The organism is Nocardioides plantarum, from assembly GCF_006346395.1.
Lineage (GTDB): Bacteria > Actinomycetota > Actinomycetes > Propionibacteriales > Nocardioidaceae > Nocardioides > Nocardioides plantarum.
Genome location: NZ_VDMS01000001.1, coordinates 1,866,499 through 1,922,305 on the forward strand (window position 1 = coordinate 1,866,499; position 55,807 = coordinate 1,922,305).

Consider the following 55,807-nt stretch of genomic DNA (forward strand, 5'->3'; position numbering starts at 1 on the left):
CATCCGCCGCAGCAGCCGCACCGTCGAGACCGGGGTGTCGAGGCCGACGGCGTTGCCGACCCGGCTGTGCTTGGTGGGGTACGCCGACAGCATCAGCGCCACCTTGCGCTCGGCGGGCGGCGTACGACGCAGACGGGCGTGGTTGACCGCGATCCGGGCCACGCGGTCGCAGCGCTCGGGGTCGGCGACGTAACGCGGCAGGCCGTCGGCGTCGATCTCCTTGAACGAGAACGGCACCGTGATGATGCGGCCGTCGAACTCCGGGATCGCGATCTGCGTCGCGGAGTCCATCGGGGTCACCCCGTCGTCGGAGGCCTCCCACTCGGCGCGGCTGCTGGTCAGGCAGAGCCCTTGCAGGATGGGGATGTCGAGCGCGGCCATCCGCTCGACGTCCCACGCCTCGTCGTCGCCGCCGGCGCTCACGCCGGCCGGGGTGCTGCCCCCGGCGGCGAGCACCGTGACGATGAGCGCGTCGAGCCCGCCGAGCGCGGCGTAGAGCTCGTCGGGGGCCGAGCGCAGGGATCCGGCGTACACCGGGACGCCGACGGCGGTGCCGGTCGCGTCGATCGCGTCGGCGAGGTCGTGCACGAACGCGGTGTTGCCGCTGGCCTGGTGGGCCCGGTAGTAGAGGATCCCGACCTTCGGCAGGTCAGTGGTCGAGCCCCCCTCGGTGGTCGAGCCCCCCTCGGCGGTCGAGCCTGTCGAGACCCTCTCCGCCCAACCCCAGCTGGGGATCGGCGCCGGCGCCTCGAAGCCCTCGCCGGTCAGCAGCACGGTGTCGGAGAGGAACGCGTGCAGCTGGGCGAGGTTGTCCGGGCCACCCTCGGCCAGGTAGCGGTGGGCCTCGGCCGCGACGCCCATCGGCACCGACGACAGCTCCATCAGCTCGGCGCTCGGCTGCTGCTCGCCGCCCAGCACGACCATCGGCATGCCGGTCTGCTTGATCCGGGCGAAGCCGGTGCAGAGGTCCTGCGGCGAGCCGAGGATCCGGCCGAGCACCAGGTCGCAGCCCTCGATCGTGGCGGCCATCGACTGGTGGCCCGGTCGCGCGGGGTTGGCGAAGACGTAGTCGGCGCCCCGGGCGTTGGCGGCCCGGGCCGACAGCAGGTCGGTGTCGGAGGTGGAGAGCAGGGCGATGCGCATCAGACGGACTTCTCTCGGGTGGCGGTCGGGACGTGGTCGAGGGAGCAGTCGCCGCAGAGTCCGGCGCCCGGGGCGAGGTAGAACAGGCAGCAGGTACGCCGGCGCGCCCCGTCGAGCAGGCCGGCCAGGGGGGCGCGCGCCAGGAGGTCGGCGACCAGCGGCTCGTCGGCCCGCAGGCCGTGCACCCGTGGGACGGCGCTCAGGCTGGCGGCGACGTTGCCCCAGTGGAGCCGGGGCGACAGCGGGAGGGCGGCGACGAGCGGCTCGAGCACCGCCATGACGATCGCGTGGACGTCGTCCGCGGTGACGTCGGCGTGGCCACGGGCCTCACGCACCCCGAGCAGCACGGACCCGCCGTCGTCGCGGGCGCAGAGCACGGCGGGGTCGACGACCACGCCGTGGCGCACCGCCGGGACGACGGTCAGCGACCACAGCCGCGACGGCACCCCCATCGAGACCGCCGAGACGCCCACCCGGTCCGGTGCGCCGCGCAGGCGGGAGGTGACCCGCCCGGCGAGCCCGGAGCCGACGAGGTCGGCGACCGTGACGTAGCGGTCGTCGGGGTGCAGGTCGGGCGCCCAGGCATCGACGTCGGCCAGGGCCCGCTCGACCTCGGCCGCGCTCGCGGCCCTCACCGGCGCACCAGCCGGAACTGTCGGGCCCGCAGCGCCGCCGGGAGCGGGCCGCCGTTCTCGACCCAGTCGCACAGCGACTCGGTGAGCCGGGGCTCGAGGACGCCGCCGATCCAGGTGTCGCGCTCGCGGCGTGGCAACCGGTGGTCGCGCACCAGGACGACGTTGCTGCGGTCGCACTCGTCGAGGCAGTCGACGGTCCGCACGCGCACCTCGTCGGTCGCCAGCTCCTCGATCGCGGCCCGCTGCGCCGCGTGGTCGGTGGCCGGGTGCTTGGTCCCGCTCCCGCAGCAGCAGTCGCGGCACAGCATGACCGTCAGCCGTGGTGTGCTCGCGCACGTCAGGGGCTGCTCGCTCGCTGCCATCCGCGTCTCCCTCGTCCCGTGGGTGCCCGGGACGGGACGCGGCAGCGAAGACAGGGGATCAGCCCGTGCCCCCTGACCCACCCACGAGGTCTCGGACCACCGCGGACGAGTCGTCCGCGGTGCGCTGGCAGGTATTCGGACTCATGGGCACGGGCCACCTCGCCCACCTACTGGCCGTCGCTTCCCAGGTCACGTGCGACCCAGTGCTTGATGACGGCGTTCGTTCCCACTCACCGCTGCGGGGCAGTCCCGGAATCACACCGGGTTCCCTCTTTCGGCGTCCTGACATGGCGTGCCAGGCAGCACCAGCTGCGTCCCCGAGCATAGACCCGCGGCGCCGACCGGGGGCCGGGTGCTACCAGCGCGAGCCGATCACCGCCGCGAAGTGGCGCTCGTAGAGCTCGCGGACCCCGTCGAGGAGCGGCGCCGGCAGCGGCGCGGCCTCGCCGGCCGCCGCGTTGGCGCGGGCCTGGGCGGCGTCGCGCGCCCCCGGGATCACGGTGGTGACGCCCGGCTGCTGGGCCACCCAGGCGAGCGCGGCCTGGGCCGGCGTCAGGCCGAGGTCGGCGGCGGCGACCAGGCGGCTGAACTCCTGCGCGGCCTCGACACCGGTGGCGAAGTCGACGCCCGAGAACGTCTCGCCCACGTCGAACGCCGAGCCGTCGCGGTTGAACGTGCGGTGGTCGTCGTCGGCGAACGTCGTCGTGGCGTCGTACCGCCCCGAGAGCAGGCCGGAGGCCAGCGGCACCCGGGCGACGATGCCGACCCCGGCGTCGATGGCCGCGGGCAGCACCCGGTCGAGCGGCTTGAGCCGGAAGGCGTTGAGGATGATCTGCACCGACGCGACCCCCGGCCGCGCGATCGCCGCGAGGGCCTGGTCGACCGTCTCGACGCTGACGCCGTACGCCGCGATCGCGCCGGACTCGACCAGCGCGTCGAGCGCCGCGTAGGTCGCGTCGGCCTCGATCACCTCGGTCGGCGGGCAGTGCAGCTGCACCAGGTCGAGGGTGTCGACCCCGAGGTTGCGGCGCGAGCGGTCGGTCCACTCCCGGAAGGCCGCGGGGGTGTAGCTCGCGAGCTGCTGCTCGGCGCGGCGGCCCATCTTGGTCGCGACCGTCACCCCGGCGTCGGGGCGCGCGGCGAGGAACGAGCCGATCACCTGCTCGCTGCGCCCGTCGCCGTAGACGTCGGCGGTGTCGAAGAAGGTCACCCCGGCCTCGACCGCGGCCTCGAGGACGGCATGGGCGTCGGCCTCGCTCACCTCGCCCCAGTCGGCGCCGAGCTGCCAGGTGCCGAGCCCGAGGACCGACACCTCCCGACCGGTGCGTCCCAGCGTGCGTTGCTCCATGGGCCAGTCCTACCAGGGACGGTCGTCCCTCGAGACCTGGCTCTCGTGTGGGGCGCTCCTGGCCAGGACGCTCGGGCCGGCGCTCCACTACGGTCACACCCATGCGAATTGACGTCATCAACGTCGGTGACGGCGCGTGCACCGCGGTGGAGAGCTACGTCCCTGATCGCGGGGAGCTCACGATCATCGACTGCGGGACACACCCTCATTCCAAGGTGGTCACCACGCCCGGCGTCGCGGCTGCCGCTCATCTGGGCGGACGACTCACGGACCTGGACACGATCGTCGTGACCCACTTCGACACCGACCACTGGCATGGTCTGCTCGAGCTCGCCGACTTCTACGGCGCCCGCGAGACGGCGAGGAAGGCCATCACCCTCCGCTATCCCGGGATGCCCGACCTCGGCGAGCGCGTGTCGGCCAGGCAGGCCCGGGCGGGCCTGATGGCGCTGATCTCGACGCGTGACGACGACCCCCTCAATCTCGTCAGGCTGAAGACCGCGTGGGAGCAGGTCGGCAGTGTCAGCGCCGTTCCGCTCTACCGCGGTGACGTCTTCGACGCGAACGGTCGCCAGTGGCGCGTCCATTGGCCCCCGAGGCAGGTCGACGTCACGCGAGGCAAGAAGTACGCGGCAGCGATCCGAGAGGTTCTCGACCTCGCCGACGACATGGCCGCCGACGGATACACGAAGCTCCGTGACCAGTTCGAGGAGGCCTACGGCGCCTGGGAGGAGTTCGAGGACCAACCGGACGCCATCGAGGCCGTTCCACACGATGCGGACCCGCGATCGGAGGAGGAACCCGTCGATCCTGAGGACGAGGCAGATCTCGACCAGGACGACGACGAGGACGTCGACCTGGACCACGTGCCCGAGAAGCACCGCGCCGAGTTCCGCCGATTGGTCGCCAAGCTGGACGGCCTCGACAACTACTTCAGCCTCGTGCTCTCGGTCGACGACCAGTTCATCGTCTTCGGGGACATCGAGGGGACCGCGCTTCGCGCGGTGGTGACCGAGACCCGACCGGAGTTCGCGCTCGCGGGCCACTACGGGGTCATGCTCGCTCCCCACCACGGGTCCCATGTCGCGCACGCCTCGCGGCTTCCGGCGGCCGACCTCTGCATCTGCCAGAGCGGCTCGAAGCACCAGGGCAAGAACAGACTCCACGAACTCCGCCACTCGAGCGCGTGCCACCCGAGCACCTGGGAGTGCGGAACGATCTGCGTCACCACCTGGTGACCTGGGCCCACGACACGGTCCGCGGCCGTGGGATGCCCGGCCGACGCGACCGTCGTCGACGAGGTTGACGGAGTACGTCGGCACCTCCGCCGTCATGACGCCGCAGGGCGTCAGCGACCGGCGGGGACGCGGAGCGCCTGTCGGTTGAGGCCCCACACGAGCAGGGCGATGCTCAGGGCGGCGACGCCACCGATGAGGACGGCGTTCCAGCCACCGACGTGCCAGAGCAGCCCGGCTGCCGCGGAGCCGATCGCTCCGCCGATGAAGTTGCTGGTGATGAAGGCGGTGTTCATCCGGCTGCGCGCCGCTGGGTCGATGCTCAGCAACCGGGTCTGGCTCAGGACCATGGTCGCCTGGACGGCGACGTCGAACGCGACGATGGCGATGAGGAGCACGACGATCGAGTCGCTGCCCACGGCGGCCAGCGCGAGCGAGGCGATGCCCAGGACCAGGGCCGCCCCCGCGACCGGCACGGACAGGCCGCGGTCGTGCAGCCGCCCAGCGCGTTGGGCGATCAGGGCGCCGGCCAGGCCCGCGAGCCCGACGAGGCCGATGGTGGAGAGCGAGTAGGAGAACGGCGGGGCCGTGAGCAGGAAGGTCAGCGCGGTCCAGAACAAGGTGAAGGTGCCGAACGTCGCCGCCCCGAGCACCAGGGTGACCGGCACGGCTCGTCGACTGGCGATGGCCGTGAAGACCGACCGCAGCAACGAGGCGTAGGAGATGGCGGGCCGCGCCGGGAGCGCGGGGATGACCCGGGCCATCGTCAGGGCCAGCGCCCAGGAGACCACCGCGGCGATGACGTAGATGGCGCGCCAGCCGAGCAGGTCGGCGACGATCCCGCTGACGGTGCGCGACAGCAGGATCCCGACCAGTGCGCCGGAGGCGATGGTGCCGACCACCCGCCCACGCTCCGCCGGATCGGCCAGCTCGCTGGCCAGGGGGATCAGCAGCTGGGCCCCCACGGCCGTGGAGCCCACCAGCAGCAGGGCCACGAAGAGGGTGGCCCAGCTGGGCGCGACCGCAGCGCCGCCGAGCGCCAGACCGGAGACCGCCATGACCAGCGGGATGAGCCGCTTGCGATTGAGCACGTCGCCGAGCGGGACCAGCAGGAAGATCCCCACGGCGTACCCGACCTGGGTCACCGTCACGAGGAGCCCGGCCAAGGCCGTCGGAACGTCCAGGGAGCCGGCGATCTCGTCGAGCAACGGTTGTGCCCAGTAGAGGTTGCCCACCGCCGCGGCCCCGGCGACGGCGAACAGCAACGTCCTGCTGCGGGTCATGCGCTGGCTCTGGGGTCGGTCGTGCTCGAGACCGTCGGCAGGTGGTGCTGATGGAGATGACATGGGGCTTCCCGTGATCGACCTGTCGCCGCCACGGCATCGGGGTGTCTAGCCGGCCGTGGCTGCTGCAGCGCGTGAGCAGGTCCCGGTGCGGACCCACGAGGGGGCCAACGCCCTGCCCCTCGGAAACATGCCGGCTCGGCGTCCGATCACCTGTCGACCCAGACGAGTCCCAGCTGGCGGATGGTCTCCGCGCCGGGTATGCCGTCGGCCCTGCGAGCCTTCCAGCCGCGTGAGCCCTGAAAGGCGGCGCACGCGACCATGGTGTGGATCCCGAAGGTCCCGGTGGGCCCGGCCCCGATGGAGTAGCCCCTGGCCATCAGCGCGAGCTGGAGGTTCCAGACGCTGTCGGAGTCGGCCTGGTACAGGTGCATCTTGCTCCGGTAGACCTTGCGGTTCTGCTTGTAGCCGGGGCGGGTGCTGGCCCTGAGAGTGACGGGGAGGGCGCCGCTCGGGCAGGCCTCGATCCATCCGCGGTAGCGCAGGTTCCACTTCGTCTGGAAGACGTCCCACCGGACCCGGTCGATCTTGCCTCGGCGCAGGATGTCGGTGGACCACACGAACCCGCCCTCGACGGCGAACACGGCGTGGCCCGAGCCGCTGGTCCCGGAGCCGTAGTAGGCGATCGATCCCGGCGGTGGGGGCATGGTGACGTGCTTGGACCGTGGGGGGATCGAGTTGAAGGCGAGGCGTGCCGAGGCGCCGAATCCGGGGGCGCCGACGCACTGGCGGGAGAACACCTGGCACCAGCGGTACCAGTCGCGCGAGGGCTGGTGGTGCTGGCTGATGGCGTAGGCCTTGGCCTGTTCGAAGGTACGCATCAGGTGTGGTCCCTCTCCGGCACGTCTCCGTCGACCTCGGTGCCGTCATCCTGGACGGGCTCGCCCTCGCCGTCGGCCACGGGGTTGTCCCTGAGGTCGTCCTCGGGGGTCTCGTCGAACGGGCCGGGTTCGCCCATGACGTCCTGCCCACCACCGAGAGGTGGTGTGGTCGCGGTGGTCGGCGGCTGAGTGGGGTCCGCAGGCTGGTCCGGCGACGGGGCCACCGGCTCGCCGGAGGGAGTCTCGGGGTCCTTGGAGGACATCCCGTCGAGAATGCTCTGCGCCTTCTGGTCGACGAGCCGGGTGAAGATCTGCTGACCGGCCCCGAAGAGGAACGCGTAGGCGAGGATCTGCCCCTGGGAGTCGAGGGCCGACAGGCCCGGGATGAACTCGCCGTGCACGAGCACCAGGCCGGTGACCGCCGTCAGGGCGCCGAGAGGGGCCTTCAGGATGGCGAGCGCGACGGGCGCGTCGTAGGGGGTCGAGGTGCCACGGAGGTTGCGCAGGCTGAAGACCGCGGACAGCAGCCCTCCGAGCAGTCCCATCAGGGCGACGATGAGGATGTCGGCTCCGGTGGGTCCGTTCGCGTCGTTCGCGGAGGGGCAGGCTGTGGTCGCGACCGCTGTGCTCAGGGTGCTGTCGGGTGCGTCCGTCACGAAGCAGAGAGGGACCAGCGCCGGCTTCAGGTACACCACGACGAGGGTGAGGGCCATGGCCAGCGCGACGGCTGCGGCGGCCAACAGGGTGATGTTGCGGAAGCTGCGAAGTCGCTGGTGCTGCTCGTCGGTCGCTTCGTAGCCGTCCTCGACGAGCCGACGCAGGATCGCGCGAACGGCACGAGGATCCTTGCCGGTGAAGGCGTCGGCTCCCAGGCGGCGCGGGTCGTCACGACGAAGTGCGCTCTGGACTCGTGCGACCGCTCTCGGCACCTCTGCTGCCAGGCCGTCGTCGTCGTACACGTCGATGATCGCGACGCGGGCGGCGTGGAGGTAGTGGTAGGCGGACTCGATCTGCGTGCCGCGCCACCAGTTGGCGGGCCAGCCGTCGAGCTTCACCGTCCCGGCTGCCGTGCCACGCGCGCGTTCCAGCGATACCCGCACCCCGTCCATGGCCGCGAGCTGTTCCGGGGTGAGCTCACCGGCTGCCGCCACCCGAAGCTCGGCGTCCATCACCTCGACGCTGGAGAGCACCTGAGGGAGCACGTTGCGCCTGAACATCTCTCAACCCCGTCCGCGAGCCTCCCCTCGAGGGTCGACGTCACGACGGCCGGGCGCCATAGTCATCCGGGGCTATGCCCGGGGGGTCATTCTGTCGCTTCGCGACCCTCCGCGGCCTCGTCGGTCAAGGAGGCCAGGCGGTTGGTCTCGCCGGCGAGCTGTTACTGACGGTGCGGTCACACCGTGAAGCGGCCGCCGTTGCTCAGCAGGACGGCACCCACGACGTTGGAGGCGCCGGGAGAGGCGAGGTAGCAGATGCTGTCCGCGAGCTCCTCGGCACTGGCGTAGCCGACGGCGCCGCTGGCGGCCAAGGCCTGTCGCACCGCGGCTGGCGTCCGCGCCGCCATCGGGGTGTCGACGGGCCCGGGCGCCACGGTGTTGACGCCGATGCCGAAGGCGATCGCCTCCTTGGCGACCGACTGGGTCAGGGCGTGGACGCCGGCCTTGGAGGCGGCGTAGTGCGGATATCCGACGAGCGTGTCGAACGCGGCACTCGAGCCCACGGTGACGATTCGCCCGGCCCCGGCGGGGCGCATCGAGCGCACCGCTGCGCGGAGCACGTGGAAGGTGCCGTCGAGGTTGACCGCCATCACCCGGCGCCACGCCTCGTCGGTGAGGGACGTCGTGACGTCGACCGGCTCACCGCTGGCCTGCGCCTGGAGGATGCGCCCCTTGGCCTCGGGGTCGTCGATCCCGGCTGCGTGCACGACGACGTCGATGCGCCCGTGCCGCCCCACCACCTCGGCGAAGGCGGCGTCGACCTGCTCGGACTCGGTCACGTCGACCGCGGCTGCGAACCCGGCGCCCCCCAGGGAGCACGAGACGCCCTCCGCACCCGCCAGCACGACGTCGAGCACGTGGACCGCGGCACACCCCTCGGCTGCGAGCCGACGCGCGACGGCGGCACCGATGCCGGAGCCACCGCCGACGACGACGGCCACCTGGTCCTGGAAGCGGGGGTGCGTCACTGCTGGGGCGACTGGAAGCCGCCCTCGGCGACGTACTTGCCATCCTTGACCTCGACGCGTACGACGGCGTCGGTGCCGAGGTGATCATCGGCACTGAACGCGAACGGCGGCGCCACGCCGGTCTCGATGTCGGTCGCCTTGGCGATCGCTGCGGTGATGCTCTCCTTGGTGATGTCGCCGTCGATCGTCTTGAGGATCTCGCCGAACGCCTTCGCGCTCGCGTAGGCCGACAGCGAGTAGAAGTCGAGTGCGGAGTCGGGAGCGTACTTCTTCATCGCGTCCCGGTACTCCTGCACGGCCGGGTCGTCCGAGTTGACCGGGAGGGTCAGCGCGACCGCACGGAAGCCCTCGGCGTTCTTGCCGGCGAGCTCGATGGTGGACTCGGTGGCGGCGGGCGAGTAGCCGTAAGCCGGGACGTCGACACCCTGCAGGGCGACCTCGTTGAGGTAGGCGGCCGCCTCCTGGGGAGGCAGGATCAGCAGCACGCCGTCCGGGGACTTGCTCTTGACCTGGTTGACGATGGGGGCGTAGTCGGTCGTACCGATCTTGACGACGACCTCGCTGGCGTCGATGCCGAGCTTCTTGCCGTGCTCCATGGCGACGGTCGAGACGTTGGCGAAGGCGTCCGGGTCGTCACGCACGACGAGGAGGTCCTTGACGCCCGCCTCGACGGCCCAGTCCACGGCAGACTCGGCCTGGTCCTCGTAGAGCGCCTGGGTCCCGTAGAGCCCGTCCCGAGGCGGGTCGTACCAGGACGCGGAGCCGCCGTAGGTCCCGAAGATCGGGACCTTGCTCTGGTCGAGCACGAACGGGAAGGTCGCCTCCGTGGTAGCGGTGCCGTTGGTGGCCACGATGGCGTCGACCTTGTCGCGAGCGACCAGGTCACGGGCGATCTGAAGGGTCTGCTGTGGATCGAACGCGTTGTCCTTCGTGATGAACTTGACCTTCTGGCCGTCGATGCCACCGGTCGCGTTGAGCTGCTTGAAGTAGACGGTCGCGCCGACCTCCTGAGGGGTCCCCGAGGCCGCCTGGGGTCCGCTCAGCGGGTACCACGCGCCCAGCGTGATCTGGTCGTCGGCGTCGGAGGAACCGCCGCCGCCACATGCAGCCGTGAGCGCTGCCACCGCAGTCAGAGCCACGGCGAGACGAGTCCTGCGCATCGAAAACCTCCGTCGAGTTGAGTTCACTTCAGGAGTGTAAGGACGGCTTCGGTGTGATGGCAACCACAACGGCGCAGCGGTCTAGAGCGACCCCCGCGGATGACATCCGACGCATTCACACGTAACGTGAGTTGAACTCAGTTCATGAAAGGTGGCGACGGTGCGACGCTTCACAGAACAGTCGGTGATGATCACCGGGGCGACCGGAGGGATCGGTGTCGCGGTGTGCCGCCGGCTCGCCGAGGAGGGGGCGGCGCTGGTCGTGACCGACGTCGACGAGGATGCCTGTCGCCTCGCGGTGGACAGCCTGACCGACCCGGGGCGTCACCTCGCCCTGGCCCTCGACGTCACGGACGAGGGGCAGTGGCGGTCAGTGGTCGCCATGGTCGAGGCCCGGGGAGCCGGGTTGGCGGCCCTGATCAACAACGCCGGCATCGGGAGCCTCGCCACGGTAGAGGAGGAGACCATCGATCGCTGGAACCAGGTGGTCGCGGTCGACCAGACCGGCGTCTGGTTGGGCATGAAGCATGCCGGCGCCCTCGTCGAGCGATCCGGCGGCGGGTCGATCGTCAACGTGTGCTCGATCCTCGGCACCGTCGGCGGCTTCGGGAACAGCGTCGCGTACCACGCGGCGAAGGGCGCCGTGAGGTCGATGACCAAGAGCGCGGCTCTGCACTGGGCCACACGTGGGGTGCGGGTGAACTCCCTCCACCCGGGGTTCATCGGGACCGACCCGCTGCTCCAGCGATTCGAGGGCACCGAGCGGTATCGCCGGATGCTGGACGGCACCCCCATGGGGCGGCTCGGCTCCGCAGACGAGGTCGCCGCCGTCGTGGCGTTCCTGGCCAGCAGCGACTCGAGCTACATGACCGGCTCCGAGGTCTATGCCGACGGCGGCTGGACCGCGCAGTAGTCGTCTGCGAGCAGCGCGATGGACCGCACGGGCTCAGCCCCGGAAGTGCGTCGCCACCTCGTCCGATGCCCCAGGCTCGGCCACCAGCGTGCCACGGTCGACCAGCACGTCGAGGTGGGCCAGCGTCTCGCACACCGCGATCATCCGGTTGAACGCATCGAGGTCGTAGAACGCCCGACCGTGCTTGGTCCACGACAGCCGCTCGGCTACCTGCAGCCCGGTCACCGGGTCTGGGTTCGACCCGGCGACGGCGACGATCTCGCCGAGCCGCCGATCGTGGTGAGCCAGGAGCGCGACCACGCGTTCGTGAACCGACCCGCCGTGGTGCCCGTGAGCCGGGAGCATCTCGGCGTCGGGCCGGTCGAGCAGACGCGACAACGATCCGAGGTACTGGCCCAGCGGCAGGGCCCACTCCCCCAGCTCGAACCCGATGGACGGGGTGATCGTCGGCAGCACGTGGTCGCCCGTGAACATGAGGCCGGCGTCGAGGTCGTGAAGGACCACGTGACCCTTGGTGTGCCCGGGGGTCGGGACGACCTCCCACCTGCGCGTGCCGAGGTCGACGATCCCTGGATCGAGCCAGGTGTCCGGGTCCTGCCAGTCCGAGAGGTCGAAGGACTCCCGTCGGGTCGCCTCGACCACCGGGTCGCCCAGGTGTGCGGCGCCCGCACGCGCCAGCTCGCGCAGCGAGGAGATCGGGACGTTGCTGCCCAGGGCGCGGACGGCCTGCAGCCCCGTGGCCTCACCCCGCCCGAGGTGCACGCGGGCACCGACGCGACGGCGCAGCTCCAGCGCGAGGGTGTAGTGGTCGCGGTGGACGTGGGTGACGTAGACGTCGGCGACGTCCGTGACGTCGCCCCCCACGGCCCGCAGCCCGGCCGCGAGCCGGTCCCAGGCCTCGGGCACGTGCCAACCACCGTCGACCAGGGCCAGGCCGTCGGCCGACTCGACGGCGTAGACGCTCACCGCACGGAGCCCGTCGTTGGGCATGGGCAGGGGAATGCGGTGGATGCCGGGGGCGACGGGGTAGCAACCGGCAGCGGACCAGTCGCTGGCCTCGGGGCTCACGCCCGAGGCACCATGACCTTCTCCTCGCCCATCACAGCGATCCGGCGGCCGCGCATCGTGCCGACGTTGGCGACCGCGGCCTTCCACTCGTCACTGGCCAAGGCAGCGTCGAGCGCTTCGCGGTCGTCGAAGCTGAGGATCGAGATCCCGTCCCAGCCTTGGGAGCGCTCCTCGAAGGCGTCGAGGATCTCGGTGTGGTGCCACCGGCGCAGGCCGGGGAGTCCGTACGTCGCGTCGGCGTGCTCTCCTCGCCACCACGAGATGAACTCCTCGTGGCTCCAGTCGTCCGGCTTGGCCGCCATCAGGACCAGGTTGTACATGTGTCTCCTCGGGGATCGGCTGACCTGCGGTCGGCGGGGTCAGGGGGTCGGGTCGCGACCCACCAGTCGCACGCACGCGGCGCTGGTGAAGTCGGAGATGTCGGTCAGGGAACGGGAGCCACCGGGGCGGTACCAGCGCCACACACCGATCACCAGGCCGAGGATCGCCAGGCCGGTCAGTCGTGCGTCGCGGGCCACGAAGTCGCCCGAGGAGATGCCGCCCTCGATGAGCTCGGACCACTGGTCCTCGATGGCCCGGACGAGCACGCGTGCGCGCTGGCGCTCGTCCTCCTCGCGCTGCGACGGCCTCACGGTGGCCAGGAGGTCCATGTGCGACACCAGGATGCGGGCCGACAGCGCCTCCCGGTCGGTGAGCGCGTAGGCACTGCCGACTGCCGCACGCATTCGCTCTACATGGTCCTCGACGCCGTCCGTGGCCTCGCGGAACTGGGTGAGGGACCGGTCGAGCTCGAGGGTCATGATCGTCAGCAGGCAGTGCGCCTTGGACTCGAAGTAGTGGTAGAGCGCCGTCTGTCCGATCCCGACCTCGTCGGCGATCGTGGCCCACTTGGTGTGCTCGAACCCGTCACGTCCGAAGTTGTCGATGGCCGCGTTGAGGATGACAGCCCGCTTGGAGCGGGGTCCCTCCTTGCGATCGGCCTTGTGCGTGGTCTGAGTGGTCACGGTCCTACACCCTTCCGCCGGCTGCGAGTCGCGCGATGGTACCTGAACCGAGGTGGGTTCACGGCGACTCCTCATCCGGCGGGGTGGGAGCTCCGGTGAGCCGCCGGGCGAGCGAGATCGCCTCGGAGCGGTTGAGCTTGCCGACGCGGTTCTGTGGCAGATCGCTCACCTGGATGACGAACTCGGGCCACTTGAACTTGGGGACGCCGGCCGCGTCCAGACCGGCGCGGACGTCGTCCAGGGTCTGTCGGGTGCCGGCCACCACGAGCGCGGCCGCGCGCTCGCCGAGCATCTCGTCAGGCACGGGGACCACGCAGACCTGCGCGATGTCGGGCAGGGCCGCGACGGCGGCCTCGACCTCGTTGATGTCGATGTTGCGTCCGCCGCGGATGATGATCTGCTTCTCACGCCCCAGGATGTTGAGCGTGCCGTCAGCGTTGACCCGCGCCAGGTCACCGGTGGTCAGGAACCCGTCGCCGGTCAGGGCGGGCGGCTGCGGGCGGCCGTCACGTGCGTAGCCGACGAAGAGCGACGGGCCCCGGACCTGGGCGTGGCCGACCTCGGCGCCGGCCACGGGGCGGCCGTCAGGGCCCGCGATCCGCACCTCGGTCCCGGGGAACGGACGACCGTCGCTCCCCAGGCGGGTCGCCACGTCGTCGCTCGGCAGCGACGTCGTGTGGCCGAGGCACTCGGACATCCCGAAGACCCGCAGGAACCGCGTACCCAGGGACCGCTCGGCCCGCTCGAGCGCGGCCGCACTCATCGGCCCACCGCCGACCGTCATGGCCCGCATCGCCCGTAGGGTGCCGTCGGACCCAGGGACCAGGGACAGCTGCAGCGCCATCGTCGGCACGAGCATCGTCCAGGCGACCTGGTGGCGCTCCATCACCTCGACGGCCGCCTCGGGCTTCCACCCGTCGAGGCAGACCTGCGGCCCACCGAGCATCGCGGGCAGGTAGAGACCGAAGCACAGAGCCGCGACCGACGACAGGGGGACCAACGCTGCGACGGGATCGCCGGGTAGCAGGCCGACGGCGTCGATGGTCGCGGCACCCGCATAGCGCAGGGCACTCTCGGACTGCACCACGCACTTGGGGCGTCCGGTCGAGCCCGAGGTCATGGCGATCGCGACGCCACCCTCCCAGCGCTCGACTCCGCCCGTCCGGCCGGGTCGCGAGCGCAGGGTCCAGCCGTGGAGCACCGGGCACGCTGCCGGGAACTCAGCGTCGACCAGTGCCCAGTGCTCGACCGTCTCGACCGAGGCGACGACAGCATCGGGACGGACGTCCTCGAGGGCCAGCCGGCACTCCCCCGACGTCGCGTGCCGGCTCACGACTGCAACGAGCCCACCTCGCATCCCGACGGCGACCACCGCGGCCAGCGTCCGCCACGTGTTGTCGGCCTGCAGCAGGACGGTGGGCGCACCCTGGAGCGAGTCCTCCATGGCCGCGGCGAGCTCGCGGGCCGTGGCGACGATCTCGCCCCAGGTGTGCTCACCGGAGGCATCGATGACCGCGAGGCCGTCGGGGTCGGACGCCGCCCGCTGCTCGAGCTGCACGGCCAATTCCCTCATGGATGTTGCCTCCTGCCGAGTTGAAGTAGATTCACTTTAGTCTTCACGGGCCTCGGGGTCACAGCCGGGACGGGAGCTCGTGCGGCACCACGACGGCACGACCGGCAACGCGGCCCGCCCGGAGATCGTCGTAGGCCGTGAGGGCGTCCTCGAGCGCGTACGTCGTGGTCTCGGCCTGGATGTGCCCGGTTGCCGCGAGCGCGATGATCGCCTCCAGGTCGGCGTGCGGACCCCAGAAGGGGGCATCGAAACGCCAGCCCGGTGGCAGACCGCGACCCTTCGCGGCCTCCAGCGCTCCGCCCGCGCTGCCGATGACCGCGACCGTGCCTCCGGGGGCCAGGACGTGGGGCACGTCGGCGAGGGTCGCGGGTGCGCCGACGAAGTCGAGGACGAGGTCGACGCCGGACCCGAGACCGAGGGTGGCGAGCAGCCGAGCTCCCTCGGCCACGGTGGCGGCGACCCCGTGGGCTCCCAGGCGCAGCGCGAGGTCGCGCGCCGCGGCGCGGTTGTCGACGACGACGACTCGCGCCCCGGGCGTCGCCGCGATCAGCTGCAGCGCGAGATGCCCGAGTCCCCCGGCGCCGACGAGCAGCACCGTGCCGCCCTCGGCGAGGTGGCGGTGGGCGCCGACGGCGTGCAGGGCGGTCAGACCGCCGTCGGTCAGGGGCGCGACGTCGACCGGCGACAACCCCATGGTCTGCACGAGGTGACGCGTGCTCGGGACCAGGACGTACTCCGCCAGGCCACCGTCGTACCCGAGGCCGCCTCCGATCGGCCCCCCTGCCAGACGCAGGCAGTAGTTGTCTCGCCCGCGCAGGCAGGCTCGACATTCGCCGCAGGACCAGATGCCGTGCACAGCCACCGGGGCACCAGTCCAGTCGTCAGCGACCCCGCGGCCCGTGGCGACCACGGTGCCCGCGACCTCGTGTCCGAGCGTGAAGGGGAGCTCGTAGGGCAGTACCCCTGCCGCCCCGTCGATGACATGGAGGTCTGAGTGGCACAGGCCGGCCGCGTCCACCCGCAACAGCACCTCATCGGGCCCCGGGGCCGGAACGTCGACCTCGGTGAGCACGGGCTGGCTGGCCCAGCGCTCGAGGCGGACCGCCAGCATCCGGGAGGGCAGTGGCGCGTTCACCGGGCCGTCCAGCCGCCGTCGACGACGAGGGCCTGGCCGGTCATGTAGCTCGAGGCGTCAGAGGCCAGGAACAACAGCGCTCCGTCGACCTCGCCCTGGCGACCACCGCGACCCAGCATGGTGTTGCGCCGGACCCACGCGGCGGACTTCTCGTTGGTGAAGAGCCCGTCGGTCATCTCGGTGTCGAACCAGCCGGGCACCAGCGCGTTGACGCGGATCCCACGCCGGCCCCACTGCCCGGCGAGCTCGCGGGTCAAGCCCAGGGTGCCGGCCTTCGAGGCGGCATAGCTGGCGCCGCCCACGGGCGCGGTCGACACCAACCCGACCACGGAGGAGATGTTGACGATCGAGAGGGGCGCGTCGTCGACGATGGCGTCGACCACCGTGACAGCGAGATGGAAGCCCGCGGTGAGGTTGAGGGCGAGGAGGGAGTCGAAGACCTCGACGGTGTCCTCGGAGGCCGAGGGAGGCCCCGGCATGCCCGCGTTGTTGACCAGGACGTCGATGCGCCCGAGCTCCCGTGTCGCGCGGGCCACCAAAGAGGCCCGGTCCTCGGGGCTCGTGACATCGCAGGCGACCGGGACGACCCCGGGCACCTCGGAGGCGAGCCGGTCGAGACGGTCGAGACGGCGTGCGGCGGCGTACACGGTGGCACCGGCGGCGGCCAGGGTGCGGGCGAAGCCGTCGCCCAGGCCCGAGGAGGCGCCGGTGACGATCGCGACCCGCCCGGTGAGGTCGAAGAGATGGGCGGTCTCCATCAGTAGACCGCCGTCCGGCCGCCGTCGACGGGGATCAACGCACCCGTGGTGTAGCCGGCGACGTCGGAGGCGAGGTGGACCACGAGCCCGGCGAGCTCCTCGGGCCGTCCGAGGCGGGCGGCCGGGAGCCGGTCGACGACGAGGCCGATGAAGTCCTCGTCCCAGCTGTCGGCCATGTCGGTGGCGAAGGCACCGGGCATCACGCAGTTGACGCGTACGGTCGGCGCGTACTCCTGGGCGAAGGCGCGGGTCAGGGCGTTGAGTCCGTTCTTGGCGGCGGCGTACATCGCCTCGGCCGGGCTGGGCCGCTCGGCGCCGATGCTGGAGATGTTGATGATCGATCCTCCACCCCGCCTGACCATCCGGTCGCCGGCGACGGCCATCAGCCGGAACGGCCCGCGCAGGTTGACCTCGATCGTCTTGTCGAACAAGGACTCCCCGACCTCGAGCAGGCTGGGTGCCAGCGGGGCGATGCCGGCGTTGTTGACCAGGACGTCGAGGTCACCGTGCTCGGCGACGATCTGGTCGAGCGCGGGCTCGATGGCGTCCCAGTCGCCGACGTGCAGTGGCAGCGGATGGACGGAGCCGCCGGTCTCCTCGCCGATGCGGCGCGCGGCCTCGACGCAGGCATCCTCCTTGCGGCTGGACACCACCACGGTCGCCCCCGCCTCGGCCATGGCGGTGGCGATCGCGTAGCCGAGTCCGCGGGTGGAGCCGGTGACCAGGGCGACCTTGCCGGCGAGCGGGGGCAGGAGCGGCGCCGGGCTCACGCGGGCACCTCGGCGGTCTCGTAGGCCGCAAGCTCGATGCGGGCCATCGTGCGCAGGTGCACCTCGCTGGGGCCGTCGGCGATCTGCAGGGCGCGGGTGATGGCGAACAGCCGACTCAGGACGGTGTCGTCGCTGACCCCGGCGGCGCCGAAGGTCTGGACCGCGCGGTTGACCACGGTGTGCGCGGTCTCCATCGCGGCGACCTTGATGGCGGCAACTTCCGAGCGCGCTGCGGCATTACCGCGGGTGTCCATCAGCCACGCGGCCTTGAAGGTGAGCAGGCGGATCTGGTCGATCTCCATCCGGCTCCGCGCGATCCACTCGCGGACGACGCCCCGCCTGGCCAGGGGCGCACCGAACGCGACTCGGGTGGTGGCACGCTCGCACATCAGCTGAAGGGCGCGCTCGGCCATGCCGATCGCCCGCATCGCGTAGTGCATGCGGCCCGGGCCGAGCCGCCCCTGGGCGATCGCGAAGCCGTCGCCCTCGGCGCCCAGCATGTTGCCCACCGGGACGCGGACGTCGGTGAACCGCACGTCGCCGTGGCCGAGGCGGTCGCGGTAGCCGAACATCGGCAGGTCGCGCAGCACCTCGATGCCGGGGGCGTCCGCGGGCACCAGGATCATGCTCTGCTGACGGTAGGCCGCCGCTGACGGGTCGGACTTGCCCATGAAGATGACCAGGCCACAGTCGGGGTCCAGGATGCCGGAGGTGTACCACTTGCGTCCGTTGAGGACGTAGTGGTCGCCGTCCCGGGTGATCGTCGAGGTGATGTTGCGCGCGTCGGAGCTGGCGACATCGGGCTCGGTCATCGCGAAGGCCGAGCGGATCTCGCAGCGCAGCAGCGGATCGAGCCACTGCGTCTGCTGCTCGGGAGTGCCGTACATCGCGAGGATCTCCATGTTGCCCGTGTCGGGCGCGGAGCAGTTGAGGGCCTCGTTGCCGATCATCGAGCGGCCGAGGACCTCGGCAAGCGGCGCGTACTCGAGGTTGGTCAGGCCGGCACCGCGGTCGCCGTGCGTCATGAAGAGGTTCCACAGGCCGAGGCTGCGGGCGGTCGCCTGGAGGTCACGCATGACCTGCGGCTGCTCGTGCGGGTCGGCGTTGGCCGCGACCTGCGCGTCGTAGACGGCCTCGGCCGGGTAGACGTGCTCGTCCATGAACGAGGTGAGCGTGTCGAGCAGCGCGGTCGTACGGGGACTGAAGTCGAAGTCCACGGGTCCTTCTTCCTGAGGGGTGGGTCCGGCGGGCTGTCAGCCGAGGCGTTCGAGCCCGGAGGCGAGGAGCCGGTCGATGGTGGCGGGAAGCTGCTCCTGGGCCGGGTCGTGGTGGCGACCCTCGCGGTGACGTCGCAGGTTGTGCCCCATGATGGCGGCCATCTTGAAGCGGCCGAGGGCGTGGAACCATACGAGGTCGTCGAGACGGTCGAGTCCTGCGCCGGCGACGTACCGGCTGACGAGCTCGTCCTCGGACGGCAGCCCCGGCAGCTCGCGGCCGACACCGGGGAAGTTCGTGCCGTCGGCGAAGACGAGGAACCATCCGAGCTCGACCCGAGGGTCGCCGACGCTCCAGATCTCCCAGTCGATGAGTGCCCTCGGCTCGGTGCCGTCGCTGAGGATGTTGCCCAGGCGGTAGTCGCCGTGGACCAGCACGGGGTCGAGCGCTGCGGGCACCCTCGCAGCGAGCCGCTCCTGGAGCCGCTGCCCGTCGGGCACCAGCTCGGGCGGTACGGCCTGCAGGGTCCGGGTCCAGCGCTGCAGCTCGTCGGCCGGGGTGAGGGCCGGACCGTAGACCGGCAGCAGGTCGAGGGGAACACGGTGCAGACGGGGCAGCACCTCGGCCGCGCGTCGCATCCGGGCCGCGGCGAGGTCGGGTGCGACGGCGGGGTCGTCGAGGACGGGCTCCAGCGACTCGCCGGCGACCAGGTCCATGGCGAACCAGGCCGGCTCCTCCCGGTCGACAGCCCGCACGGCGGGCACGGGCAGGTCGGTCGAGGCGAGGGCCCGGAGGATCTCGGCTTGGCGCAGCATGTCGTGGCGGCCCGTGGACCGCTGGCCCGGCGGGACGGCCTTGACCACGAGCGACTCGGCGCCGGCGGTCAGGCGGTAGGTCAGGCCCGAGTGGCCGCCCGGCAGGATCTCGAGTGCGCTGACCTCGACGCCGGGCAGCTGCTCCTGCAGGACGCTGGCCACGCGCGGGCCAAGGCCGACGGCGTGGTCGAGAGCGGTGCTCTCGCTCATCTGACCGGGTCTCGGGGAAGGCCGAGCACGCGTTCGGCGAGGATGTTGTGCTGGATCTCGTCGGTTCCGCCGGCGATGCGGTAGCCCGGCGCTCCGAGGACGTGCTCGGTCCAGGCCCAGGTGCCCCACTCGCCGGAGTCGACGCTGAGGTCGGGACCCAGGAGCATCCGGGCGACCTCGGAGGTGCGCGCCATGGTGTCGGTCGCGAGCAGCTTGCCCACGGACGCCTCGGGTCCGGGGTCCTCCCCGGCCACGACGGCGGCGGCGACGCGCATTCCGGTCAACCGCTGGACGTAGCTACGGGTGACGACGTCTGCGACTCGGTCGCGTTGCCAGTCGTCGAGCCCGCCCTGGCGGCGGGCCAGCTCGACGACCCGGTCGGCGTTGTCCAGGCCCAGGTTGCCCGAGTCGAGGCGCTCGGAGGCCAGGACGGTGAGCGCGACCTTCCACCCCTCACCCTCGGGTCCGAGCCGTTGCTCGTCGTCGAGCTCAACGCCGTCCAGGTAGACCTCGTTGAACGAGGTGCCCCCGGTCATCTGACGGATCGGCCTGATGGTCACGCCCGGCGCGTCCATCGGAACGATGAAGACGGTCAGACCGCGGTGCTTGGTGGAGTCGGGATCGGTGCGGCACACCGCGATGCCGACCTCGGCGACCCGCGCGCCCGACGTCCAGACCTTGTGGCCGTCGAGCCGCCAGCCGCCAGCCGTACGAACAGCCCGGGTCCGTACGGCCGCGAGGTCGGAGCCGGCCTCGGTCTCCGAGAACAGCTGGCAGGCGATGACGTCGGTCCGCAGCATCGCCCGCAGGTAGGTCACCTTCTGGCTCTCGGTGCCCCACTGCGCGAGGGCCGGCGCCACCAGCTGCTGGGTGACGGGGAACATCTCGGTGCGCTTGGGAACGTCGAACTCGTCCTCGACGCGACGGAAGGCCAGCGCGTAGGACACCGGGAGGCCACGCCCGCCCTGCTCCTCGGGCCAGGTGAGTGGTCCCCAGCCGGCGTCGTACTTGGCCCGCTCGTAGGCGCGAATGCGGTCGGTCTCGGCCCGCTCCTCCGCCTCGGTCCAGTTCTCGAAGACCGCGACGGAGTCAGGACCTTCGCCCCACAGGCGCTCGGCCCGAGGCGCCGCGACGGAGGCGAGCCAGGTGCGCGCCTCGGCGACGAAGACGTCGTAGTCGGGTGGTGACGTGGTCACGGGTTCCTCTCCGAAGGGGTCATACGCCGAGGACGGTGCACGCGCTGATGCCGGGGGCACCGTAGACGTGGGTGAAGCCGAGCCGGGGCGCCCCGGCGACCTGCCTGGCGCCGGCGGCTCCGCGGAGCTGGGTGACGACCTCGTGGACCTGGCGCAGGCCGGACGCGCCGATCGGCTCACCGTTGGCGATGCAGCCGCCGTCGGTGTTGACGGGCAGGCGCCCCCCTATCTCGGTAAGGCCCTCGGCGATCCACTTCTCCTGCTCACCGTGCGCGACGAAGCCGCACTCCGCCAGATGCATGACCTCGGCGCCACTCTCGGTGTCCTGCAGCTGCGCCACGTCGATGTCGTCGGGTCCGACCCCCGCCGCCTCGAACGCCGCACGCGACGCGTCCGAGCTGACGCTCGACGGCTCGCCGGCGCCCTGCACGGACGGGGCGAAGACCTCGAACGAGCCGAATCCACGCGTGCGCGTCGACACCGCGAGCACCTTGACCGGAGCTCCGCCGAGTCGTGTGGACGCAGCCTCGCTGGCGAGCACGACCGCCGCACCGCCCTCACCGGGTGAGCAGAACATGTAGCGGGTGAGGGGGTCGTTGACCATGTCCGCGGAGGCGATGAGCTCCTCGGCCATGGCCTCGCGCCGCCAGGCGTTGGGGTTGAGCGCGCCGTTACGGTAGGCCTTGGCTGCGACCTTCGCCAGCGTCGGGTCCGTGATGCCGTGCTGCTCCATGTAGCGGGCGATCTTGATCGCGAAGAACTGCGTGGTCACCATCAGTCCGGCCTCGCCGTATCCGGCCGGAAGGCCCCAGTCCTCGGCCCGAGGGTCGAAGGCTCCACGGGGGTGCTTGTCGAACCCCACCGCGAGGGCGATGTCGGCGGCACCCGATCGGATGGCGTTGACCGCCGAGACCAACGCACTGCCGCCGGTCGCGCAGCCGTTCTTGACGTTGGTGAACGGGATGCCGGTGAGCCCGAGGTCGCTGACCAGCGTGTCGGCCAGACCTGAGCCGTCGCTGCCCCCGAACGCCACCTGCACGTCGGGCCACCCGATGCCGGCGTCGTCCAGCGCCGCGTGGATGGCCTGCACGGCCATCTCACGACCCGTGACCCCGGGCTGGCGCCCGAAGCGCGACAGCCCGACGCCGACGATGCTGACGTCGCTCATGCGGTTGCCCCCGGCGCTGCGCCGGCGTCGGCCGTCGCCGTGGCGAAGCGCGGCACCGGGCTGGTCGCCACCAAGGTGACCTCGGCACCGGCCAGCTCCTCGAACGTGGCGCAGTCCAGGACGGCTTCGATCTTGACCCCCTCGGGCAGCTCGACGTAGCCGACGGCGAAGGGGACGAACCCGCTCTCGGGGACGACGTACGGCGGTGACTTGGGCGCGAAACGCTGCACCGTGTGGCCCCACACCCGACCGCTCGTCGAGAGCGGCAGGGTCGTCATCGACCGCGCGCCGCAGCGCTGACAACCGGTCGCCTGCGGGAAGGCGACGTTGTCGCACGCCGCGCACCGACTGCCGACGAGCACGTCGGCGCGCGGCTCGCGCAGGACGACGGAACCCGACGAGCTGGGCCGGCGGTTCGGATCGTGCGGGAGGGGTGCGCACATGTGGCTGGACTTTCTCGAGATGGTCCGACGCGGTCAGGTGGAGGACCGGCTCAGCGACCGACCCACTTGGGCTCGCGCTTCTCCAGGAACGCCTGGACTCCCTCGCGACCGTCCTCGGACTGCAGTGCGTTGCCAACGGCGAGGTGCTCCATGACCATCAGGCTCTGGATGTCGGCGTCCAGACCGCGATCGATGGTCATCTTGGTCAGGCGCATCATGAAGGGGCTCTTGTCGACCAACGGCGCGATGAAGTCGGCGACGAGCTGGTCGAGCTCATCGGCCGGGGCCGAGGCATTGATCAGGTCGAAGTCGACGGCCTCGGTGCCCGACAGCAGCTTGCCGGTGAGCATGAGCTCCTTGGTCTTGCGGATGCCGATCATGCGGGGAAGCCGGTAGATCGGGCCGGCGCCGCCGAAGAGGGCGCGGCGGATGTGGAAGTCGCCGATCTTCGCGTCGTCGGCCGACACGGCGAAGTCACACGAGATCATCAGCTCGAAGCCACCGGCGGTGACGTAGCCCTCGAGAACCGCGACCGAGGGAGTCTTCATCGAGTAGAGCCGGTCGCAGACCTTGGCCGACAGGATGGCGACCTCCATCGCCATGGAGCTGCCGATGTAGTCGGCGAGCAGCTCGTCGAGGTCGAAGCCCGAGCAGAACGTGCCGCCGCGGCCACGCAGGACCAGGACCTTGAGGTCGGGATCCTCGTCGACCTCGACGATGATCTCGTCGAGGCGGTGCAGCAGCTCCACGGTGACGGCGTTCTTCTTGTGCGGGCGGTTCAGCCAGACCCGCGCGACGTCGCCGTCCTTCTCGAGAGTGATGTGGTCGGTCTCAATCACGGTGGAGCTCCTTCGTCATTCGAACTGGATTCAATTCAGTATGAGTCATTGGGGAGAACCGGTCAACGTCGAACCTGAAGTGAGTTTAGTTTAATGTAACGGTCGACACACGACGAGCGAAGGGCGTGCCATGCAGTCAGAAGCCGTGGACCTGTTGGTGATCGGAGGCGGCATGGCCGGCCTCACCGCTGCGGCTCGCGCGGTCCAGGACGGGCTGAGCGTCCTGGTCGTCGAGTCGGGCGACGCCGTCGGCGGCAACGCCCGCTTCGCGGGCTACGCCTGGACCGCGCCCGACCATGGAACGATGGAGCAGGTCGATCCGGACGGCGACCCCGCCTTGCGGACGGCCTTGGTGGACCACTTCGCCGAGGGCGTCGCCTGGATCCGGTCGGTCGGGGTGACCTGCCACGACGCCGTACCGATCCTCGGCTTCGGCCGCGGTCACCGGTTCGACACCAACCACTACGTCGACACCTGCCGCCGCCGTGTGACCAACGCAGGCCACACTGTGCTGCTCCGGGCCCGTGCGACCGAGCTCATCGGCGACGAGGCGGGCGTCACCGGCGCCCGCCTCGTGCTCGCCGACGGTTCGTCGCAGGACGTGAGGTCGCGGGCCGCGCTACTCGCCACTGGCGGGTTCCAGGCCGATCGCGAGCTGCTCGAGACTCACGTGCACCCGCGCGCCTCGGCGATGCCCCTTCGCTCCGGCGCCACCAGCAACGGCGGTGGCTACCGTCTCGCGACGGCGGTGGGTGCGGCCACCAGCGCTGAGGACGCCGGCTTCTACGGCCACCTCGTGCCCAGCGGGGTGCCGTTCCAGGACCCCGCCGACTACGTCGACCTCTCGCTCTACTACAGCGAGCACGCCGTGCTGTTCAACCTCGACAACGAGAGGTTCACCGACGAGACGCTCGGCGACCACCTGACGACCATGGCGCTGCTCGAGCAGCCTGAGGGCCGGGGTCTGCTCGTCGCCGACGCCCGGGTCTTCCGAGACTGGATCGTCGGCTCGTACGTGGAGGGCGCCGTGAGCGTCGACAAGTTCGCCCTGGCCAGCCGCCGCGGGGGCCGCGTCGGCCTGGCCGAGGACCTCGACGACCTCGCGTACCTCCCCGAGGAGTGGGGCTACGACGGCCAGGCCGTCGCCACGGCCGTGCGCGCGTTCAACGCCGCGGCCACGACAGGCGCGCACGACCCGGCTCGCACGCACGATCCGGCACCCCTGGACGAGGGCCCGTGGTACGTCATCGAGTGCGTCCCAGCGATCACCTTCCCGTTCCACGGCATCCGGATCGATGACCGGGCACGCGTGCTGGGCGAGGGCGGCGAACCCGTGCCGGGCCTGCTCTGCGCCGGGTCCGACGCAGGCGGGCTCTGGAACCGCGCGTACGCCGGCGGCATCGCCTCGGCCCTGGTGTTCGGGCTCGCGGCCGCCGCCACCGCCGCAGCGATCCGGACGCCGACCACCTGACTCAGAGGTCGAGCAGCGACGCGAGCCGGGACCGGTGGTCGCGGGCGGACCCGAACAGCCCCTCGTCGCCGAGGGCCCGGCGCAGGTAGAGGTGCGCTGGGTGCTCCCACGTGAAGCCGATGCCGCCGTGCAGCTGGATCGCCTCGTGGGCGGTCCGCACCACGGCCTCGCTGCAGACCGCTGCTGCCACCGCAGCCGGGACCGCGGCCGCGGCGGGATCGGCGTCGAGGACGGCAGCGGCGTAGCGGGAGGCCGAGCAGCATCGCTCGCGATCGACCAGGACGTCGGCCAGGCGGTGCTTGATCGCCTGGAAGGAGCCGATCGGGCGACCGAACTGCTCGCGTGTGCCGACGTAGTCGACCGTCATGGCCAGCAGGTGCGTGACGATCCCGGTGTGCTCGGCCGCGACTGCGACGTCGCGCAGGGCCTCGAGCCGTGACCAGGCAGCGGCGTGATGGCGCGGGCCCACCACCAGCCGCGCGGGCGCCGCGGACAGGTCGAGGTCGGCCTGGGAGCGGGTGAGGTCGACGACCCTCCTCTCCGTGCGGTCGCCTGACACGTCAACGACCAGCAGGACGGTCCCCTCCACCGTGGCCGCACGGACGACGACGTGGTCGACGGTCCCCCCGTGCAGGACGCGATCGAGACGGCCGGAGGCACGCCAGCCGTCATCGGCGGGCTCGGCCGTCACCGCATCGGCTGGACCGAACCACACCGTGACGAGGCGGTCGCCCCGTGCGACGTCGGCGAGCAGGGACGCGACCCTCGTCGGGTCGTCGGCGAGCGTGAGGGCCTGGGTGCCGAGCACCGCGGACGAGAGGACGGGGTCCGGGACCAGGTGACCGCCGGTCTCCTCGAGCACGACGCCGAGCTCGCGCGCGCCGTACCCGGCTCCACCCAGGTGCTCGGGAACCGCGATCGAGGCGATGCCCAGCTCGGCGGTCAGCGATCCCCATGCTGGGCCCGGGCCGCTCGGCCCGCCGGTCTCGACGCTCGCGCGGACCTGGTCGATCGTGGCGTGCTTGCCCAGGATCGCACGGGCCACGGCCCGTAGGTCATCGTGCTCGGCGACCGGCGCCAGCACGTCCGGTCCGGCGTCGGGCCAGGCCACCGCGGTCGTGGTCACGGACTCTCCTCGTGGGTGGTCTCGACGGGGGTCTCGTCGCCGAAGTAGGCCTCCTCGGCACGCGCCTCGAACCCGGGCTCCGCTGCGCTGCCGCGGGCGACGACCGCACCTTGGCGCAGCACCAGCACCTCCGAGCACGACTGGAGCGCACGGTTCAGGGACTGGTCGAGGAGCACGGTGGTGATGCCGCGGGCGGCGAGCGCCTCGATCTGCCCGTAGACCTCTTGCACCATGACCGGCGAGAGCCCGAGCGCGGGCTCGTCGAGGATGAGCACCTCTGGCTCAGCGATGAGGGCGCGGGCGATCGCGACCAGCTGTTGCTCGCCACCCGACAAAGAGCCAGCGGAGATCTCCATGCGGGTGCGGACCCGCTCCGGCAGGAGCGCGGTGGTCTCGGTGAGCCGACGGCGCAGCTCGCTGCCCCGGACGCCGGCGGCGTAGGCCGCGACCTCGAGGTTCTCGCGGACCGACAGCGTCTTGAACAGCGCCCGCCCCTCGGGGACCAGGCTGATCGACGGCTTGCCCGGCTCGGTCCGCGTGCCGTCCGACGGCCGCAGGGAGCCGTGGAGAATGCGTCCCAGCGTGCTCTTGCCGGCCCCGTTGGCTCCGACGATGCCCAGGACGGCACCGGCGTGGAGGTCGACGTCGACGCCCTCGAGCGCACGGACGCCGCCGTAGTGGTGGGCGACGCCGGCGAGCCGGACGACGAGCTCGCCCGATGATCCGGGAGCCGGGGCCGTCGACCGGCCATCGATCTCGCCGAGGTAGGACTTACGCACGACCGGGTCCTGGAGCACGGTCTCGGGGGTCCCCTCGGCGACGAGACGTCCGAAGTCGAAGGCCACCACGCGGTCGGCAACCGCGAACAGGTCCTCGAGGACGTGGTCGATGATGATGACGGAGGTGCCTCGGGCACGCAGCCGGCGGATGTGACCGGCCAGCACCTCCCGCTCGTCGGCGTCGAGGCCGCCGAAGGGCTCGTCCAGGACGATCATGCGGGGCGACTCGGCGATCGCCCGAGCCAGGTCGACCCGCTTCTGCAGGCCGAACGGCAGCTCGGAGGGCAGCCGGTGCGCGACCTCGGCCAGGCCGACCGAGCTCAGCAGTCGGTAGGCGTGGGCGCGGTCGGACCGACCGATGCGGCGGTTGACCACGAGGACGTTCTCGATGACGGTGAGCTCGTCGAAGAGCTCGGCGTGCTGGAAGGTCCGGGCAAGCCCCATGCGTCGGCGGCGCGTGGCGCGGCGACCACGCAGCTCGAGGCTTCCGTCGTACGTCATGCTGCCGACGATCTTGCCGCCCCCGGTCAGACCGGACAGGGCGTTGACGAAGGTCGTCTTGCCGGCACCGTTGGGACCGATGATGGCGAGCACCTCGCCGGGGTGGAGCTCGAGGTCGACGTCCTCGACCGCCTGGAGGCCGCCATAGCGGACGCCGAGGCCGCGCACCTCGAGAAGCCGGGCACGCTCGCCCGCCTCCGTGGCCCCGACCCGGTCGTCGCGCGCGGCGACCTCGGTCTCGACGAGCTCGGCGGAGAGGTCCTGTCCCGCGAGCGCTGCTTGGCGCAGCCGCTCGGTCCAGCCGGTGAGCCGGTCGAGCCGGGAGGCGATCGTGGGCACGACACCCTCGGGCAGGAAGATCAGGACGAGGATGAGCAGGGCACCCACCAGGTAGGGCTGGTCGACGCCCACACCGTCGGCGATGCTCGGCGCCCAGGCCAGGAACGCGCCCCCGACGACCGCACCGATGAGGCTGCCGGTGCCGCCGAGGACGGTGGCGGCGATGAGGTTGACCGCCAGCACGAGGGAGAACGACTCGGGGCTGGCGAACCCGGAGACCAGCCCGAGCATCACGCCGCCGAGCCCGGCGGCAGCGGCGCTGCCTGCGAACACGAGAGCAGACTGCATCTCGGGGGCGATCCCGACCGTCCGAGCCGCCAGGGGGTGGGTCTTGGAGGCGACGAACCGCATCCGGACCGCCGTACGACGCACGAGCTCGGCGACGGCCAGCGTCACGCCGAAGACCGCGACGACGATGGACAGCGCCGTCTCGTCAGCGGCGAAGACCTCGCCGAACGTGCTCGAGAACTGAAAGATCGGGACGCCCTGGTCGCCGTTGGTGACCTCCTTCCACACGTTGATGACCTCGAGGGCGACCAGCGCGAACGCCAGGGTGAGCAGCGCGATGTAGAGCACCGAGAACCGCGATCCGGCGAACCCGAGGAACGCTCCGAACGCCGCGCAGACCACCATCGCGAACAGCGCCGTCACCTCGAGGCTCCACCCATGACCGCTGCCCCAGGCCGCGGAGTAGGCCCCCACTGCGAGCAGCGCTGGGTGGCCGATCGACCAGACGCCGCCCCAGTGGGCGAGCAGGCTGAGCGAGAGGACCAGGATCCCGTAGACCGCGGCGAGCGCGACCGTGAACGTGTAGTAGAGCGGGATGGCTCCCGACTGCATCATCACGATCACGACGATCGCGGCCAGCGGGCCGGCGACCACGCGGGCGAGCAGCCAGGCGCGCACCCAGCGCGGGTCGAGCGCACGCCGGCCGGCCGGCCGGCGCGAGGACCCGGGCGGCGGAGCCGATCCGATAGGGGTGAGGTCGGAGGTGGAGGTGGAGGTGGAGGTGGAGGCACTGGACATCAGCGATCACACCCTCTCGAAGATCTGGCGTCCGAAGATGCCCTGCGGACGAACCAGCAGGACCAGGACGGCGATGGAGAAGACGAACGTGTCGCGGAAGCTCGCTGAGACGTACGACGCGGCGAGGTTGTCCAGGACGCCGATGATGAGTCCGCCGACGACCGCCCCGGTCATGCTGGTCAGTCCTCCCAAGAAGATGCCTGCGAAGGCCCGGAAGAGCACCGGGGCCATCACGACCGGGGTCAGGCCGGTCTTGGGGGCGTAGAGCAGGATGCCGAGCGTAGCGAGCGCGAGCCCCAGCATCCAGGCGATGCGGGCCACCTTGTGGGCATCGACCCCGAGCACCTTGGCCGTGTCCGCGGACTCCGCGACCGCCCGCATCGCCGAGCCCAGGGGCGTGCGGGTGAAGAGGAACGCCACGGCCGCCATCGCGACCCCGGCGACCACGATGACCACGAGGTCCTGGGTCGCGAGCCGCGAGCTGCCGATCTGCAGGGTCCCGTCCACTACCCGCGGGAAGGACCGCGGCTGCTCGCTCCAGCGGGTGCTGACGAAGTGCTCGACGATGAGCGAGAACCCCATGGTCACCACGAGGGCGGCGAACAGGCGGCCCTCGCCGAGGGGGCGGATGAGCACCTCCCTCACCACCAGACCACTGACGGCGGCGAACCCGACACCGGCCACCAGGGCCAGCACCAGGACGAGACCGGCACCGTTGAGCGAGAGGGCGACGTAGGCCGCCATGGTCGCCATCGACGCCATGGCGAAGTTCATGACGTCGGTCGACCTGAACACGATGACGAGGCCGAGACCCACCAGGCCGTAGACGGCTCCGTTGGCCAGGCCGCTGACGATCGTGATGAGGAGCTGGTCCACGGGGTTCCTCCTGCGTTCTACGCCGCACCGGGAACGCCCGACCCTTCGGGCGAAATTGACGTGAGTTCAGTTTAGGGACTACGTCGTGTGATCGCAACCACAAGTCCCGATTCGGTTGGCTAGGAGTTCCGCCGATCCGCGACGGGCCCACCGTGGACAGCCCAGTGAACCTGAACTAGATTCAGTTCGTGATTCATGACCAGCTTCACCTGACCCGCTACTACGCCGCCATCGACCGCGGCGATCTCGACGAGGCGTCCTCGATGCTCCACCCCAGAGTCGCCTTCGCCATCCATCTCCCGGCCGGTGTCCGCCGCGGATCGACCCGCGAGGAGCTGATCGGCTACCTCACCGGCCGTGGCGACGTCGTACGCCGTCACGACGCCCTCCGCGCGTCAGCCGATGGCGACCTCGAGACGGTCTACGGCGCGGTGGTCGACGACGGGACCCGCACGACCGGCCACTTCCTGGCGGGAGTGCGGGTCGACCCCGACGGCCTCATCGCCGCCTACCACGTCTCGTTCGACACCGAGCTCTTCCTCCTGGAGGGCGCCGACAGCCTCACCGACAGCTCCACCGACCGGGAGGTCGACGCATGACGACACCGATGCTGGGGCGCTGGTTCGCAGCCATGGACTCCGACACCCCCGACGAGGTCCTCGACATGATCACCGACGACTTCGTCATGTCCGTGCAGTTCTCGACAGGCGCCGGACGGTCTGCCGAGTTCGTGGGCGATCGCGGCGGCCTGGTGGGCTACCTCGCGCAGCGGGAGAAGAGCACCCTGGTCCACCATCTCCTGGTCGGCTCCGAGGTGGACGGGACCGAGCTGGTCCTGGGCAAGACCACCCGCGACGGCGCCTTCGAGGCCAGCTTCAACGCCACCGCTCAGGTCCTGGACGACAAGGTCCGGCGACTGCTCATCTGCCGCACCCCCGAGATCGCCTTCGACTGATCGCGCCGCCCTTGCCCGGCGAACGGGCGAGAGTCCGTCACAGTGCTCGGACCTGGGACGACAGGCTGACTCAGTAGTACCAGGGGTACTCGGACCAGTCCGGGTCGCGCTTCTCCAGGAACTGGTCGCGCCCCTCGGCGGCCTCGTCGGTCATGTAGGCCAGGCGGGTGGTCTCGCCGGCGAACAGCTGCTGGCCGACCAGGCCGTCGTCGATCAGGTTGAAGGAGTACTTCAGCATCCGCTGCGCGGTCGGGGACTTGCCGTTGATGAGCCGGCCCCACTCCAGCGCGGTCGCCTCGAGCTCGGCGTGCGGGACGGCCTTGTTGACCGCGCCCATCCGGACGCCGTCCTCCGCGGAGTACTCCTGGCCGAGGAAGAAGATCTCGCGGGCGAACTTCTGGCCGACCTGGCGCGCGAGGTACGCCGACCCGAACCCGCCGTCGAAGGACCCCACGTCGGCGTCGGTCTGCTTGAACCGTGCCTCCTCGGCGCTGGCGATCGTCAGGTCGCACACGACGTGCAGCGAGTGGCCGCCGCCGGCGGTCCAGCCGGGCACGACGCAGACGACGACCTTGGGCATGAAGCGGATCAGCCGCTGGCACTCCAGGATGTGCAGCCGGCCGAGCTTGGCCTTGTCGACGGTGTCGGCGGTCTCGCCCTCGGCGTACTGGTAGCCCGTGCGGCCGCGGATTCGCTGGTCGCCGCCGGTGCAGAACGCCCACTTGCCGTTCTTGTCGCTCGGGCCGTTGCCGGTGAGGAGGACGCAGCCGACGTCGGACGAGATCCGCGCGTGCTCGAGGACGCGCAGCAGCTCGTCGACGGTGTGCGGCCGGAACGCGTTGAGGACGTCGGGGCGGTCGAAGGCGATCCGGACCGTGCCGTGCGCCTTGGCACGGTGGTAGGTCAGGTCGGTGAGGTCCTCGAAACCGGGGACGACGTCCCACGCCCCCGGGTCGAACGTCTGGGACACACCCTCGATGGCGCTCATGCTCTGCACCGTAGCGGGGGTGGAATCCGGCCCGCCGACCTGGTGTTGTGGGCGGCATGACTCTTGAAGGCGAGTACGAGCCCAGCCCCAGCGAGTGGGTCCGCAACCAGGTGGAGACCTACGAGGCCACCGGGGGCCGCGAGGCCAACACCCTCCCGGACCACCCCGAGTGGCCCATCGTGGTCATCACGTCGAAGGGCGTGAAGTCCGGCAAGCTCCGCAAGAACCCCGTGATGCGGGTCGAGAAGGACGGCGTCTACGCCGCCGTCGCCAGCAAGGGCGGCGACCCGGAGCACCCCACCTGGTACCACAACTTCATCGCCCACCCCGAGGTCGAGCTGCAGGACGGCCCCGAGCCCCACACCTACCGCGCCCGGGTCGCCGAGGGCGAGGAGCGGGCCGAGTGGTGGGAGCGGTGCGTGGCGCAGTACTCCCCCTACGCGGAGTACCAGGAGAAGACCGACCGCGAGATCCCGGTCTTCCTGCTCGAGCGGCTCTGACCGGCCCGGTTGTTACTGACCGTTCGGACTTCTGGCCTGCGCGTTGAAGCGCATGCCAGCAGTCCGAACGGTCGGTAACAACCCCGGGTCAGGCCTCAGCCGCGGGAGATCGAGGCGGCGAGGCCGGCGAGGTGGCCCAGGCGGGCGACCTCGGAGTCGAGGAACTCGGGGCCGCCGCGGCGGGCGACGATGACGATCTCGTTGCCGTCGACCCGGGCCCCGGCGTGGAGGGTCTCGCCGGCGGTGCCGTCGTCGACCTCGAGGCGCATGGGCCGCTCGATCTCGACGAACTGCAGGTCGTCGGGGGCGGCGCCGGTGCGGTGCACCGTGCCCTTGCCGCGGTGCAGGCGCGCGGCCCAGTCGACGCGGAAGGTGCGCGGCAGCAGCTCGACCAGCTTGTCGAGGGCGTTGTCGGGCTCGGAGGTCAGCTCCTCGACGGCCTCGAGGTCGAGGACCAGCCCGCCCGAGGCGTAGCGGCTGATCCACACCACCCGGACGCCGTCGAGGCCGTTGCAGGCCGAGACGATCGAGTCGGGCATGATGCCGGGCTCGGTGTCGAGCAGGACGTCGTCGAGGGCGGTGCCGTCGAGACGCTTCTCGACGATCTCGATGGCCTCGATGTCGCCGCCCGCCTCACCGATCGCCGTCGCCAGCCGTCCCAGGGACCCCGGGACGTCGGGCAGCTCGACACGCAGCAGGAACGGCATCTCCTGACCCTAACCGCCGTCGGTTTCGCCGCTGTTGCGCTGGTCCGCGTGGCGGTCGGTCGTCTGGGCCCGCGAGAGCCGAGCCGACAGGCCCGACGCACGCTGGGCCTGCTGGCGTACGGCGGCGCGCACCGCGGCCTCGGAGCCGACCACCCGCACGTGCTCCTGGGCGCGGGTGACCGCGGTGTAGAACAGCTCACGCGTCAGCAGCCGCGACGACGCGTCGGGCAGCAGCACCGTGACGCGCTCGGCCTGGCTGCCCTGGCTCTTGTGGATGGTCATGGCGTGCATCGTCTCGACGGCGTCGAGGCGCCCGGGGGCGTAGTCGCGCAGCCGCTCGGAGCCGGACACCCAGGCACGCAGCCGACCGTCGGGCCCGAGCACGGCGGCGCCGGTCTCGCCGTTGTAGACCTCGAGGGCGTAGTCGTTGCTGGTCACCAGGATCGGGCGTCCGACGTACCACTCGCCGTAGATCGGGACGCCGGTCGCCTCGGCGAGCCAGCGCTCGACCTGCCGGTTCCAGTGGCGTACGCCGTAGGGGCCCTCGCGATGGGCGCACAGCAGCCGGTGCCGGTCGAGGGCGGCCAGGGCGGCTCGGGCGTCGCCGGCCTCGGCCGCGTGGCGGGTCGCCAGCGCCGAGGCGAGGGCGTCGTCGTGGAGCGCGGGGCCCGGGTCGTCGGTCTCGACGAACTCGACCTCGGGGCCGCCTCGGCGCAGCACGGCCACGACCTCGTCGGGGTCGCCCTCGCGCAGCGCGGCGGCGAGGGCCTTGATGTCGGGGGTCGAGCGGTGGTTCTCGGTCAGGGAGGCCACCGGCGAGTCGACGGCGTCCTCGTAGCCGGTGACGACGTCTGACAGCACGGCCCCGGCGCCGACGGGCGTGAGCTGGTAGCGGTCACCCACCAGTACCAGCCGCGACTGGGGACGCACCGCCTCGAGCAGCCGGCCCATCATGGTCAGCTCGACCATGGAGCACTCGTCGACGACGACGAGGTCGTACTTGAGCCGGTTGTGGCGGTCGTGGCGGAACCGGGTGGTGTTGTCGGGTCGCCACCCCAGCAGGCGGTGGAGCGTGAGCGCCTCGGGACGGCCGACGAGGTCGCGGTCGGCGGGGTCGAGGCGGGTCAGCTCGCCGAGGACGGCCTCCTGCAGTCGGGTCGCGGCCTTGCCGGTGGGCGCGGCGAGCGCGATCGACAGCCGCTCACCGCGCACCCGGGCCTGGTCGGCGAGGAGCACGAGCATCCGCGCGACGGTGGTGGTCTTGCCGGTGCCGGGGCCACCGGTGAGGACGGTCGTCGTCTGCCGCACGGCCTGGACGGCCGCCCGCTCCTGCTCGGGACTGAAGTGCTCGCCGCGGACCCGCGCCAGCGCGGCCTCGAGCGCGGCCTCGTCGACCGCGGGCGCGGTCGCGTCGAGCCGGGTGAGCAGGTCGTCGCAGACCTGCAGCTCGAGGCGGTGGTAGCGGTCGAGGTAGACGAGCGTGGCCTCCAGGTGCACCACACCCGCGGCGACCAGGGGCGAGGCGGCCACCGCCGCGACCCATCCCGCGGGCTCGGGCCAGGGCAGGTCGCCGGCGAGGTCGGCCACCGTGGTGAGGTCGACGCAGACCGAGCCGTGGCGCACCCCGCGCACGGCCAGCGCCACGGCGAGCAGCACCCGCTCGTCGGGCTCGCCGCCGAGGTCGCCGACGCGGGCCGCCACGTGGACGTCACCGGCCTCGAGCACGCCGGCGGCGTTGAAGGCCGCGAGCAGGCCGGTCGCCCCGGCGGCGAGCCGGCGGTCGTGGTCGGGCCAGGGCTCGGGGAGGCTGGTCGTCATCGCACGCTCCCGTCGAGCAGGTCGGACACGGCCTCGAGCAACGCCACGGGCGGACGCCACACGAACACCCCGCACGGCTGCCCGTCGACCACCGGGGTCTCGGGGCCGCACAGGCCACGCAGGTAGAGGTAGAGCACCCCGCCCAGGTGGCGCTCGGGGTCGTAGCCGGGCTGGCGCCAGCGGAGGAACCGGTGGAGGACCACGGCGTAGAGCAACGCCTGCAGGGGGTAGTCGGAGTGGCCCATCGCCGCGTCGAGCGCCTCGGGGCGGTAGGCGTGGGCGGTGAGCGGCTCGTCGCGGGGGCCGAGCCAGTTGGTCTTGTAGTCGACGATCAGGTAGGTCGGGTCGGCGGCGGTGCCGACCCGGAGCACCACGTCGACCGAGCCGGTGAGGTAGCCGCGCAGGCTCTGCCCGCCCAGCGCCGGGACCTCGAGCGCGTCGGCGTAGCCACGGACGGGGTCGGCCTCGGGCAGGTGGGCGCGCAGCAGCGGGGCGAGGTCGCCGAGGGTGGTGCCGCTGTCGTCGGCCGCGAGGTCGCCGCCGGCGAGCGGGAGCTCGAAGTCGAGCTCGCGGAGCCGGTCGCGCAGCGACACCTGGCGCAGCGAGCGACCCTCGACGGCCGGCCCGAGCGGGGTGTCGCAGGCGGCGACGAGCGCGTCGACCAGCCGCTCGGGGTCGAGGTCGACCGGCCACCGGACCAGTTGCTCGGTGACGTGGCCGAGCAGCTCGGCCCGCCAGTCGGCCGCATCGGGGTCGGCGTGCTCGAGCACGGCGTGGACCAGTGACCCGAACGTGGCGCTCGCGGGCAGCTCGGCCATGGGGGACGGCACGTCGTCGCCGACCCCCGCACCGTCGGCCTCGGGCAGCGCCTCGACGCCCTCGTCGTCCTTGGCCGTGACCTCGGGCTCGCTGCCGACGCCCGGGGCCACGGCGACCTCGACGTTGCTCAGCGCGGAGTAGGAGGTGCGCCGCCAGGTGGTGTCGACCTCGCGGCCGAAGCGGCGTACGTCGAGCCCAGGCGTCGGCTCGCTCGGCGGGTCGGCTCCCGGGTCGACCCAGGTGGCCGGCTCGGGCGAGGGCCCGCCGCGGTCGCGCCACCGGCCGAACAGGGCGACGACCTCGTCGTCGGGCGGCACCGGCGGGGCGTCGGGCACCTCGGCGTCGCCGGCGGCACGCATCAGCAGCCGGTGGAGTGGCGAGGCGACGGCGTTCTTGGTGGGCGCCCACCAGCAGACGACCTGCGACTGGGCACGGGTGATCGCGACGTAGAGCAGCCGCAACCACTCGCCGGCCTCCTCGTCGGCCCACCGACGGACGTGGTCGCCCCAGTCGGCTCCCCCGCCACCCACGTCGAGGCAGCGCTCGCCGTCGGCGTCGTGGAACAGCGGGCGGCTCGGCTTGGGGACGTGGCGGTCGGCGAGGGCGGGGAGGTAGACGACGGGGTATTCCAGCCCCTTGCTGGCGTGGATCGTCACCAGCTGGACGGCGGCCGCGTCGGAGTCGAGGCGGCGGGTGCGCTCGGTACCGCGCCCGGCCCGTCCCTCGGCGACCTGGCCGCGCAGCCAGGCGAGCAACGAGACCAGCCCGAGCCGGTCGCCCTGGGCGACCTCGTGGAGCGCCTCGCCGATGTGGCGCAGGTCGGTCAGCCGGCGCTCGCCGCCGACCTCGCCCAGCACCCGAGCGGGCAGGCCGCCGGCCGAGGCGGCCTCGAGCACGGCGGCGACCCCGCGCCGCTCGACGACCTCGACCCAGTGCCGCAGCGTCTCGGCGACCTCGTCGGTCAGCCCGTCGCCGCCCCCGGCGAGGTCGCGCGCGGTGTGGCCGACGAAGCAGGTCAGCGCCGCGGCCCGCACCCGGGAGCTGCGGTGCGGCTGCTCGAGGGCCTCGAGCAGGGTGAGCCACTCGACCGCGGCGGGCGTGGCGAAGACGCTGCCGCCGCCGGCGATCACCGCCGGCACCCCGACCGCGTGCAGCGCGCGCTGCGACGCCGCGAGGTCGGCGTGGCGGTAGCAGATGACCGCGACGTCGCGGGGCTCGAGCGGCCGGCCGTCGAACGTCGGCTTCGAGCCGAGCAGCCGGCGTACGTCGAGGGCGAGGTCGCGCGCGACGTGGGGGCGCACGTCGGCCACGGGGAGGGAGGCGCGCGGGCCCTTGCCGAAGGTCTCGCGGCGCACGACGCGCATCCGCAGCGGCGCCGCGACCGGGGCCCCGCGCAGCCGGCCCTCCTGGTGGTGGGCGCTCACGGGGCGGACCTCGATGCGCGCGTGGCCGAGCCGGGCCCCGACCAGGAGCTCCTGGAAGGCGGCGAGCAGGCCGGCGTCGCTGCGCCAGTTGACCGCCAGGGTCTGCTGGGTGGTCGCGGTGGCCGCGGCGTCGAGGTAGGTCGTGACGTCGCCCCCGCGGAAGGCGTAGATCGCCTGCTTGGGGTCGCCGATCAGGACCATCCGGGCCCCCCGGTCGGGATCGTCGGGGAGGCTGCCGAACGCGCGGTGGAGGACCTTCCACTGCACCGGGTCGGTGTCCTGGAACTCGTCGACGAGCACGATCGACCACCGCTCGCGCATGCGCGTGCGGGCCGGTGAGTCGTCGGCCTCGAGGGCGTCGGCGAGCTGGCTGAGCAGGTCGTCGTAGGACAGGACACCGAGCCGGCGCTTGCGGGCCTCGATCTCGTCGCGGACCTTGAGGGCGAAGGAGACCTTGCGCCCGGCGGGGGTCGAGCGGTCCTCGCCCGCGGGCTCGAGGCGGGCCTGCGGGTCGCCGACCGCCGCCCGGGCGATGGCCATCGCCTCGGCGTGGGTGAACGCCGGCGGTCCGTCGGCGAGCGCGAAGGCGCGCAGGTAGAGGTCGTCGACGACCTCGCGGACCAGGTCGTCGAGGTCCTCGACGAGCGTGGCCCGCGAGTCGGTGTCGCCGGCGACGCCGAGGGAGCCGAGCACCAGCGAGCAGAACTGGTGGGTGGTGGCGATCGTGGCGGCGTCGAACCCGGCGAGGGCCTCGACCACGAGGCGGTGCCGCTTCGCGCGATCGGCGTGGTTGCCGCGGTCGAGCCAGGCCAGGAGGTCGGAGCCGTCGGGACGGGTGTCGGGGTCGCCGGCCAGCAGCCGCTCGGCCTCGACGAGCTGGGCACGGACCCGCTCGCGCAGCTCCTGGCTCGCGGCGCGTCCGAAGGTCACCACGAGCATCTCGTCGAGCCGTGCGACGCCTTCGGCGACGTAGCGGGTGACCAGCGCGCCGATGGTCCAGGTCTTGCCGGTGCCGGCGCTGGCCTCGAGCAGGGTGGTGCCGGGGCCGGGGAGCGGGGCGGTGACGTCGAAGGGATCCACTAGAGGGGCCCGACCTTCTCGGCACCGGTGAGCAGCGGCGCCCAGACCCGCCAGGCGTGCTCGGCCAGACCGGCGTCGAGAAGCACCGACAGCGGCGCGTCGTCGCCGAAGGCACGGCGGTGGTAGGCGTCGGCGTCCTCGCCCTCGATGCCGAAGGTGTTGTAGGGGTCGGTCTCCCAGGCGCGGCGGGCCAGCGCGTCGGCCGACACGTCCTCGCCGACCTGCTCGCGGACGTGTCCCTCGGCCCAGGCGGCGGCGGTCGCGACGGGCAGCGGCAGCGGCGCGCGCAGGCCCAGGTCGCGCAGCTCGACCAGGTCGCGGAGCCACCCGGTGGCGCGGTGGTCGAGCGGGCCCGCGAGGGCCCGGCGCGGGCCGGCCTTCTCACGGCCCACGGCGTGGGCGGTGAACGACTCGTCGGGGCGCGCGGCGCTGAGCGCGAGCAGGTCGATCCACGAGTGGAGCCGCTGCCGGGGCTTGAGCCGGGAGTAGCCGAGCGAGAACAGCCGCGAGCCGTAGACGCCGGAGACGGTGCCGGAGAGCCGGCGCCCGCCGCCGAGGTCGACGTCGACGTCGAGGGTGCGCGGGGTGCCGGTGCGCAGGTCGGCGGTGCGGGTGAGCAGTCGCTGGCACTCACCGACGGCCTCCTGCAGCGACCCGACGCCGAGGTGGAACGGCGGCAGCGATCCGCGCAGCTGCTCGGCGAGCATCACGGCCTCGGCGTCGTGGCCGGCGAGCAGCTCGCCCAGCAGCCGGTCGCCGATCCCCCAGCGTTCGAGGGCGTCGAGCTCGATCGGGATGGCGTCGCCGACCTCGTCGGGGGCCAGCGGTGTGGAGACGTCGAGCCGCTGGCGCAGGAAGGACCGCACCGGGTGGGCGAAGAACGCCTTGAGGTCGGCGAGCGAGACGTCGCCGACCGGCGCCGGCTCGAGCAGCCCGGTCAGCAGCGGCGGAGGCGGGACCCGCTCGGCCACCGCGGCCCGGGCGCCCGCGAGCGCGGCCCGGTCGAAGCTGAACGGGCGCCCGGCCTCGCCGCTGATGAGCTCGCCGGGCAGCAGGTTGCGGGCGTCGTAGGGCTGCAGCGGGTGGTGGGTGAGCACGTCGTCGCGCACCGGCGCGGCGGTGGTGCGGTCGGCGGCGTCGAGGATCTCGCCGAGCGGGGTGGCCGGCGGACGGCTCGCCCCCGAGTGCTCGTTGGCGCCGGTGTAGGTGATCACGACCTTGTCGGTGGCGGCGAGGACCGCGTCGAGCAGCAGCTGGCGGTCCTCGCTGCGCACGTCGCGCTCGCCCGTCAGCGGCCGGCGGGCCAGCACGTCGTCGCCGTCGGGAGTCGTCAGCCGGGGGAAGACGCCGTCGTCGAGGCCCACGAGGCACACGACCCGGTGGGGCACGGAGCGCATCGGCGTCATCGTGCAGACGGTGAGCGTGCCGGTGCGGAAGTTGGCCCGTGTCGGCCGACCACCCAGCCGCGCGTCGAGCAGGGCGCGCACGTCGGCCAGCCGCAGGGGTACGCCGGGGGTGCCGTGGCCGTCGCCGGCGGCGCGGGCGAGCTCGCGCTCGAGCTGGGGCACCTGCCAGGCGTCGTCGGTCGGGACGTCGGTCAGGCCCCGGGTGCCCTCGGTGAGCACCGCCATCCACTGGGCCACGTCGACCGCGGCCGCCAGCCCGTCGAGGCAGCGGGCGAGCCGGTCGACGAGCTCGGCCAGCCGGCCGGCCAGGTCGACCTCGGAGCTGCCGACGTCGTCGACGGGGAGGCCCCGACCGAGGTGGCGGTGGTCGTCACCGCTCATCACGACGCCGAGCAGGATGCGGTCGAGTCCGCTGCGCCAGGTGTTGTGCTCGAAGCGGTCCATCGAGAACCGGCCGCGCTGCGCGGCGTCGATGCCCCAGCGGATGCCGGCCTGGCCCACCCACCGGGTGATCCGGTCGAGGTCGTCGTCGGAGAAGCCGAACCGCAGCCGCACGGTGGGGGTGCTGGCCAGGTCGAGGACGTCGGAGGCCGTCACCCGCCCCCCGGCCAGCGCGACCAGGTCGGCGGCGACCGCGAGGAGCGAGTTGGTGCTGGTCAGGGCCCGGTCGGCGAGCCGTACGCGCAGCCGGTGGGCCGGGTGTCCGTCGTCGCCGGAGACGACGTCCTCGAGCCCGAAGCCCGCCGAGATCAGCGGGGCGAACGTCTCGATGTCGGGACACATCACCAGGATGTCGCGCGGCTGGAGCGTCTCGTCGTCGGCGAGCAGCCCGACCAGCACCTCGCGCAGCACGTCGACCTGGCGGGCCGGGCCGTGGCAGGCGTGCACCTGGAGGCTGCGGTCGGCCGGGTCGTGGCGGCGTACGGCCCGCTCGTCGGGCGTGGGCGCGTGGTTGGCACGCAGGTCGTGCTGGAGCAGGCTCAGCAGGGTGCCCGTCGTCGCCTCCCCCTCGGCGACCGCGTCGTCGGCGACCGGGAGGTCGAGGGTGCGGCGCAGCTCGCGGGTGTCGCGCCCGAGCGAGGCGAGCAGCGGGTGGCCGACGAGGTCGGCCGACCGGTCCTCCTCGCGGGGGATGACGCCGCCCAGACCGGTCAGCGCGGTCCACAGGACCGGCGACGGCTGGGGCAGCCAGAGGTGCACGTCGCGGCTGGTGGCCAACGCCCGGAGCAGCGCCACCTCGGTGACGGGCAGCCGGGTGTGGCCGAACAGCGAGAGCCGGGCGGGCAGGTCGAGGCCCGCACCCCCGGCCTCGAGCGCCGCGACGGCGCGAGCGTGCCGTTGGTCAGGCGCCTCGATGCCGACCCGCGCCACGAGCCGGCGCCACAGCTCGGGCTGCCACGCGAGGTCGTGGGGCAGGACACCGCCGGCCCCGTCGCTGGCCACCTCACCCGGACGACCCTCGCGCCAGTCGGTGACCAGGCTCGGCCGCTGCACGGCGTACGACGCGAAGAGGCCGGCCAGGCGGCGGGCCACCGAGTAGCGCCGGTCGCGCCGCAGGTCGGCGTCGTCACCCGTGAGCCCGTGCCCGAGGTGGCGCGCGAGCGTCGCGCACCACGGCTCGTCGAGCGAGGCGTCGATGGTCTCCAGCAACGGCCAGACGAGGCGGTCGGGCGACCACGGGTCGTCGCGCTCGCGGTCGAGCAGCAGGGAGACCAGCGACCCGGGCCGCAGGAACCGGACGCCGGCGCAGACCCCGTCACCGCCGCGCGGGCCCACCCCGAGGCGGTGGGACATCCGCTGCGCCAGCCACCGCTCGACGCCCTTCTCGGGCACCACCACGACCTCCTCGGCGAAGGGGTCGGCCAGCGGCACCGCCAGCAGCTCGCCGAGCGCGTCGGCGAGCTGGTCGGTGCGCGGGGCGCGGTGCAGGTGCAGGGTCATCGGCGACGACTGTAGGTGCCGCCGCCGACAGGGCGGGCGGGACGGTGCGGTCCCACCGACCCGTCCGATCGCTCGACCGGACGGGTCGGTGAGCACCTGCGTCGCTCAGGCCCGCTGGCGCCGGCCGCCGCGGGGGCGGTCCTGGCTGAGCTTGTCCTTGGCGACCTTGACGCCGAACAGGGACAGCAGCTTCCAGACCACCCAGCCGAGCAGCGCGAAGAGGTTGCGCTTCGGCTTGACCATGCCTAGCCCTTGAAGGCGTCCTTGACGCCCTCGCCGGTCTTCTTGACCGAGGCCTCGGCCTGCTGGGCCTTGCCCTCGGCCTCGAGCTTGTCGTTGCCGGTGACGTCGCCGACGGTCTCCTTGACCTTGCCGGCGGCGTCCTGCGCGGCGTTCTTCGCCTTGTCTGCCAGACCCATGTGCGTCTCCTTCATCGGCTCGGCCGGGGCCGAGCGTCGGAGTGGGACGACGGATGTCAGCCCCACGGGTGGTTCGGCCGTCAACTCAATAGGTGACCATTACGTTGTAAGCCACCATCACCTTACAACGTAAGCAAAGGCCACCGCCGGAGTGGCGCGGTCGGGTGCGCGCGGCCCACTCACCCGACCAGGCCGTCGTCGATCGGTACGGTGGGAGCACCACGAGAGGAGCGCGTCATCACACCCACCGACGAAGGCGTCGACGCCGCCACGACGGGCGAGGAAGCACTCACCTCGACCGACGCCGACGGGCACCCCGACGCCGACGCCGCGATCGTGCTCGGCGAGGACCCGCCCTCGGCCCGCGTGCCGCTCGACCGGCGACGGATCGTGCTCGCGGCGCTCGACCACATCGAGGAGTCCGGGCTGCCGACGCTCACGATGCGGCGGCTCGGCACCCGGCTCGGGGTGGAGGCGATGTCCCTCTACCGCTACGTGCCCGGCAAGGAGGAGCTGCTCGACGCCGTGGTGGACGTGCTGCTCTACGACATGCACGCCGATCCGGAGGTGTTCGCCTCGCCGACCGCCGGGTGGCAGGACTTCCTGCAGCGCCTGGCCCACGGCGTACGCCGGGTGGCGCTGGCCCACCCCAAGTCGTTCCCGCTGGTCGCGTCCCGGCCTCCCGAGGCGCCCTGGCTGCGACCGCCGCTGCGCAGCCTCGACTGGGTCGAGACCTTCCTGGCCGGGCTGTGCGCCGAGGGGTTCAGCGACGAGGCCGCCGTCGCCGGCTACCGCGCGTTCACCGGCTTCCTGCTCGGCCACCTGCTCCTGGAGGTCTCGACCCTCGGCGCCGACATCGGCCCCCTCGACGTGCTCGACGACGGCGAGGAGGACAACGCGCGGCTGCGGGAGTTCCCCACCGTGGCCCGACTGCGCCGCGGGCTCGGCCAGGACCACGCGGCCGCCGAGTTCGAGGTCGCGCTCGAGGAGCTCCTCAACCGCATCGCGGCGATCCGTGTCGAGCTCTGAGACCAGCCGCCCGGGCCTGGTCGCCCGGATCGACGCCTTCCAGCAGCGTCACCGGGTCGTCGGTCTGCCGATCTCGGTCGTCTACAAGTACGTCGACGACGGCGGCCCCCAGCTCGCCGCCCTCATCACCTACTTCGCGTTCGTCTCGCTGTTCCCCCTGCTCCTGCTGGCCTCGACCCTGCTGGGGTTCTTCCTGTCCGGCGACGGCGACCTCCAACGCCAGATCCTCGACTCCGCACTGACCCAGCTGCCGGTGATCGGTGACGACCTGCAACGCCCCGACGGCATCGGCGGCGGCGTGGCCGGGCTCGTCATCGGCCTCGCCGGCGCCCTGTACGGCGCGATGGGGGTCGGCCAGGCCGTGCAGAACGCGTGCAACACGGCGTGGACCGTGCCGCGCAACGAGCGCGGCAACCCGTTCGTCATCCGCGGCCGCAGCGTCGTGCTGCTGGGCGTCATCGGGGTCGACGTCATCGGCACCACCGCGCTCGCCGGCGTCATCGGCGCGGCCACGGTCCTGGGCCCGCTGTCGAGCCTCGCCCTGCTGGTCGGCACCCTGGCCATCCACGGCGCGGCGTTCGCGTTCGTCTTCCGGTTCGCCACCGCGCGCGACCTGACGTGGCGCCAGGTGCTGCCCGGCGCCGGCGTGGCGGCGCTGGCCTGGCTCGCGCTGCAGTACGTCGGCGTCGCCTACGTCGGTCGGACGACGGCCACGTCCAGCGCGACCAACGGCGTCTTCGCCGTCGTGCTCGGCCTGCTGGCGTTCCTCTACCTGACCTGCGTGGTCCTCGTGCTCTGCCTCGAGCTCAACGTCGTCCTGGTCGACCACCTCCATCCCCGCACCCTGCTCACGCCCTTCACCGACAACGTGGTGCTGACCGACGCCGACAAGCGGTCCTACACCGACCTGGCCAAGGCCCAGCAGCAGAAGGGGTTCCAGACCGTGGAGGTCGAGTTCGCGCCGAGCCCGCTCGAGGAGCGCGAGCACCACCCATAATCGACCGATGGTGCACGAGCTCTCCCGCCAGGACGCGCGCCGCATCGCCGTGCGCGCCCAGCTGCTCGACGCCGACCGGCCCACCGACGTGCTCGAGACCGTGCGGCACCTGACGTTCGTGCAGCTCGATCCGACCCGCCACGTCGCGCCCAGCGCCGACCTGGTCCTGTGGAGCCGCCTGGGCCCGTCGTACGACGCCGACGAGCTGCGCGACCTTCTCGACACCCAGGCCCTCATCGACCACCACCAGCTCGCGCGCCCGGCCGAGGACCTCGCGCTCTACCGCGCCGAGATGGCGCAGTGGCCCGGCCCGGAGCCGCTGAAGCCGTGGCAGGAGAGCGTGCGCGACTGGGTCGAGGCCAACGACGGCTGCCGGCGCGACGTGCTCGAGCTGCTGCGCGGCGACGGGCCGCTGCCGGCCTCGCAGATCCCCGACACCTGCGAGGTGCCGTGGCCGTCGAGCGGCTGGAACAACGACAAGAACGTCAAGATGCTCCTCGCCAACCTCGTCGAACGCGGCGAGGTCGCCCGTGCCGGGCGCGGCGGCAACGGCGGCCGCGAGGTGCTGTGGGACCTCGCCGAGCGGATCTATCCCGACGACCCGGTGCCCCCGGTCGCCGAGGCACGAGCCGAGCGCGACCGCCGGCGGCTGCGCTCGCTCGGCATTGCCCGGGCCAGGGCCGCCCAGCAGCCGAACGAGCCGAACGACGTGGGCGAGGCCGGTGAGCCGGCCGTCGTCGAGGGCGTCAAGGGCGTCTGGCGGGTCGACCCGCGGTGGCTCGACGGACTCCGCGGGTCCACCGGCCGGGCGGCCCTGCTGTCACCGCTGGACCGCCTCGTCGCCGACCGCAAGCGCCTCGGCGAGATCTTCGACGCCGAGTACTACCTCGAGATGTACAAGCCCGCCGCCCAGCGCCGGTGGGGCTACTGGGCCCTTCCGGTCCTGTGGGGCGACCGGATCGTCGGCAAGCTCGACGCCGTCGCCGACCGCGACGCCGGCGAGCTGCGGGTCGACGCCGTCCACGAGGACGAGCCGTGGTCGGCGGCCTGCCGTGACGACGTACGCCGGGAGGTCGAGTCGCTGGCCGGGTGGCTGGGCCTGGCGCCGGTGGTGATCTGAGCCCCCTCCGCGTTCACTAACCGGTTAGTGAACGGGGAGCGAGTCCTTCACGATGATGGCCATGAACACGAAGGACGTCAGCCGCTCCAAGCGCCTGTCGCTGGTCCTCCGGCACCAGCCACAGAGCATCGGCATCACGCTCGACGCCAACGGCTGGGTCGACGTCGCGACGCTTCTCGACGCCCTGGCCGCCCACGGTCCCGCGATCACGCGCGACGACCTCGACCGCGTCGTGACCGCCAACGACAAGCAGCGGTTCGAGTGGGACGTCGAGGCCGACCGGATCCGCGCCCGGCAGGGCCACAGCGTCGAGGTCGACCTCGATCTCGAACCCGCCACGCCGCCTCCGCTGCTGTTCCACGGCACCCCGACTCGCAACGTCGAGGCGATCCTCGCCGAGGGCCTCCACAAGGCGAGGCGCCACCACGTGCACCTCTCAGCGGACGAGGACACCGCCCACCGGGTCGGTGCGCGGCGCGGTGAGCACGTGGTGCTCTCGGTGGATGCGGCGTCCATGGCCGACGCAGGTCATGTCTTCTGGGTCACCGGCAACGGCGTCTGGCTCGCCGATGCGGTCCCAGCCGAGTACGTCAGTCGTCGGCCGACAGCGCCTTGAAGTCGCGGTCGGCCTCCTCGATGTCGCCCTCGAGCTCGGCGACGGCGTCGGGCTTGCCGTAGAAGCGCCGGAACGAGTAGACGAGCAGGGCGATCGCGATCAGGGCCGAGAAGAGCAGGGTGCTGCCGGTGCCGATGCCTCCGGTGAGCCAGGTCCAGTCGGGCAGCGGCCACCACCCGGGCTGGTCGGGGCCGACGATCCACAGGACCCCGCACCCGATGAGGAACAGCACCCCCGCGGCCGACAGCGCGATGCGTGTCGGGGTCTCGACGCTCTCGGCGGCGCCCTTGAGCGCGCGGTACTTGATGGGGTCGAGCCGACGCTCGGCCCACTCGTACTGCTGGGAGAGGACGGCCAGGCCGGCGAAGACCATGATCAGCCCGGGACCGGGAAGGACCAGCGCTGCGACGCCGGCCACCAGCAGCAGCCAGCCGACGACCTCGAGCCCGATCCGCTTCGCGACCTTCATGGCGTCAGCCTGTCAGAGGGGGTCAACCCGGCCCGCGACTTCGACCCGCGAGATCGGCCGGGGAATCAGCCGGCGTACTGCGCGACGTAGGCCCGACCCTCGTCGTCCAGGTTGCCGTGGACCTCGGCGACCTTGGCCCAACGCAGGGTCATCCGCATGAACCGCAGCGGGTTGTAGACGTCCTCCTCGCGGGAGAACAGCCCGTCGCCGGCGTAGGTCATGATCGTCAGGTTGGACTCCTCGTGCACCGAGCCGTCGCCGGGGTCGGGCATCAGGTTGCGGACCTCGCAGATCAGTCGCGAGGTCGACTCGTCGACGGTCTGCCAGGCCAGCGGGAAGCCGGTCATCACCGAGCCCGGGAACGACGTCATCGTCGCGACCGACCAGGCCCGGATCTCGTCACGACCGTGGAAGGTACCGAAGGCGTGCTCGACGTAGTCGGCGTCCTCGGTGAAGCTGAGCGCGAAGTCGTCCCAGTCGCCGCTCGTCGCGTGGTCCTGGACCCGGGCGTGCATGGCGGCGTAGGCCTCGGTGATCTCGGCCGCGGAGAACCGCCCGGTCACGGGCGGCTGGTCTGGATCGGGCACGTCGTCTCCTCGGGCCTCGGGGATGGCAGGGGCGGGATGGGCGGACCGGGGCTCACCCGGTGCGGTCGGCGTACGACGTGGCGGCCGCGTGGACGTCGTCGAGGTAGACCCGGGCGTTGTTGTAGGAGAGCACGCCGCTGGTCCAGCCCTCGCCGGTCGTCAGGTCGCGGTGGCCGGCACACAGGTAGTCGGCGGCCGCGAGCGCGGCGTCGTCGAGGTCGTTGGGGTCCTGCACCCCGTCGCCGTCGCCGTCGGCGGCCCAGGTCTCCCAGGTGCTGGGGATGAACTGCATCGGGCCGACGGCGTGGTCCCAGTCGGGATCACCGTGGTAGGTCGTGGTCCGCGGGGTCGCCCGGATCGCCGCGAAGGCGCCCTGCCCGTCGAGGGCCGGCCCCAGGATCGGGGTCGAGGAGCGCCCGTCGGCACCGAGGGTGCGGCCGCCGAGCGTGCCGTGCTGCGACTCGACCCAGCCGATCCCGGCGAGCGTGGTCCACCCCAGGCCGCACGACGGTGGTGCCTCGAGCTCGGCGCGGGCGTAGGCACCGAGCGCGGTCTCGGACAGCCCGGCGGCGGCCGCCGTACGACGCAGCCATGCCGGGTCGACCTGCGGCACCCCCGTGGCAGCCGGGTCCTGGCCGGCGTCGGCGGTGGGTGCGGGGCGCGCGACGGGGGCCGACTCGAGCGGCCGGGAGCCGGTGGGGGTCAGGTCCTCGACCGGCGGTCGGACGTAGAGCGTCTGCTGCACGACCCAGGCGATCGCGAACAGCGCCACGAAGGCGGCGACGGCGAGGTAGGCCGCACGCAGGGGGTGGCGGGTCACCTGCCCACCCCTCCCGGTCGGTCCGACCACGGCCGTCCCGGTCTCGGGCGGCTCACAGCGGCCCCCATTATGCGACGTCCGGCAGCCGGGTGCGAACCGGCGGCGGATGTGGGACGACCACCCCGAGCGCCGCGGACCACCTCTACCGTGGCCGGATGGACGACGCCCGGCGCAACCCGTTCGGGTCGCGCCTGCTCGGCCCGGCCGACCAGTCGGCCCGCTCGCTGCGGGTGCGCGTGCAGCTGCTGCTCACCGGGCTGCTGGTCACGACGAACCTGGTCGGTGCGGGGGTCGTGGTGATCATCGCCAGCGTGCTCGTCCCGGCGCCGACCCCGACCCGCGGCACGGTCCTCTCGCTCGCGATCGCCGTGCCCGTCTACGTCGCCGTCGCCGTGGTCCTCGGCGCCGTCATCGGTACGACGGCCACGCTGCGGGCGATGCGCTGGGCCCTCACCGACACCGCCCCGGACGCCGCCGACCGCGAGCGGGCGCTGCGGGCACCCCTGCGCCTGACGCAGCTGCAGGGCGCGCTGTGGGGCGGTGCGACCGCGCTCTTCACCGGTCTCGCGCTGCTCCTGCAGCCGTCCCGCGCCCTGACCACGTTCGCCACCGTCGCGATCGCCTCGGTGGTGGTGTGCGCGGTCGCGTTCCTGCTCTCGCAGTGGGCGGTCCGGCCGGTGTCGGCGCGGGCGCTGGCGACCGCGCCGCTCACCGCTCGCCCGCGCGGGGTCGGCGTCGGCGAGCGAATGGTCATCTTCTGGTGCCTGGGGACCGCCGTACCGATGCTGGGGGTGGTGCTCACCGCCCTGCTCGCGCTGGTGAGCCCCGACGAGACGTCGCTGACCCGGCTCGCGGTGACCGTGCTGGTGGTCGGCGCGGTCGTGCTCGTCTTCGGCCTCTTCGTCACGGTGCTCAACGCCCGGTCGGTCGTGGCGCCGGTGCTCTCGGTCCGCGACGCCCTCCTCGACGTCGAGCAGGGCGACCTCGCGCGCGAGGTGCCGGTCTACGACGGCACCGAGCTCGGCCTGCTGCAGTCGGGCTTCAACCAGATGGTGACGGGGCTGCGCGAGCGCGAGCACCTGCGCGACCTGTTCGGGCGCCACGTCGGCCAGGAGGTCGCCGCCGCGGCGGCCGCGGGGGCGGTCGAGCTCGGCGGTGAGACCCGAGTGGCGACGGTGCTGTTCGTCGACCTGATCGGCTCGACGCGCTACGCCACCGAGCACTCACCGGCCGAGGTCGTCGAGGTGCTCAACCGGTTCTTCGCGGTCGTGGTCGACGAGGTCGACCGGCACCACGGCCTGGTCAACAAGTTCGTGGGCGACGCCGTGCTGGCGATCTTCGGGGCTCCCGTCGAGCTCCCGGACCACGCGGCCCGGGCCCTGGCGTCCGCCCGGGCGATGGCGGCCCGCCTGGTCACCGAGGTGCCCGAGGTCGGCGCCGGCGTCGGGGTCGCGACCGGTGAGGTCGTGGCCGGCAACGTCGGTCACCAGCAGCGGTTCGAGTACACCGTGATCGGCGACGCCGTGAACTCCGCCTCCCGGCTCACCGACCTGGCCAAGGACGTCCCGGGCCACGTGCTCGTCGCCCGGGCCACGGTCGATGCCGCCGGCGCCGAGGAGTCGTCGCGCTGGTCGGCGTACGAGAGCGTGGTGCTGCGCGGCCGGTCGGTCGCGACCGAGGTCGCCGTACCGACCGGCACGCAGACGGGCCCGGTCAGCCCAGCGCGCTGACCGCGGCGTCGTAGTCGGGCTCGGTGCCGATCTCGGGGACCAGCTGGCTGTGGAGCACGGTGCCGTCGCGGTCGACGACCACCACGGCGCGGGCCAGCAGGGCCTCGAACTTGCCGTCGACGAGGGTCACGCCGTAGTCGCTGCCGAACGACGACTTGTACGCCGAGGCCGCGACGGCGTTGTCGATGCCCTCGGCACCGCAGAAGCGGGCCTGCGCGAAGGGCAGGTCGACCGAGACGTTGACGACGCGGGTGTCGTCGAGGTCGGCGGCCAGCTCGTTGAACTTGCGCACGCTCGCCGAGCAGACCCCGGTGTCGACGCTCGGGAAGATGTTGAGCACGGTGCGCGTGCCAGAGGCGAGGGTGACCTCGCTGAAGTCGGAACCGGTCAGCGTGAACGCCGGGGCGGTCGAGCCGACCGCCGGGAGCTCGCCGACGGTCTGAACAGGGGTGCCGCCCAGGGCAGTGGTAGCCATGACCACTTTCTAGCAGCCGGACGATCACCGGCTGCGGGCGGCTCAGCCCTCGACCGGCAGCGAGTAGTCGGCCAGGCAGGTGTCGAAGTCGTCGTCGGTGCGGGCGGGGTCGTCGACCAGGGCCAGGTCGTCACCGCAGTAGTCGGTGGCCTCGTCGGGCGTCAGGGAGGCGAGCTCGGGCTCGACGACGACCGGCGTGGTGGGCGCCGCCGGCGTCGTCGAGGCCGGGGTCGAGGGCGCGGCCGGCGTCGTCGGGGCGGCCGGGGCGGCGGGGTCGACCGGGTCGGCCGGGTGGGTCGGCTCGGCCGGGTCCGTCGGCTCGGCGGGGCTGGTCGGGCTGGTCGGCTCGGCGGGGTCGACGGGCTCGCTCGGCGTGACCGGGGCCGGGGCACCGGCCGCGGCGGGGCTCCCGGTGACGGCGTCGGCGACGGGCTCGGCACTCACGACGGCGTCGAGGACGGCGGGCTGACCGACGGCCCGCAGGCCGGTCCCGGCCCCGGCGACGGGCACCAGCGGCCCGACGTCGCGGGGGCGGGCGGCGAGCACCGGCGGGGCGGTGGCCGGGGCCGCGGGGGTGCCGCCCTGCAGATAGCCGCCCATGAGCGACAGGACCTGGTCGACGTAGGCGCTGCTGTGGTTGTAGCGGAAGACCGCGAGCCGCTGGCCGGGCGCCTTGGTGAGGTCGTCGGTGCCCGAGCAGAGGTAGACGGCCGCGGCGAGTGCGGCGTCGTCGATGTCGAGCGGGTCGCGGGCACCGTCGTTGTCGGCGTCGACGCCCACGACCGACCAGGTCGACGGGATGAACTGCAACGGCCCGACCGCCCGGTCGTAGCGGGTGTCGCCGTCGTACTGGCCGGCGTCGGTGTCACGGATGGTCGCGGTGCCGTGGCGGCCGTCGAGGACCGGGCCGAGGATCGAGGGGGTCGAGACGCCGTCGGTGCGCAGGGTGGCGCCGCCGAACCGGCCGTGGTCGCTCTCGATGCGGCCGATGGCGGCGAGCAGCTGCCAGCTCAGCCCGCAGGCGGGGTCGGCGGCGTTGATGACGGTCTCGGCACGCTGGTAGGCGGCCAGGGCCGTCGCCGGGATGTCGCTCGAGGTGGGTCGGGCGGCCACGGTCGAGAACCGGCCGTCGCTGGCCGCGATCCGGGTCGGTGTCGACAGGCTGGCGGGGGCGTCGAGGCTCCCGGTGGTCGTGGGTGCACCGGTGGACGTGGACGGCGTGGTGGGAGCAACGGGCCCGAACGGCACGCCCGGACGCGCCTGGGGAGCAGCCGTGGTCGGCGCCGCCGCGGTGATGGTCGTCGTCCCGGTGACATGGGTGGTCCACGCGACCGAGACCAGCGCCAGGGGGACGGCCGTCGCGACTCGCCTCGAGCGAGTCGTAGTGCGTGCCATGTCGGAGGTGCTCCCTGGGTGGTGTGTCCCGTCGGCGGTCCGTGGTCGGGGATCAGCCACTGCCGGTCGGGCCTTCATTAGACCACCGGCCCGGGCACCGCCCTGACCGAATGGTCAGGAATGCCGAACTGTTCAGCAGCCGTTCGGTCAATCGTGCGGATGCCGGCCGACCCCGCGCACCACCCGAAGTGGGGATTTCCCGTCGAACTGCGCCCCCCAGCGCCGCGGATGGCACACCATGGCGCCATGCCCTCTCCGCGCCGTACCGCCGATCGAGCCTAAGGTCCTGGGTGTGTCCGTCCTGGAACGGCATCGCGTGTCGGTCACCGGCCCGGCCGGTGCCACCCCCGTCCTCTTCGCGCACGGCTTCGGTTGCGACCAGGCCATGTGGCGGTTCGTCGCGCCGGCGTTCGAGGACCGCTACCGGGTGGTCCGCTTCGACCTCGCCGGGTCCGGTGGCTCCGACCTGTCCCAGTACGACGCCGAGGAGTACTCGACCCTGGGGCGCTACGCCGAGGACGTCGTCGAGATCTGCCGCGAGCTCCGGCTCGAGGACGTCGTGTTCGTGGGGCACTCGGTGGCCGGCATGATCGGCGTGCTCGCGCACCTGGCCGACCCCGGTCGGTTCTCGCGCCTGGTGCTGGTCGGGCCCTCGGCCCGCTACATCGACGACGACGGCTACGTCGGCGGGTACAGCAGGGCCGACATCGCCGAGCTCCTCGACCTGATGGACAGCAACAACCTCGGCTGGCAGCAGCCGCTGGCCACCATGCTGATGCCCGGCACCGAGCTGGACGCCGAGCGGTCCGAGCTGGACGCGAGCTTCTGCCGCACCCGGCCCGACATCGCCCGCCGGTTCGCCGCGGTCACCTTCCTGGGCGACAACCGGACCGACCTCGTCGAGGTCACCGTGCCCACGCTCGTGCTGCAGAACCGCCACGACTCCATCGCCCCGCTCCCCGCCGGAGAGTTCGTCCGCGACGCGATCCCCGGCGCGACGATGCAGGTCATCGAGACCAGCGGGCACTGCGCCCACCTCAGCGCCCCCGCCGAGACCATCGCCGCCATCGACGCGTTCCTGCCGTCGTGACCGGGGCTCCCGAGGATGACGACCTCTTCGACCACGCACCGGCCGCCTACGTCGTCCTCGACCGCGCCGACGGACACATCGTGCGGGCCAACCAGGCCTTCTCCTCGCTCGTACGCCGCCCGCTCGACGAGGTCCTGACCTGCACCCTCCCGCGCCTGCTCAGCGTCGCGGGGCGGATCTACTTCGACACCCACCTGATGCCGATGCTCTACCTCAACGGCCGCGTCGACGAGGTGGCGCTCGACGTGGTCACCGCCGAGGGCGAGCGGGTGCCGGTCCTGGTCAACGCCAACCGGGACGCCACGGGCGTCCGCGTCGTCATGTTCGGCGCCAGCGAGCGCCGGCGCTACGAGACCGACCTGCTGCGGTCGACGCGGGCGGCCGAGGCCGCGCGCCAGGCGGCGGTCGAGCTCGCGCGCACCCTGCAGCAGACCCTGATCCCGCCCGTCCCGCCGCGCATCCCGCGGCTGGAGATCTCGGCCGCCTACCGCCCGGCGGGGGCCGGCGACGAGGTGGGCGGCGACTTCTACGACGTCTTCAACGTCGCCCCGTCGGTGTGGACCGTGGTGCTGGGCGACGTCCTCGGCAAGGGCGTCCGGGCGGCCGCCGTGACCTCCTTCATCCGGCACACCGTGCGCGACCTCGCCATGCAGCTCGCCGACCCGGCCGAGCTGCTGCACGCCCTCGACCGGGCCCTGCGGGCCCACGACACCGACAAGTTCTGCACCGTGGTCCTGCTGCGCCTGACCGAGTCGTCGGACGGCTGGGTCGTCGAGGGCGCCTCCGGCGGGCACCCGCTGCCCCTCCTGGTCACCGCCGACGGCCGGGTCAGCGAGGTCGGCACCCCCGGTTCCCTCATCGGGATCCTCGACCACCCCCACTACACGACCTTCACGCACCGGCTGGGGGCCGACGAGCTCGTCACCCTCTACACCGACGGCGTGACCGAGGCCCGGCGCGGACGCGAGCTCTTCGGCGACCGGGCCCTGCGCGAGCTCCTGCGCACCGCGTCCGCGCAGCCGGCGTCGGTCAGCCAGGCGGTGGCCGACGCCGTGGTCGACTACCAGGGCGGCGTGCCCAGCGACGACATCGCCGTCCTCACCCTGCGGCCGGCCCCCTGCTAGTCACGCCCGAACAGTCACGCCCCGAGCACGTGCGCGAGGTGGTCGTTGCCGAGCACCCGCTGCGGGTCGAGCCGGTCGCGCAGCGCGAGGAGCTCGCCGAAGCGCGGGTAGCGCTCGCGCAGGTCGGCCGCGCCGAGGCCGTGCAGCTTGCCCCAGTGCGGGCGGCCGCCGACGTCGCCGGCGATGGCCTCCAGGGTCGCGAAGTAGGCCTCCCGGTCCGGGCTCCCCACCGCCGTGTGCACCGCGACGTAGAGCGAGTCGCGCCCCTCGGCCGTCGAGACGGCGATGTCGTCGGCCGCCGCGACCCGCACCTCGACGGGCACGGCGATCCGCCAGCGGCTGCGCTCGACGGCGCCGACCAGCTCGCGGAGCACGTCGAGACCGTGCTCGCGCGGGACGGCGTACTCCATCTCCTCGAAGCGGACCCGGCGCGGCGAGGTGAAGACGCGGTGGGAGCGGTCGCTGAACTCGCGGTCGCCCAGCGCGGACGCCGACACCCGGGCCAGCGGCCGCACCAGTGCCGGCACCCGGCGCCCGGCGCCCACGACCCCGCCGAAGACGGTGTTGGACAGGAAGTCGTCGTCCCACCAGGCCCGGCGCCGTGACAGCGGCTCGAGGTCGTCGAGCGGCACCCGTGTGTTGTGCTTGGTGAGCACCTTGCGGGTGTGCGGGAACCAGTAGAACTCGACGTGGTCGGTGCCCGCCACGTCGTCGTCGAAGCGGTCGAGCACCTCGTCGAGGGCGCCGCCGGCCTCGCGGGCCCGGATCCCGAACGCCGGCTCGGTCTGCAGGGTCACCGTGGTGATCACGCCGAGCGCGCCGAGCCCGACCCGCGCGGCGGCGTACACGTCGGGGTTCTCGGACGGCGAGCACGTCAGCGTCGTGCCGTCGGGCAGCGCCAGCTCGAGGGCGCGGACCTGGGTGGCGATGCCGCCGAAGCGCGCGCCGGTGCCGTGGGTGCCGGTCGAGATCGCGCCCGAGATCGACTGGGCGTCGATGTCGCCGAGGTTGGTCATCGCCAGGCCGAGCGCGTCGAGGGCCCGGTTGAGCGCACCCAGCCTGATGCCGGCCTCGACGGTCACCAGCCCGGTGCCGGCGTCGGCGTGCAGCACCCGGTCGAGCCGGTCCAGGCGCAGCTGGACGTCGTCGGGACGCCCGATCGCGGTGAAGGAGTGGCCGCTGCCGATCGGGCGGACCCGGCGGCCCGCCGCGGCGCAGGAGGCCAGGAAGGGGGCGATCTCGGCAGTGGTGCGGGGGGTCAGGACCTCGATGCCCTCGACCCGCTGGTTGCCTGCCCAGTTGGTCCAGGCTTGACTCGTCGACATGGTCACCCAGCATGCCCGTCTCGAGCGCGCCACGCAGCACCTCGACGCACCCGTCGCCGTCGTCGACCTCGACGCCTTCGACGCCAACGCCGCCGATCTCGTGCGCCGGGCGGGCGGCACCCCGATCCGGGTGGCCAGCAAGTCGGTGCGCTGCCGCGAGCTGCTGCGGCGCGTCCTGGCCGTGGACGGGTACGCCGGCGTGCTCGCCTTCACCCTGGCCGAGGCGCTGTGGCTGGCCGACGAGGTCGAGGACGTCGTGATCGGCTACCCCACCGCCGAGCGCGAGGCGCTGCGCGAGCTGGCCGCCGACCCGGTGCTGCTCGAGCGGGTGACCCTCATGGTCGACTCCGTCGAGTCCCTCGACCTGGTACGCGCCACGATCGACGTCGTCGAGCAGCCGGTCCGGATCTGCCTCGACCTCGACGCCTCCCTGCGCCTGGCCGGCGACCGCGTCCACCTGGGCCCGCGCCGCTCGCCGGTGCACTCGGTCGACGAGGCCGTGGCGCTCGCACGCGCCGTGGCGGCCGACCCGGTCTTCCGGCTGGTCGGCGTGATGGCCTACGAGGGCCAGGTGGCCGGCCTCCAGGACCACCCGGCCGGTGGGCTCGCCGCGCACGCTCGCGGCCTCGTCGTACGACGCCTCAAGCGGGCGTCGGTGGCCGAGCTGACCGAGCGGCGCGGGGCGGTGGTGGCGGCGGTCCGCGAGGTCGCCGACCTCGAGTTCGTCAACGGCGGCGGCACCGGCTCGATCGAGACGACCGTCGCCGACCGCTCGGTGACCGAGGTCGCGGCCGGGTCGGGCCTGCTCGCCCCCGCGCTCTTCGACGGCTACGACTCGTTCACCCCGGCCCCCGCCGCGCTCTTCGCCCTGGCGGTGACGCGGCGCCCGGGCCCGGGGCTGGTGACGGTGGCGGGCGGCGGCTGGGTCGCCTCGGGTCCCGCCGGGCCGGACCGGCTGCCGACGCCGACGTACCCGGCGGGCCTGCGGCTGCTCGGCGCCGAGGGCGCGGGCGAGGTGCAGACCCCGCTGCGCGGCGACGCGGCCGACGCGCTGGCCCTCGGCGACCGGGTCTGGTTCCGGCACGCCAAGGCCGGCGAGCTGGCCGAACGGGTCCCGGCCCTCCACCTCGTGGCCGGGTCCGAGGTGGAGTCGGTCGTGCCGACGTACCGCGGCGAGGGCATGACGTTCCTGTGACCTGACCCCTAGGGAGGTCGCCCTTGTCGGTGCCGTCGTGTTCAGTGGGGGCATGACTGTCATCCAGACTCCGGCCGACTGGCCGACCGATTGGGACCCCGACTCGCTGGTGCGGCGCTACGACGAGGTCCGCGCCCACACCGAGACGCTCGCCGCGCCGCTGTCCCCCGAGGACCAGACGGTGCAGTCGATGCCCGATGTGTCCCCGACCAAGTGGCACCGCGCCCACGTGACGTGGTTCTTCGAGACCTTCCTGCTGGCCGACCACGAGGCCGGCTTCGCGCCCTTCCAGGACCAGTACTGGTTCTTGTTCAACAGCTA

53 protein-coding genes and 1 riboswitch (2 of these 54 running past the window's edge) are annotated in these 55,807 nt (G+C 72.6%); of the genes, 15 read left to right on the forward strand and 38 right to left on the reverse strand.

What is annotated here, in order from left to right:
• The 4 genes from cobN to FJQ56_RS08785 form a co-directional block, all read right to left on the reverse strand.
• A protein-coding gene (gene cobN / locus FJQ56_RS08770) for a cobaltochelatase subunit CobN (protein WP_140008999.1) crosses the window boundary here: on the reverse strand, positions 1-1,143 show its 5' end (the start). Its footprint begins 2,523 nt before the window's first position; 1,143 of the gene's 3,666 nt are visible here — the first part of the coding sequence; it begins with the start codon at positions 1,141-1,143; its stop codon lies beyond the left edge, outside the window.
• The gene (locus FJQ56_RS08775; RefSeq protein ID WP_140009001.1) at positions 1,143-1,778 is read right to left on the reverse strand and encodes a (2Fe-2S)-binding protein; all 636 of its coding nucleotides are present in this window, start codon (positions 1,776-1,778) and stop codon (positions 1,143-1,145) included. The genes cobN and FJQ56_RS08775 overlap by 1 nt, the downstream gene beginning before the upstream one ends.
• On the reverse strand, positions 1,775-2,140 hold the full coding sequence (locus FJQ56_RS08780; RefSeq protein ID WP_140009003.1) for a (2Fe-2S) ferredoxin domain-containing protein: 366 nt from the start codon (positions 2,138-2,140) through the stop codon (positions 1,775-1,777). The genes FJQ56_RS08775 and FJQ56_RS08780 overlap by 4 nt, the downstream gene beginning before the upstream one ends.
• Positions 2,141-2,249: 109 nt before the next feature.
• Positions 2,250-2,465: riboswitch (cobalamin riboswitch) on the reverse strand.
• A gap of 30 nt (positions 2,466-2,495) precedes the next feature.
• On the reverse strand, positions 2,496-3,488 hold the full coding sequence (locus FJQ56_RS08785; protein ID WP_140009005.1) for an aldo/keto reductase: 993 nt from the start codon (positions 3,486-3,488) through the stop codon (positions 2,496-2,498).
• Positions 3,489-3,589: 101 nt separating this feature from the next.
• Here FJQ56_RS08785 and FJQ56_RS08790 point away from each other — a divergent pair, with 101 nt between their 5' ends.
• Positions 3,590-4,726 carry an MBL fold metallo-hydrolase gene (locus FJQ56_RS08790; protein WP_140009007.1) on the forward strand — a complete coding sequence of 379 codons (1,137 nt, stop codon included), beginning with the start codon at positions 3,590-3,592 and terminating at the stop codon, positions 4,724-4,726.
• Positions 4,727-4,836: 110 nt separating this feature from the next.
• Here FJQ56_RS08790 and FJQ56_RS08795 read toward each other — a convergent pair whose 3' ends face one another.
• The 5 genes from FJQ56_RS08795 to FJQ56_RS08815 all read right to left on the reverse strand — a co-directional run bounded on the left by FJQ56_RS08795 (position 4,837) and on the right by FJQ56_RS08815 (position 10,196).
• Complete coding sequence (locus FJQ56_RS08795) at positions 4,837-6,006, reverse strand: MFS transporter (RefSeq protein WP_140009009.1); 1,170 nt, start codon at positions 6,004-6,006, stop codon at positions 4,837-4,839.
• Positions 6,007-6,215: 209 nt separating this feature from the next.
• Positions 6,216-6,887: a peptidoglycan-binding domain-containing protein gene (locus FJQ56_RS08800; RefSeq protein WP_140009011.1), complete on the reverse strand. Its 672-nt coding sequence runs from the start codon at positions 6,885-6,887 to the stop codon at positions 6,216-6,218.
• On the reverse strand, positions 6,887-8,104 hold the full coding sequence (locus FJQ56_RS08805; protein ID WP_140009013.1) for a hypothetical protein: 1,218 nt from the start codon (positions 8,102-8,104) through the stop codon (positions 6,887-6,889). The genes FJQ56_RS08800 and FJQ56_RS08805 overlap by 1 nt, the downstream gene beginning before the upstream one ends.
• 176 nt (positions 8,105-8,280) lie before the next feature.
• On the reverse strand, positions 8,281-9,072 hold the full coding sequence (locus FJQ56_RS08810; protein WP_140009015.1) for an SDR family NAD(P)-dependent oxidoreductase: 792 nt from the start codon (positions 9,070-9,072) through the stop codon (positions 8,281-8,283).
• Complete coding sequence (locus tag FJQ56_RS08815) at positions 9,069-10,196, reverse strand: ABC transporter substrate-binding protein (RefSeq protein WP_211350799.1); 1,128 nt, start codon at positions 10,194-10,196, stop codon at positions 9,069-9,071. Before FJQ56_RS08815 ends, FJQ56_RS08810 begins: the two co-directional genes overlap by 4 nt.
• A gap of 196 nt (positions 10,197-10,392) precedes the next feature.
• Here FJQ56_RS08815 and FJQ56_RS08820 point away from each other — a divergent pair, with 196 nt between their 5' ends.
• The gene (locus FJQ56_RS08820; protein WP_211350800.1) at positions 10,393-11,145 is read left to right on the forward strand and encodes an SDR family NAD(P)-dependent oxidoreductase; all 753 of its coding nucleotides are present in this window, start codon (positions 10,393-10,395) and stop codon (positions 11,143-11,145) included.
• Positions 11,146-11,178: 33 nt separating this feature from the next.
• Here the strand turns inward: FJQ56_RS08820 and FJQ56_RS08825 are convergent, their stop codons facing one another.
• From FJQ56_RS08825 to FJQ56_RS08885, 13 genes are read right to left on the reverse strand one after another with little or no spacing between them, the layout of a single operon-like run.
• The gene (locus FJQ56_RS08825; protein ID WP_246084047.1) at positions 11,179-12,213 is read right to left on the reverse strand and encodes an MBL fold metallo-hydrolase; all 1,035 of its coding nucleotides are present in this window, start codon (positions 12,211-12,213) and stop codon (positions 11,179-11,181) included.
• Positions 12,210-12,533, reverse strand: coding sequence for an EthD domain-containing protein (locus tag FJQ56_RS08830; RefSeq protein WP_140009019.1), 324 nt, complete (start codon positions 12,531-12,533; stop codon positions 12,210-12,212). Before FJQ56_RS08830 ends, FJQ56_RS08825 begins: the two co-directional genes overlap by 4 nt.
• Before the next feature lie 39 nt (positions 12,534-12,572).
• Entirely contained in the window at positions 12,573-13,217 is a 645-nt protein-coding gene (locus FJQ56_RS08835; protein ID WP_246084048.1) for a TetR/AcrR family transcriptional regulator, read from the reverse strand.
• Between the two features lie 58 nt (positions 13,218-13,275).
• The gene (locus FJQ56_RS08840; protein WP_140009023.1) at positions 13,276-14,790 is read right to left on the reverse strand and encodes a class I adenylate-forming enzyme family protein; all 1,515 of its coding nucleotides are present in this window, start codon (positions 14,788-14,790) and stop codon (positions 13,276-13,278) included.
• 58 nt (positions 14,791-14,848) lie between these two features.
• A complete protein-coding gene (locus tag FJQ56_RS08845) occupies positions 14,849-15,925 on the reverse strand; it encodes an alcohol dehydrogenase catalytic domain-containing protein (protein ID WP_246084049.1) in 1,077 nt (358 codons plus the stop codon).
• A complete protein-coding gene (locus tag FJQ56_RS08850; protein WP_140009025.1) occupies positions 15,922-16,683 on the reverse strand; it encodes an SDR family NAD(P)-dependent oxidoreductase in 762 nt (253 codons plus the stop codon). Before FJQ56_RS08850 ends, FJQ56_RS08845 begins: the two co-directional genes overlap by 4 nt.
• Complete coding sequence (locus FJQ56_RS08855) at positions 16,683-17,453, reverse strand: SDR family NAD(P)-dependent oxidoreductase (protein ID WP_211350801.1); 771 nt, start codon at positions 17,451-17,453, stop codon at positions 16,683-16,685. The genes FJQ56_RS08850 and FJQ56_RS08855 overlap by 1 nt, the downstream gene beginning before the upstream one ends.
• A complete protein-coding gene (locus FJQ56_RS08860) occupies positions 17,450-18,670 on the reverse strand; it encodes an acyl-CoA dehydrogenase family protein (protein ID WP_140009027.1) in 1,221 nt (406 codons plus the stop codon). Before FJQ56_RS08860 ends, FJQ56_RS08855 begins: the two co-directional genes overlap by 4 nt.
• A 36-nt stretch (positions 18,671-18,706) precedes the next feature.
• Positions 18,707-19,693 (reverse strand): phosphotransferase family protein, encoded by a 987-nt coding sequence (locus FJQ56_RS08865; RefSeq protein WP_140009029.1) that lies wholly within the window; start codon positions 19,691-19,693, stop codon positions 18,707-18,709.
• Positions 19,690-20,889, reverse strand: a complete 1,200-nt coding sequence (locus FJQ56_RS08870) for an acyl-CoA dehydrogenase family protein (protein ID WP_140009031.1) — start codon at positions 20,887-20,889, stop codon at positions 19,690-19,692. Before FJQ56_RS08870 ends, FJQ56_RS08865 begins: the two co-directional genes overlap by 4 nt.
• A 19-nt stretch (positions 20,890-20,908) precedes the next feature.
• Complete coding sequence (locus FJQ56_RS08875; RefSeq protein WP_140009033.1) at positions 20,909-22,057, reverse strand: thiolase family protein; 1,149 nt, start codon at positions 22,055-22,057, stop codon at positions 20,909-20,911.
• Complete coding sequence (locus tag FJQ56_RS08880) at positions 22,054-22,500, reverse strand: Zn-ribbon domain-containing OB-fold protein (protein ID WP_140009035.1); 447 nt, start codon at positions 22,498-22,500, stop codon at positions 22,054-22,056. The genes FJQ56_RS08875 and FJQ56_RS08880 overlap by 4 nt, the downstream gene beginning before the upstream one ends.
• Before the next feature lie 50 nt (positions 22,501-22,550).
• Positions 22,551-23,339 carry an enoyl-CoA hydratase/isomerase family protein gene (locus FJQ56_RS08885; RefSeq protein ID WP_140009037.1) on the reverse strand — a complete coding sequence of 263 codons (789 nt, stop codon included), beginning with the start codon at positions 23,337-23,339 and terminating at the stop codon, positions 22,551-22,553.
• Positions 23,340-23,484: 145 nt separating this feature from the next.
• Between FJQ56_RS08885 and FJQ56_RS08890 the strand changes: the two genes are divergently transcribed.
• Positions 23,485-24,810, forward strand: a complete 1,326-nt coding sequence (locus tag FJQ56_RS08890) for an FAD-dependent oxidoreductase (RefSeq protein ID WP_246084050.1) — start codon at positions 23,485-23,487, stop codon at positions 24,808-24,810.
• Between the two features lies 1 nt (position 24,811).
• Here FJQ56_RS08890 and FJQ56_RS08895 read toward each other — a convergent pair whose 3' ends face one another.
• Genes FJQ56_RS08895 through FJQ56_RS08905 form a run of 3 tightly spaced genes read right to left on the reverse strand, consistent with a single transcriptional unit; the run spans position 24,812 to position 29,457 of the window.
• Positions 24,812-25,936 carry an acyl-CoA dehydrogenase family protein gene (locus tag FJQ56_RS08895; protein WP_211350802.1) on the reverse strand — a complete coding sequence of 375 codons (1,125 nt, stop codon included), beginning with the start codon at positions 25,934-25,936 and terminating at the stop codon, positions 24,812-24,814.
• Positions 25,933-28,581, reverse strand: coding sequence for an ATP-binding cassette domain-containing protein (locus tag FJQ56_RS08900; protein ID WP_140009041.1), 2,649 nt, complete (start codon positions 28,579-28,581; stop codon positions 25,933-25,935). The genes FJQ56_RS08895 and FJQ56_RS08900 overlap by 4 nt, the downstream gene beginning before the upstream one ends.
• Positions 28,582-28,587: 6 nt before the next feature.
• A complete protein-coding gene (locus FJQ56_RS08905) occupies positions 28,588-29,457 on the reverse strand; it encodes a branched-chain amino acid ABC transporter permease (protein WP_140009043.1) in 870 nt (289 codons plus the stop codon).
• A 188-nt stretch (positions 29,458-29,645) separates the two neighbouring features.
• On the opposite strand from FJQ56_RS08905, the gene FJQ56_RS08910 reads away from it, so the two are divergent.
• On the forward strand, positions 29,646-30,056 hold the full coding sequence (locus FJQ56_RS08910) for a nuclear transport factor 2 family protein (RefSeq protein WP_140009044.1): 411 nt from the start codon (positions 29,646-29,648) through the stop codon (positions 30,054-30,056).
• The gene (locus tag FJQ56_RS08915; RefSeq protein WP_140009046.1) at positions 30,053-30,412 is read left to right on the forward strand and encodes a hypothetical protein; all 360 of its coding nucleotides are present in this window, start codon (positions 30,053-30,055) and stop codon (positions 30,410-30,412) included. The genes FJQ56_RS08910 and FJQ56_RS08915 overlap by 4 nt, the downstream gene beginning before the upstream one ends.
• A gap of 70 nt (positions 30,413-30,482) precedes the next feature.
• On the opposite strand, the gene FJQ56_RS08920 is transcribed toward FJQ56_RS08915, so the two are convergent.
• A complete protein-coding gene (locus tag FJQ56_RS08920; RefSeq protein WP_140009048.1) occupies positions 30,483-31,400 on the reverse strand; it encodes a 1,4-dihydroxy-2-naphthoyl-CoA synthase in 918 nt (305 codons plus the stop codon).
• 56 nt (positions 31,401-31,456) lie between these two features.
• Here FJQ56_RS08920 and FJQ56_RS08925 point away from each other — a divergent pair, with 56 nt between their 5' ends.
• Positions 31,457-31,900 (forward strand): nitroreductase family deazaflavin-dependent oxidoreductase, encoded by a 444-nt coding sequence (locus FJQ56_RS08925; protein ID WP_140009050.1) that lies wholly within the window; start codon positions 31,457-31,459, stop codon positions 31,898-31,900.
• 95 nt (positions 31,901-31,995) lie between these two features.
• On the opposite strand, the gene FJQ56_RS08930 is transcribed toward FJQ56_RS08925, so the two are convergent.
• From FJQ56_RS08930 to FJQ56_RS08950, 6 genes are all read right to left on the reverse strand, one after another.
• A complete protein-coding gene (locus FJQ56_RS08930; protein ID WP_140009052.1) occupies positions 31,996-32,607 on the reverse strand; it encodes an ACT domain-containing protein in 612 nt (203 codons plus the stop codon).
• A 9-nt stretch (positions 32,608-32,616) separates the two neighbouring features.
• A complete protein-coding gene (gene recD, locus FJQ56_RS08935) occupies positions 32,617-34,425 on the reverse strand; it encodes an exodeoxyribonuclease V subunit alpha (protein WP_140009054.1) in 1,809 nt (602 codons plus the stop codon).
• Entirely contained in the window at positions 34,422-37,748 is a 3,327-nt protein-coding gene (locus FJQ56_RS08940) for a UvrD-helicase domain-containing protein (protein ID WP_140009056.1), read from the reverse strand. Before FJQ56_RS08940 ends, recD begins: the two co-directional genes overlap by 4 nt.
• Positions 37,748-41,095 carry an exodeoxyribonuclease V subunit gamma gene (gene recC / locus FJQ56_RS08945; protein WP_140009058.1) on the reverse strand — a complete coding sequence of 1,116 codons (3,348 nt, stop codon included), beginning with the start codon at positions 41,093-41,095 and terminating at the stop codon, positions 37,748-37,750. Before recC ends, FJQ56_RS08940 begins: the two co-directional genes overlap by 1 nt.
• A 105-nt stretch (positions 41,096-41,200) precedes the next feature.
• Complete coding sequence (locus FJQ56_RS22125) at positions 41,201-41,338, reverse strand: hypothetical protein (RefSeq protein ID WP_170215324.1); 138 nt, start codon at positions 41,336-41,338, stop codon at positions 41,201-41,203.
• Positions 41,339-41,340: 2 nt separating this feature from the next.
• Positions 41,341-41,514: a CsbD family protein gene (locus FJQ56_RS08950; RefSeq protein ID WP_140009060.1), complete on the reverse strand. Its 174-nt coding sequence runs from the start codon at positions 41,512-41,514 to the stop codon at positions 41,341-41,343.
• Positions 41,515-41,724: 210 nt separating this feature from the next.
• On the opposite strand from FJQ56_RS08950, the gene FJQ56_RS08955 reads away from it, so the two are divergent.
• From FJQ56_RS08955 to FJQ56_RS08970, 4 genes are all read left to right on the forward strand, one after another.
• The gene (locus FJQ56_RS08955) at positions 41,725-42,543 is read left to right on the forward strand and encodes a TetR/AcrR family transcriptional regulator C-terminal domain-containing protein (RefSeq protein WP_211350803.1); all 819 of its coding nucleotides are present in this window, start codon (positions 41,725-41,727) and stop codon (positions 42,541-42,543) included.
• Positions 42,530-43,540 (forward strand): YihY/virulence factor BrkB family protein, encoded by a 1,011-nt coding sequence (locus tag FJQ56_RS08960; RefSeq protein ID WP_211350804.1) that lies wholly within the window; start codon positions 42,530-42,532, stop codon positions 43,538-43,540. Before FJQ56_RS08955 ends, FJQ56_RS08960 begins: the two co-directional genes overlap by 14 nt.
• 7 nt (positions 43,541-43,547) lie before the next feature.
• Positions 43,548-44,660, forward strand: coding sequence for a DNA glycosylase AlkZ-like family protein (locus FJQ56_RS08965; RefSeq protein ID WP_140009061.1), 1,113 nt, complete (start codon positions 43,548-43,550; stop codon positions 44,658-44,660).
• Positions 44,661-44,721: 61 nt separating this feature from the next.
• Complete coding sequence (locus FJQ56_RS08970) at positions 44,722-45,276, forward strand: RNA 2'-phosphotransferase (RefSeq protein ID WP_140009063.1); 555 nt, start codon at positions 44,722-44,724, stop codon at positions 45,274-45,276.
• Here FJQ56_RS08970 and FJQ56_RS08975 read toward each other — a convergent pair.
• From FJQ56_RS08975 to FJQ56_RS08985, 3 genes are all read right to left on the reverse strand, one after another.
• Positions 45,251-45,745, reverse strand: coding sequence for a PGPGW domain-containing protein (locus FJQ56_RS08975; protein ID WP_140009065.1), 495 nt, complete (start codon positions 45,743-45,745; stop codon positions 45,251-45,253). The two genes, FJQ56_RS08970 and FJQ56_RS08975, sit on opposite strands and share 26 nt — an antisense overlap.
• A 65-nt stretch (positions 45,746-45,810) precedes the next feature.
• Positions 45,811-46,332 carry a nuclear transport factor 2 family protein gene (locus FJQ56_RS08980; RefSeq protein WP_211350805.1) on the reverse strand — a complete coding sequence of 174 codons (522 nt, stop codon included), beginning with the start codon at positions 46,330-46,332 and terminating at the stop codon, positions 45,811-45,813.
• A gap of 52 nt (positions 46,333-46,384) precedes the next feature.
• Positions 46,385-47,152 (reverse strand): lytic murein transglycosylase, encoded by a 768-nt coding sequence (locus tag FJQ56_RS08985; protein WP_246084051.1) that lies wholly within the window; start codon positions 47,150-47,152, stop codon positions 46,385-46,387.
• 155 nt (positions 47,153-47,307) lie between these two features.
• Between FJQ56_RS08985 and FJQ56_RS08990 the strand changes: the two genes are divergently transcribed.
• Complete coding sequence (locus FJQ56_RS08990; protein WP_140009067.1) at positions 47,308-48,882, forward strand: adenylate/guanylate cyclase domain-containing protein; 1,575 nt, start codon at positions 47,308-47,310, stop codon at positions 48,880-48,882.
• On the opposite strand, the gene tpx is transcribed toward FJQ56_RS08990, so the two are convergent.
• Positions 48,866-49,357 (reverse strand): thiol peroxidase, encoded by a 492-nt coding sequence (tpx, locus tag FJQ56_RS08995; protein ID WP_140009069.1) that lies wholly within the window; start codon positions 49,355-49,357, stop codon positions 48,866-48,868. The two genes, FJQ56_RS08990 and tpx, sit on opposite strands and share 17 nt — an antisense overlap.
• Positions 49,358-49,399: 42 nt before the next feature.
• Positions 49,400-50,752, reverse strand: a complete 1,353-nt coding sequence (locus FJQ56_RS22895) for a lytic transglycosylase domain-containing protein (protein ID WP_140009071.1) — start codon at positions 50,750-50,752, stop codon at positions 49,400-49,402.
• A 292-nt stretch (positions 50,753-51,044) separates the two neighbouring features.
• Between FJQ56_RS22895 and FJQ56_RS09005 the strand changes: the two genes are divergently transcribed.
• Positions 51,045-51,842 carry an alpha/beta fold hydrolase gene (locus tag FJQ56_RS09005; RefSeq protein ID WP_211350806.1) on the forward strand — a complete coding sequence of 266 codons (798 nt, stop codon included), beginning with the start codon at positions 51,045-51,047 and terminating at the stop codon, positions 51,840-51,842.
• A complete protein-coding gene (locus FJQ56_RS09010; protein WP_140009075.1) occupies positions 51,839-52,966 on the forward strand; it encodes a PP2C family protein-serine/threonine phosphatase in 1,128 nt (375 codons plus the stop codon). The genes FJQ56_RS09005 and FJQ56_RS09010 overlap by 4 nt, the downstream gene beginning before the upstream one ends.
• Positions 52,967-52,980: 14 nt before the next feature.
• Here FJQ56_RS09010 and FJQ56_RS09015 read toward each other — a convergent pair whose 3' ends face one another.
• The gene (locus FJQ56_RS09015; RefSeq protein ID WP_140009076.1) at positions 52,981-54,291 is read right to left on the reverse strand and encodes a D-arabinono-1,4-lactone oxidase; all 1,311 of its coding nucleotides are present in this window, start codon (positions 54,289-54,291) and stop codon (positions 52,981-52,983) included.
• Between FJQ56_RS09015 and FJQ56_RS09020 the strand changes: the two genes are divergently transcribed.
• Together FJQ56_RS09020 and egtB are read left to right on the forward strand one after the other, a co-directional pair.
• The gene (locus FJQ56_RS09020; protein ID WP_140009078.1) at positions 54,290-55,486 is read left to right on the forward strand and encodes an alanine racemase; all 1,197 of its coding nucleotides are present in this window, start codon (positions 54,290-54,292) and stop codon (positions 55,484-55,486) included. The genes FJQ56_RS09015 and FJQ56_RS09020 overlap by 2 nt on opposite strands.
• 52 nt (positions 55,487-55,538) lie before the next feature.
• Positions 55,539-55,807 carry the start of an ergothioneine biosynthesis protein EgtB gene (gene egtB / locus FJQ56_RS09025; protein ID WP_140009080.1) on the forward strand. 1,078 nt of this gene lie beyond the right edge of the window, so 269 of the gene's 1,347 nt are visible here — the first part of the coding sequence; the start codon lies at positions 55,539-55,541; the stop codon falls past the right edge of the window.

What these genes read in the sequence shown, in the direction of transcription:
- FJQ56_RS08840 (WP_140009023.1), bottom strand. Translation starts at nt 14,790, where the DNA reads ATGAGGGAATTGGCCGTGCAGCTCGAGCAGCGGGCGGCGTCCGACCCC.
- FJQ56_RS22125 (WP_170215324.1), bottom strand. Translation starts at nt 41,338, where the DNA reads ATGGTCAAGCCGAAGCGCAACCTCTTCGCGCTGCTCGGCTGGGTGGTC.
- FJQ56_RS08830 (WP_140009019.1), bottom strand. Translation starts at nt 12,533, where the DNA reads ATGTACAACCTGGTCCTGATGGCGGCCAAGCCGGACGACTGGAGCCAC.
- FJQ56_RS08990 (WP_140009067.1), top strand. Translation starts at nt 47,308, where the DNA reads ATGGACGACGCCCGGCGCAACCCGTTCGGGTCGCGCCTGCTCGGCCCG.
- FJQ56_RS08875 (WP_140009033.1), bottom strand. Translation starts at nt 22,057, where the DNA reads ATGAGCGACGTCAGCATCGTCGGCGTCGGGCTGTCGCGCTTCGGGCGC.
- tpx (WP_140009069.1), bottom strand. Translation starts at nt 49,357, where the DNA reads ATGGCTACCACTGCCCTGGGCGGCACCCCTGTTCAGACCGTCGGCGAG.
- FJQ56_RS08970 (WP_140009063.1), top strand. Translation starts at nt 44,722, where the DNA reads ATGAACACGAAGGACGTCAGCCGCTCCAAGCGCCTGTCGCTGGTCCTC.
- recC (WP_140009058.1), bottom strand. Translation starts at nt 41,095, where the DNA reads ATGACCCTGCACCTGCACCGCGCCCCGCGCACCGACCAGCTCGCCGAC.
- FJQ56_RS09020 (WP_140009078.1), top strand. Translation starts at nt 54,290, where the DNA reads ATGGTCACCCAGCATGCCCGTCTCGAGCGCGCCACGCAGCACCTCGAC.
- FJQ56_RS08780 (WP_140009003.1), bottom strand. Translation starts at nt 2,140, where the DNA reads ATGGCAGCGAGCGAGCAGCCCCTGACGTGCGCGAGCACACCACGGCTG.
- FJQ56_RS08925 (WP_140009050.1), top strand. Translation starts at nt 31,457, where the DNA reads ATGACTCTTGAAGGCGAGTACGAGCCCAGCCCCAGCGAGTGGGTCCGC.
- FJQ56_RS08930 (WP_140009052.1), bottom strand. Translation starts at nt 32,607, where the DNA reads ATGCCGTTCCTGCTGCGTGTCGAGCTGCCCGACGTCCCGGGGTCCCTG.
- FJQ56_RS08850 (WP_140009025.1), bottom strand. Translation starts at nt 16,683, where the DNA reads ATGGAGACCGCCCATCTCTTCGACCTCACCGGGCGGGTCGCGATCGTC.
- FJQ56_RS08800 (WP_140009011.1), bottom strand. Translation starts at nt 6,887, where the DNA reads ATGCGTACCTTCGAACAGGCCAAGGCCTACGCCATCAGCCAGCACCAC.
- FJQ56_RS08785 (WP_140009005.1), bottom strand. Translation starts at nt 3,488, where the DNA reads ATGGAGCAACGCACGCTGGGACGCACCGGTCGGGAGGTGTCGGTCCTC.
- FJQ56_RS08965 (WP_140009061.1), top strand. Translation starts at nt 43,548, where the DNA reads ATGGTGCACGAGCTCTCCCGCCAGGACGCGCGCCGCATCGCCGTGCGC.
- FJQ56_RS08950 (WP_140009060.1), bottom strand. Translation starts at nt 41,514, where the DNA reads ATGGGTCTGGCAGACAAGGCGAAGAACGCCGCGCAGGACGCCGCCGGC.
- FJQ56_RS08975 (WP_140009065.1), bottom strand. Translation starts at nt 45,745, where the DNA reads ATGAAGGTCGCGAAGCGGATCGGGCTCGAGGTCGTCGGCTGGCTGCTG.
- FJQ56_RS08805 (WP_140009013.1), bottom strand. Translation starts at nt 8,104, where the DNA reads ATGTTCAGGCGCAACGTGCTCCCTCAGGTGCTCTCCAGCGTCGAGGTG.
- FJQ56_RS08880 (WP_140009035.1), bottom strand. Translation starts at nt 22,500, where the DNA reads ATGTGCGCACCCCTCCCGCACGATCCGAACCGCCGGCCCAGCTCGTCG.
- FJQ56_RS08790 (WP_140009007.1), top strand. Translation starts at nt 3,590, where the DNA reads ATGCGAATTGACGTCATCAACGTCGGTGACGGCGCGTGCACCGCGGTG.
- FJQ56_RS08900 (WP_140009041.1), bottom strand. Translation starts at nt 28,581, where the DNA reads ATGTCCAGTGCCTCCACCTCCACCTCCACCTCCACCTCCGACCTCACC.
- FJQ56_RS08865 (WP_140009029.1), bottom strand. Translation starts at nt 19,693, where the DNA reads ATGAGCGAGAGCACCGCTCTCGACCACGCCGTCGGCCTTGGCCCGCGC.
- recD (WP_140009054.1), bottom strand. Translation starts at nt 34,425, where the DNA reads ATGACGACCAGCCTCCCCGAGCCCTGGCCCGACCACGACCGCCGGCTC.
- FJQ56_RS08920 (WP_140009048.1), bottom strand. Translation starts at nt 31,400, where the DNA reads ATGAGCGCCATCGAGGGTGTGTCCCAGACGTTCGACCCGGGGGCGTGG.
- FJQ56_RS08915 (WP_140009046.1), top strand. Translation starts at nt 30,053, where the DNA reads ATGACGACACCGATGCTGGGGCGCTGGTTCGCAGCCATGGACTCCGAC.
- FJQ56_RS09015 (WP_140009076.1), bottom strand. Translation starts at nt 54,291, where the DNA reads ATGTCGACGAGTCAAGCCTGGACCAACTGGGCAGGCAACCAGCGGGTC.
- FJQ56_RS22895 (WP_140009071.1), bottom strand. Translation starts at nt 50,752, where the DNA reads ATGGCACGCACTACGACTCGCTCGAGGCGAGTCGCGACGGCCGTCCCC.
- FJQ56_RS08795 (WP_140009009.1), bottom strand. Translation starts at nt 6,006, where the DNA reads ATGACCCGCAGCAGGACGTTGCTGTTCGCCGTCGCCGGGGCCGCGGCG.